This window comes from Peribacillus folii, from assembly GCF_030271255.1.
In the GTDB taxonomy this organism is placed as follows: domain Bacteria; phylum Bacillota; class Bacilli; order Bacillales; family DSM-1321; genus Peribacillus.
The window spans coordinates 115,343-170,717 of record NZ_JASJOM010000010.1; the positions used below are offsets into that span (position 1 = coordinate 115,343).

At 44.0% G+C, this 55,375-nt stretch carries 54 protein-coding genes, 3 pseudogenes and 2 riboswitches; of the genes and pseudogenes, 14 read left to right on the forward strand and 43 right to left on the reverse strand.

The window, feature by feature from the left end:
- Positions 1–260 precede the first annotated feature (260 nt).
- A pseudogene (locus tag QNI08_RS17260) lies at positions 261–584 on the reverse strand (M28 family peptidase); the annotation flags it as partial.
- 247 nt (positions 585–831) lie between these two features.
- Here QNI08_RS17260 and QNI08_RS17265 point away from each other — a divergent pair.
- Complete coding sequence (locus QNI08_RS17265) at positions 832–1,128, forward strand: DUF3892 domain-containing protein (protein WP_100533462.1); 297 nt, start codon at positions 832–834, stop codon at positions 1,126–1,128.
- An 87-nt stretch (positions 1,129–1,215) separates the two neighbouring features.
- Here the strand turns inward: QNI08_RS17265 and QNI08_RS17270 are convergent, their stop codons facing one another.
- Positions 1,216–2,028 (reverse strand): hypothetical protein, encoded by an 813-nt coding sequence (locus tag QNI08_RS17270; RefSeq protein WP_285768637.1) that lies wholly within the window; start codon positions 2,026–2,028, stop codon positions 1,216–1,218.
- Positions 2,029–2,093: 65 nt separating this feature from the next.
- Entirely contained in the window at positions 2,094–2,591 is a 498-nt protein-coding gene (locus QNI08_RS17275; RefSeq protein ID WP_285768638.1) for a YbaK/EbsC family protein, read from the reverse strand.
- A 161-nt stretch (positions 2,592–2,752) separates the two neighbouring features.
- Positions 2,753–2,797, forward strand: a riboswitch (PreQ1 riboswitch).
- 5 nt (positions 2,798–2,802) lie between these two features.
- Between QNI08_RS17275 and QNI08_RS17280 the strand changes: the two genes are divergently transcribed.
- From QNI08_RS17280 to QNI08_RS17290, 3 genes are all read left to right on the forward strand, one after another.
- Positions 2,803–3,288, forward strand: a complete 486-nt coding sequence (locus QNI08_RS17280; protein ID WP_285768639.1) for a QueT transporter family protein — start codon at positions 2,803–2,805, stop codon at positions 3,286–3,288.
- A gap of 120 nt (positions 3,289–3,408) precedes the next feature.
- The gene (locus tag QNI08_RS17285) at positions 3,409–4,065 is read left to right on the forward strand and encodes a TVP38/TMEM64 family protein (RefSeq protein WP_285768640.1); all 657 of its coding nucleotides are present in this window, start codon (positions 3,409–3,411) and stop codon (positions 4,063–4,065) included.
- A 115-nt stretch (positions 4,066–4,180) separates the two neighbouring features.
- Positions 4,181–5,812 carry a PAS domain-containing sensor histidine kinase gene (locus QNI08_RS17290; RefSeq protein WP_285768641.1) on the forward strand — a complete coding sequence of 544 codons (1,632 nt, stop codon included), beginning with the start codon at positions 4,181–4,183 and terminating at the stop codon, positions 5,810–5,812.
- A 59-nt stretch (positions 5,813–5,871) separates the two neighbouring features.
- On the opposite strand, the gene QNI08_RS17295 is transcribed toward QNI08_RS17290, so the two are convergent.
- Positions 5,872–7,113 (reverse strand): cadherin-like beta sandwich domain-containing protein, encoded by a 1,242-nt coding sequence (locus QNI08_RS17295; RefSeq protein WP_285768642.1) that lies wholly within the window; start codon positions 7,111–7,113, stop codon positions 5,872–5,874.
- Between the two features lie 279 nt (positions 7,114–7,392).
- Here QNI08_RS17295 and QNI08_RS17300 point away from each other — a divergent pair, with 279 nt between their 5' ends.
- The gene (locus tag QNI08_RS17300) at positions 7,393–9,027 is read left to right on the forward strand and encodes a copper resistance protein CopC (RefSeq protein ID WP_285768643.1); all 1,635 of its coding nucleotides are present in this window, start codon (positions 7,393–7,395) and stop codon (positions 9,025–9,027) included.
- An 18-nt stretch (positions 9,028–9,045) separates the two neighbouring features.
- Positions 9,046–9,705 (forward strand): YcnI family copper-binding membrane protein, encoded by a 660-nt coding sequence (locus QNI08_RS17305; protein ID WP_285768644.1) that lies wholly within the window; start codon positions 9,046–9,048, stop codon positions 9,703–9,705.
- Positions 9,706–9,746: 41 nt separating this feature from the next.
- On the opposite strand, the gene QNI08_RS17310 is transcribed toward QNI08_RS17305, so the two are convergent.
- The 5 genes and pseudogenes from QNI08_RS17310 to QNI08_RS17330 form a co-directional block, all read right to left on the reverse strand.
- Positions 9,747–10,745 (reverse strand): S8 family peptidase, encoded by a 999-nt coding sequence (locus QNI08_RS17310; RefSeq protein WP_285768645.1) that lies wholly within the window; start codon positions 10,743–10,745, stop codon positions 9,747–9,749.
- A 304-nt stretch (positions 10,746–11,049) separates the two neighbouring features.
- Positions 11,050–11,127 (reverse strand): annotated as a pseudogene (locus tag QNI08_RS22605) (SEC-C metal-binding domain-containing protein); the annotation flags it as partial.
- A gap of 585 nt (positions 11,128–11,712) precedes the next feature.
- A complete protein-coding gene (locus QNI08_RS17320; protein WP_285768647.1) occupies positions 11,713–12,282 on the reverse strand; it encodes a nitroreductase family protein in 570 nt (189 codons plus the stop codon).
- Positions 12,283–12,294: 12 nt separating this feature from the next.
- Entirely contained in the window at positions 12,295–13,473 is a 1,179-nt protein-coding gene (locus tag QNI08_RS17325) for a toxic anion resistance protein (RefSeq protein WP_285768648.1), read from the reverse strand.
- The gene (locus tag QNI08_RS17330) at positions 13,470–14,126 is read right to left on the reverse strand and encodes a 5-bromo-4-chloroindolyl phosphate hydrolysis family protein (RefSeq protein ID WP_285768649.1); all 657 of its coding nucleotides are present in this window, start codon (positions 14,124–14,126) and stop codon (positions 13,470–13,472) included. Before QNI08_RS17330 ends, QNI08_RS17325 begins: the two co-directional genes overlap by 4 nt.
- A gap of 252 nt (positions 14,127–14,378) precedes the next feature.
- On the opposite strand from QNI08_RS17330, the gene QNI08_RS17335 reads away from it, so the two are divergent.
- Positions 14,379–14,831 (forward strand): hypothetical protein, encoded by a 453-nt coding sequence (locus tag QNI08_RS17335; protein ID WP_285768650.1) that lies wholly within the window; start codon positions 14,379–14,381, stop codon positions 14,829–14,831.
- A 247-nt stretch (positions 14,832–15,078) separates the two neighbouring features.
- On the opposite strand, the gene QNI08_RS17340 is transcribed toward QNI08_RS17335, so the two are convergent.
- Genes QNI08_RS17340 through QNI08_RS17350 form a run of 3 tightly spaced genes read right to left on the reverse strand, consistent with a single transcriptional unit; the run spans position 15,079 to position 17,049 of the window.
- Complete coding sequence (locus QNI08_RS17340; protein ID WP_285768651.1) at positions 15,079–15,315, reverse strand: hypothetical protein; 237 nt, start codon at positions 15,313–15,315, stop codon at positions 15,079–15,081.
- Between the two features lie 31 nt (positions 15,316–15,346).
- Complete coding sequence (locus QNI08_RS17345) at positions 15,347–16,639, reverse strand: ammonium transporter (protein WP_285768652.1); 1,293 nt, start codon at positions 16,637–16,639, stop codon at positions 15,347–15,349.
- On the reverse strand, positions 16,636–17,049 hold the full coding sequence (locus tag QNI08_RS17350) for a hypothetical protein (RefSeq protein ID WP_285768653.1): 414 nt from the start codon (positions 17,047–17,049) through the stop codon (positions 16,636–16,638). The genes QNI08_RS17345 and QNI08_RS17350 overlap by 4 nt, the downstream gene beginning before the upstream one ends.
- A 196-nt stretch (positions 17,050–17,245) precedes the next feature.
- Here QNI08_RS17350 and QNI08_RS17355 point away from each other — a divergent pair, with 196 nt between their 5' ends.
- The 4 genes from QNI08_RS17355 to QNI08_RS17370 all read left to right on the forward strand — a co-directional run bounded on the left by QNI08_RS17355 (position 17,246) and on the right by QNI08_RS17370 (position 19,702).
- Positions 17,246–17,449 (forward strand): DUF1657 domain-containing protein, encoded by a 204-nt coding sequence (locus QNI08_RS17355; RefSeq protein WP_285768654.1) that lies wholly within the window; start codon positions 17,246–17,248, stop codon positions 17,447–17,449.
- Positions 17,450–17,556: 107 nt separating this feature from the next.
- On the forward strand, positions 17,557–18,576 hold the full coding sequence (gene spoVAD / locus QNI08_RS17360; RefSeq protein ID WP_285768655.1) for a stage V sporulation protein AD: 1,020 nt from the start codon (positions 17,557–17,559) through the stop codon (positions 18,574–18,576).
- Between the two features lie 27 nt (positions 18,577–18,603).
- The gene (locus QNI08_RS17365; RefSeq protein WP_285768656.1) at positions 18,604–18,810 is read left to right on the forward strand and encodes a DUF1657 domain-containing protein; all 207 of its coding nucleotides are present in this window, start codon (positions 18,604–18,606) and stop codon (positions 18,808–18,810) included.
- A gap of 31 nt (positions 18,811–18,841) precedes the next feature.
- On the forward strand, positions 18,842–19,702 hold the full coding sequence (locus QNI08_RS17370) for a DUF421 domain-containing protein (protein ID WP_285768657.1): 861 nt from the start codon (positions 18,842–18,844) through the stop codon (positions 19,700–19,702).
- Positions 19,703–19,714: 12 nt separating this feature from the next.
- Here QNI08_RS17370 and QNI08_RS17375 read toward each other — a convergent pair whose 3' ends face one another.
- Positions 19,715–20,266: a YitT family protein gene (locus QNI08_RS17375; protein ID WP_352231229.1), complete on the reverse strand. Its 552-nt coding sequence runs from the start codon at positions 20,264–20,266 to the stop codon at positions 19,715–19,717.
- Positions 20,267–20,430: 164 nt separating this feature from the next.
- Entirely contained in the window at positions 20,431–21,804 is a 1,374-nt protein-coding gene (rlmD, locus tag QNI08_RS17380) for a 23S rRNA (uracil(1939)-C(5))-methyltransferase RlmD (protein ID WP_285768658.1), read from the reverse strand.
- Between the two features lie 181 nt (positions 21,805–21,985).
- Here rlmD and QNI08_RS17385 point away from each other — a divergent pair, with 181 nt between their 5' ends.
- Positions 21,986–22,195 carry a hypothetical protein gene (locus tag QNI08_RS17385; protein ID WP_285768659.1) on the forward strand — a complete coding sequence of 70 codons (210 nt, stop codon included), beginning with the start codon at positions 21,986–21,988 and terminating at the stop codon, positions 22,193–22,195.
- 373 nt (positions 22,196–22,568) lie between these two features.
- Positions 22,569–22,670, forward strand: a pseudogene (locus tag QNI08_RS22610) (hypothetical protein); the annotation flags it as partial.
- A gap of 545 nt (positions 22,671–23,215) precedes the next feature.
- Here the strand turns inward: QNI08_RS22610 and QNI08_RS17395 are convergent.
- From QNI08_RS17395 to QNI08_RS17470, 16 genes are all read right to left on the reverse strand, one after another.
- The gene (locus QNI08_RS17395) at positions 23,216–23,791 is read right to left on the reverse strand and encodes a GNAT family N-acetyltransferase (RefSeq protein ID WP_285768660.1); all 576 of its coding nucleotides are present in this window, start codon (positions 23,789–23,791) and stop codon (positions 23,216–23,218) included.
- Positions 23,792–23,856: 65 nt separating this feature from the next.
- On the reverse strand, positions 23,857–24,771 hold the full coding sequence (locus QNI08_RS17400; protein ID WP_061140536.1) for a diacylglycerol kinase: 915 nt from the start codon (positions 24,769–24,771) through the stop codon (positions 23,857–23,859).
- Between the two features lie 184 nt (positions 24,772–24,955).
- Complete coding sequence (locus QNI08_RS17405) at positions 24,956–25,885, reverse strand: LiaI-LiaF-like domain-containing protein (protein WP_285768661.1); 930 nt, start codon at positions 25,883–25,885, stop codon at positions 24,956–24,958.
- Positions 25,882–26,952 (reverse strand): TM2 domain-containing protein, encoded by a 1,071-nt coding sequence (locus QNI08_RS17410; RefSeq protein WP_285768662.1) that lies wholly within the window; start codon positions 26,950–26,952, stop codon positions 25,882–25,884. The genes QNI08_RS17405 and QNI08_RS17410 overlap by 4 nt, the downstream gene beginning before the upstream one ends.
- Positions 26,945–27,412, reverse strand: a complete 468-nt coding sequence (locus QNI08_RS17415) for an anti-sigma factor (protein ID WP_285768663.1) — start codon at positions 27,410–27,412, stop codon at positions 26,945–26,947. Before QNI08_RS17415 ends, QNI08_RS17410 begins: the two co-directional genes overlap by 8 nt.
- Positions 27,409–27,951 carry an RNA polymerase sigma factor gene (locus tag QNI08_RS17420; protein WP_285768664.1) on the reverse strand — a complete coding sequence of 181 codons (543 nt, stop codon included), beginning with the start codon at positions 27,949–27,951 and terminating at the stop codon, positions 27,409–27,411. Before QNI08_RS17420 ends, QNI08_RS17415 begins: the two co-directional genes overlap by 4 nt.
- 141 nt (positions 27,952–28,092) lie before the next feature.
- On the reverse strand, positions 28,093–29,520 hold the full coding sequence (gatB, locus tag QNI08_RS17425; RefSeq protein WP_285768665.1) for an Asp-tRNA(Asn)/Glu-tRNA(Gln) amidotransferase subunit GatB: 1,428 nt from the start codon (positions 29,518–29,520) through the stop codon (positions 28,093–28,095).
- 12 nt (positions 29,521–29,532) lie between these two features.
- Positions 29,533–30,993: an Asp-tRNA(Asn)/Glu-tRNA(Gln) amidotransferase subunit GatA gene (gatA, locus tag QNI08_RS17430; RefSeq protein WP_285768694.1), complete on the reverse strand. Its 1,461-nt coding sequence runs from the start codon at positions 30,991–30,993 to the stop codon at positions 29,533–29,535.
- Between the two features lie 12 nt (positions 30,994–31,005).
- Positions 31,006–31,296 (reverse strand): Asp-tRNA(Asn)/Glu-tRNA(Gln) amidotransferase subunit GatC, encoded by a 291-nt coding sequence (gene gatC / locus QNI08_RS17435; protein WP_034306082.1) that lies wholly within the window; start codon positions 31,294–31,296, stop codon positions 31,006–31,008.
- Positions 31,297–31,740: 444 nt separating this feature from the next.
- Positions 31,741–32,910: a CamS family sex pheromone protein gene (locus QNI08_RS17440; RefSeq protein WP_285768666.1), complete on the reverse strand. Its 1,170-nt coding sequence runs from the start codon at positions 32,908–32,910 to the stop codon at positions 31,741–31,743.
- An 11-nt stretch (positions 32,911–32,921) separates the two neighbouring features.
- Entirely contained in the window at positions 32,922–34,928 is a 2,007-nt protein-coding gene (gene ligA / locus QNI08_RS17445; protein WP_285768667.1) for an NAD-dependent DNA ligase LigA, read from the reverse strand.
- Between the two features lie 103 nt (positions 34,929–35,031).
- Positions 35,032–37,281, reverse strand: a complete 2,250-nt coding sequence (pcrA, locus tag QNI08_RS17450; protein WP_285768668.1) for a DNA helicase PcrA — start codon at positions 37,279–37,281, stop codon at positions 35,032–35,034.
- Between the two features lie 61 nt (positions 37,282–37,342).
- Positions 37,343–38,026, reverse strand: a complete 684-nt coding sequence (pcrB, locus tag QNI08_RS17455) for a heptaprenylglyceryl phosphate synthase (RefSeq protein WP_285768669.1) — start codon at positions 38,024–38,026, stop codon at positions 37,343–37,345.
- Between the two features lie 202 nt (positions 38,027–38,228).
- Positions 38,229–38,543, reverse strand: a complete 315-nt coding sequence (locus QNI08_RS17460) for a YerC/YecD family TrpR-related protein (RefSeq protein WP_285768670.1) — start codon at positions 38,541–38,543, stop codon at positions 38,229–38,231.
- Positions 38,544–38,569: 26 nt separating this feature from the next.
- Positions 38,570–39,607: a DUF3048 domain-containing protein gene (locus QNI08_RS17465; protein ID WP_285768671.1), complete on the reverse strand. Its 1,038-nt coding sequence runs from the start codon at positions 39,605–39,607 to the stop codon at positions 38,570–38,572.
- Positions 39,608–39,650: 43 nt separating this feature from the next.
- Positions 39,651–41,396: an adenine deaminase C-terminal domain-containing protein gene (locus tag QNI08_RS17470; RefSeq protein WP_285768672.1), complete on the reverse strand. Its 1,746-nt coding sequence runs from the start codon at positions 41,394–41,396 to the stop codon at positions 39,651–39,653.
- 147 nt (positions 41,397–41,543) lie between these two features.
- Between QNI08_RS17470 and QNI08_RS17475 the strand changes: the two genes are divergently transcribed.
- Positions 41,544–41,810, forward strand: a complete 267-nt coding sequence (locus QNI08_RS17475; RefSeq protein WP_285768673.1) for a YgaP-like transmembrane domain — start codon at positions 41,544–41,546, stop codon at positions 41,808–41,810.
- Between the two features lie 55 nt (positions 41,811–41,865).
- On the opposite strand, the gene purD is transcribed toward QNI08_RS17475, so the two are convergent.
- The 13 genes from purD to QNI08_RS17540 all read right to left on the reverse strand — a co-directional run bounded on the left by purD (position 41,866) and on the right by QNI08_RS17540 (position 55,186).
- Positions 41,866–43,137 (reverse strand): phosphoribosylamine--glycine ligase, encoded by a 1,272-nt coding sequence (purD, locus tag QNI08_RS17480; RefSeq protein WP_285768674.1) that lies wholly within the window; start codon positions 43,135–43,137, stop codon positions 41,866–41,868.
- A gap of 21 nt (positions 43,138–43,158) precedes the next feature.
- Positions 43,159–44,694, reverse strand: coding sequence for a bifunctional phosphoribosylaminoimidazolecarboxamide formyltransferase/IMP cyclohydrolase (gene purH, locus QNI08_RS17485; RefSeq protein ID WP_285768675.1), 1,536 nt, complete (start codon positions 44,692–44,694; stop codon positions 43,159–43,161).
- Positions 44,695–44,712: 18 nt separating this feature from the next.
- Complete coding sequence (purN, locus tag QNI08_RS17490; protein ID WP_285768676.1) at positions 44,713–45,288, reverse strand: phosphoribosylglycinamide formyltransferase; 576 nt, start codon at positions 45,286–45,288, stop codon at positions 44,713–44,715.
- Positions 45,288–46,313 (reverse strand): phosphoribosylformylglycinamidine cyclo-ligase, encoded by a 1,026-nt coding sequence (purM, locus tag QNI08_RS17495; protein WP_285768677.1) that lies wholly within the window; start codon positions 46,311–46,313, stop codon positions 45,288–45,290. The genes purN and purM overlap by 1 nt, the downstream gene beginning before the upstream one ends.
- A 42-nt stretch (positions 46,314–46,355) precedes the next feature.
- A complete protein-coding gene (purF, locus tag QNI08_RS17500; protein ID WP_285768678.1) occupies positions 46,356–47,771 on the reverse strand; it encodes an amidophosphoribosyltransferase in 1,416 nt (471 codons plus the stop codon).
- Entirely contained in the window at positions 47,756–49,978 is a 2,223-nt protein-coding gene (gene purL, locus QNI08_RS17505; protein ID WP_285768679.1) for a phosphoribosylformylglycinamidine synthase subunit PurL, read from the reverse strand. Before purL ends, purF begins: the two co-directional genes overlap by 16 nt.
- Positions 49,962–50,648 (reverse strand): phosphoribosylformylglycinamidine synthase subunit PurQ, encoded by a 687-nt coding sequence (gene purQ, locus QNI08_RS17510; protein ID WP_285768680.1) that lies wholly within the window; start codon positions 50,646–50,648, stop codon positions 49,962–49,964. Before purQ ends, purL begins: the two co-directional genes overlap by 17 nt.
- The gene (gene purS, locus QNI08_RS17515; protein WP_285768681.1) at positions 50,645–50,899 is read right to left on the reverse strand and encodes a phosphoribosylformylglycinamidine synthase subunit PurS; all 255 of its coding nucleotides are present in this window, start codon (positions 50,897–50,899) and stop codon (positions 50,645–50,647) included. Before purS ends, purQ begins: the two co-directional genes overlap by 4 nt.
- Positions 50,892–51,611 (reverse strand): phosphoribosylaminoimidazolesuccinocarboxamide synthase, encoded by a 720-nt coding sequence (purC, locus tag QNI08_RS17520; protein ID WP_285768682.1) that lies wholly within the window; start codon positions 51,609–51,611, stop codon positions 50,892–50,894. Before purC ends, purS begins: the two co-directional genes overlap by 8 nt.
- 102 nt (positions 51,612–51,713) lie before the next feature.
- Complete coding sequence (purB, locus tag QNI08_RS17525) at positions 51,714–53,006, reverse strand: adenylosuccinate lyase (RefSeq protein WP_285768683.1); 1,293 nt, start codon at positions 53,004–53,006, stop codon at positions 51,714–51,716.
- The gene (gene purK / locus QNI08_RS17530) at positions 53,003–54,163 is read right to left on the reverse strand and encodes a 5-(carboxyamino)imidazole ribonucleotide synthase (RefSeq protein WP_285768684.1); all 1,161 of its coding nucleotides are present in this window, start codon (positions 54,161–54,163) and stop codon (positions 53,003–53,005) included. Before purK ends, purB begins: the two co-directional genes overlap by 4 nt.
- On the reverse strand, positions 54,147–54,635 hold the full coding sequence (gene purE, locus QNI08_RS17535; RefSeq protein WP_285768685.1) for a 5-(carboxyamino)imidazole ribonucleotide mutase: 489 nt from the start codon (positions 54,633–54,635) through the stop codon (positions 54,147–54,149). Before purE ends, purK begins: the two co-directional genes overlap by 17 nt.
- A 174-nt stretch (positions 54,636–54,809) precedes the next feature.
- Positions 54,810–54,911: riboswitch (purine riboswitch) on the reverse strand.
- Between the two features lie 74 nt (positions 54,912–54,985).
- A complete protein-coding gene (locus tag QNI08_RS17540) occupies positions 54,986–55,186 on the reverse strand; it encodes an NETI motif-containing protein (RefSeq protein ID WP_285768686.1) in 201 nt (66 codons plus the stop codon).
- Positions 55,187–55,375: the final 189 nt, after the last annotated feature.

Sequence of the window (55,375 nt, forward strand, 5' to 3'; positions counted from 1 at the left end):
ATCACCTCAAAAAAGCATTCTCTATCATTGTCATATTTTTCATATTTTTTATTATAAGGATTATAGTCTTACAGTTAAATAGGGATAAATAAGCTATTTAAGCTAAGATGTCAGGATAATCATCCTATGTAAACGAAATAGAAATTTAGACTTTTTACCCCTATTTTTCCATTTTTAAACATAAAAAAAGAATGCAGTCAGCATCCTTCAAAACCCTCCTCCTTACTAAAATTCTTTCTCTTCAGCTAAATGAGTAGCTTTCACCTTTTTCCATGAGGCGGAAATGGTTTTTTCTTTTCGATTTTTGCTTGGTCATAGACAGCGGTGCCGACGATTTCAGCAACATCTTGAAGCTTTTCCTTAGAGATCTTATCAATCGTATCATCAGGAGTATGATACCAAGGTTCTGAAGGACTGTGGATAAATAAGGCCGCGGGAATCCCAGCCTCGGCGAAGGATACATGGTCACTTCGGCCGCCTTGTCCATATGGAGCAGGCGGCCCATTCAGCCTGGTACTTGATGCCTGAGCCAGATTGGTCACAAGATTCATTTTGCCATCATTACTCAAAATCACCAATCTCCCGCGTCCCTGCTTGTTTCATAGTTTCATCCATCATTTCATACTAGCAAAAGTTATCTAAATAGGTAGGTTCATCCTTATTCAGTCAGGACGAAAGTAACCTTTTTTCCATATTGAAGAAAATCACAGGGATATCGAATTACACAGAAAGTACCACCAGCAGTATTTACATACGTTTACGGAGCAGTTGGATGAGGTTTGTATATTGCAGAACAATTAGTTCACCCTATACATAGGAGGTGTCAAAAACATGGACCAATTTGAAAAAGCCTATGAATCCTATAAACAGCAGGGTACACCGCAAGCAAATCAACCTGATTCAACGGGAAAAGAAGAAATCATCGCTGTCAGGAAAAATGATGATGACAATATCATCGCCATCAAGACGAACTCCGGCCGCGAACTTGACTACCCTACTGCCCTTTCCGAGGCGAAGGCAGGTCAGCTTGCCAATGTCGATGTCTTTCATAAATATGGACGTGACATATTGCGGAGTGAGCCTGATGGCATCAAAGAAAATAATCTCGACCAACTGCCGGAGTTTTAATGATTCGGGAAAGCTGCCTAAATGGGCAGCTTTTTAATGGCTGATGATTCCAAAACACGAAAAAGAACCAGCACGGATGCCTGGTTCTTACTTCTCGTACTGATAGGATTCGGATATTTCGAGCAGCTGGCCGCAGCATTCAACCACTTCGATGATCTCCATCCAGGACATGTCCAGCCCCAATTCATTGGCATGCGATATCTTATCCCGTAATTTCCGGATCGCATTCGCATCCTTCCTCCCCTTACTTTTTGAAGGGATTTGAAAAAAGCGCCTCATTTCCTGATCTTTATGGATAATATCGAACTTATCACTGATTTGCAAACACTCTATTATATTGATATCTTCATTTTTATCGATTCGGCGCCGATATAAGTCGGTCGCCTTTTCCAGACGTTCCTCGCTTATCATCGAGTGCCACCCGCCATCGCCGAATCGATGCAGAATGATATCGCTCAGCCTCATTTCCAAGAGGGTGATATAGCCGAATATCAGCATCCTGATAGGCGGCTTTTGAAGGTCTGCATGGGTAATCAACTTTTTGATTGAATTATTCTCCAGCACGAACACCCTTGTTTTTTTCTTGAATATATGAAGAAGCTGAATCAAGGGGGTTGAGTCCGAAACAAGCTCCCTTGGTGAAAAGTGTCTCAAATACCTCGAAATCCTTCCTTCACCAAGCTCCTGCCTTTCAATATATCCGATGATGTCCCCTTGGTCTTGTACCGCCATGATATCGAAATTCTTTCTTTCCAGCGCATTACGTATATCCAGAGCTTCATCATTTTTGTGACAGGCTTCAAGCTCTTGAGCTATACTCTTGACCGTGATGTTTTCCTCATAAAGCGTTTTAAGACTAAGGTAGCTGCTATTGTTTTTTCGATGACTTCCGCTTAACATCCTTCACGCTCCAATTAGGAAATTTATTCTTCCGCTAGAGTCATTTCTTCTGATGTGAATCCTTCCTATTCCAGCTCCCCGCTCATCTCTTCTTCCCAATCCTTGCACACATCAACCCAATCTTTAGATCCGGAATATTCAGATAACTGCGATAGTGTAAGCTTTATGGCAGAATTGGTACTGCCGCAAGCGGGATATACCGACTCAAAGCGCTTCATCGATACATCGAGAAAAACATCCAGATCATTCGCCAGCCCAAATGGACAAACGCCGCCGATAGCATGACCAGTCTGTTCGAGCACTTCATCAGGGGACAGCATCCTTGGTTTGAAACCGAATGACTGGCGAAATTTTTTATTATCTACTTTTGCATCACCGGCCGCTACGACCAAAATCGCCTTGTCACCTTCTCCCCTGAAGGATAGCGTCTTAGCGATCCGCGCAGGGATAACCCCTATGGTATCCGCTGCCTCATACACCGTAGCGCTTGATGTTGCGAACTCCATCACTTCGCCTTCACGATTCCATTTCCCAAAATGTTGTTTGACACTTTCGATTGACATGGTATCCTCATCCCTTCTACTTCTCTATGGAAATAATATCATCCCTCATTGCATGAATCAAAATCCATTCGGCCTTAACGGACCCTTACCATGCAATAACCATTCTTTACAAATTGACGAAATGGGCAAATATGTACTACTATAAAGTTTCGGGCAAAAACCTATACGTGGTTCGTAACCATCCCACGATAAAAAACTAGGAGAGAATAAAATGAATAATCGTACCCTCGTGATAAGCGGGATCTTGGCTGCCTTATATGTGGCGGTCTCATTCGTGTTTCAGCCAATATCTTTTGGCGCGTACCAATTTCGGGTTCCTGAAATATTGAACCATCTGGTTGTATTCAATAAAAAATATATCTATGGCATCGTAGGCGGTGTATTCATATCGAATCTGCTTTTTTCACCTATGGTTCCATTTGATTTGATTTTTGGCGTGGGGCAATCGATAATCGCCTTGCTGCTGGTCATTTTTGTTTCACGTTACATCAAAGGTATTCATGGACGGATGATTGCAACGATTATCTTTTTCACGTTCACGATGTTCTTGATTGCAATAGAACTGAACCTTGCCTTTGGATTACCATTCTGGTTAGGCTGGGGTACCACAGCCGTTGGTGAATTGGTTGTCCTTGTGGTTGGTGCGCCAATCATTTATGCAATGAACAAAAGAATTCAGTTTGAAAAGTGGCTTTAAAGGAATCTTCGCATCCTGAACCTACTATACTGTAAAAGAGCTGTCTGCATCTTGCGACAGCTCTTTTTTCACCAATGAACCTAAAGCTGGTAAACTATTAGTAAGAATGGTGGTGACCCATTGAAAAAAGTCTTGACCTTGCTAGTCCTGCTGGTAATTGCCATTTTCATTTTCACACATGCAGAATTATTCAATTTAGTATGGAAAAGTGACTTGGATTCAGTCATTGGCATATTGAAGGAAAATCTTTCGCTCACCTTTTTGGTCACATTCGTATTGATGTTCGTCCAAAATTCATTTACAATCATCCCGTTAATCCTGCTCCTGACCATCAACGTCACAATATTCGGCTTCTTATATGGTTACCTCTGGAGTTGGTTCACAAGCGTAGCTGCATCAGCATTGATCTTTTATGCAGCAAGAAACTGGTTTCAAGAGCTTCTTTTAAAAAAGCTGGACAAAAAATGGCAAGAAAGTGTTGTGGAGCATGGTTTCATGTACGTCTTTACCGGAAGGGTTTTTCCGCTTATCCCAACGAGCCTGATTAACTTGGCGGCAGGAGCCAGTTCGGTTACATTCAAGGATTTCTTATTGGCTACGACACTCGGCAATCTGATTTACTTTTTCTTTTTATCGCTAATTCCGTATGGTCTGCTAACTGTTGAGATGAACCAATATACATTGGCTGCCCTCGCACTGCTCTTTTCTTTATTTTTTATCATTTATAAACGGGTAAAAAAGAAAAAGAACCAGCGTCTTTTCAGAAAAAACAGGTGACCGCCTCGGCTCCTGTTTTTTTATTTATGAATGTGCATATATTTTTCTTCGATAGTTTGTTAAAATGTGTATGTAATTTTACCATTGCAATGTCTTAAAATCAGGGAGAATCTCCATGTCCAAGCGCTCCATCTTAAGTATATATATCCTTTTCGGGATACTTATGCTAGTCGTGTTCGACTATTTTTTAACGACAAATATCCAAAACAAAGAGGTCTTCATTCAGCTCCAAAGGGCAGAAGGCGTTTTTTTCCTTTTATCGATAGGCATGATCTTGTACCTTTACTTGGCTAAAAGAGAAGAATTCAAGCAATTAAAGGAAGCGGAGCAACGCCGCCGTACGCTTATTAATTCGATGGTCGATTTCGTTAACTTCAAGGATGGCGATGGTCGTTGGCTGGAATCGAATGCCTTCGGACTTAAACTATTCCAATTGGAGCATGTGGACTATAAAGGCAAAAAAGACAGCGAGCTGGCCGAATACACTGAATTTTACAAAGAGTCGTTGATCTATTGCGAAGTTTCAGATGAGGAAACGTGGATGAAAGGGGAAATCACAAGGTGCGAGGAAATCATTCCCCTTCCAGATGGCCATCACAAAACTTTTGATACGATCAAGGTTCCCTTGTTCTTTGAAGATGGTACCCGAAAGGGCCTCGTTGTCATCGGCAGGGACATATCCGAAAGAGTTGCGGCAGAAAAACAATTATTCGACAGTGAACAGCGTTATAAATCATTGTTCGAACACAACCCATATCCTATGCTGATGCTTGATTTAAACGGATTGATCACCACCGTCAATCCAAGGTTTGAAACGGTTACCGGCTTTCATCAAGAAGAAATTCACGGCTCCTCCTTCATTAATCTGGACTTTTCCCCGGAAGATGCAGAGCTGATTCGTACATCCTGCGACTATGTCGTGGAAAACCGTAAAGGAATCAAAAAAGGGAGAGATATACAATTCCTCACTAAATTCGGGAAGCCGATCCTGCTTTCTTGTACATTCGTCCCAATGATGATTGGCGATGAATTGGTCGGTATCATTACTTATGCCAAAGAAGTCACGCAAATACGGGAAACCGAAGCACGCTTAAGAAGAAGCGAAAAATTGTCAATAGTTGGCGAGCTGGCTGCAAGCGTTGCCCATGAAGTACGCAATCCACTTACTTCATTAAAGGGTTTCGTACAATTACTCAAAAAAAATGACCATCCCCATGAACAATATTATTTGATCATGCTAAGTGAATTGGATCGAATCAATCTTATTGTAAGCGAGTTACTCGTTTTGGCAAAACCGCAGGAACTTCCTTTCAGCAAGCACCAAATCGTCGAACTGATGAATGAAGTGAAGATTTTGTTGGAGCCAGAAGCAGACTCCTTCTCCGCCCTCATCTCTATTTCAGTTAAAAATGACATACCGCTGCTTTCTTGTGAGGGAAATCAGCTAAAGCAGGTATTCATAAACATGCTCAAGAATTCCATGGAGGCCGCTGCCGACCAAATATGGATTGACTTCGAGCATAAGAACAAAAACCTTTCGATTGTCATTAAGGATAATGGAAGCGGGATAGAAAAAAATCGCTTGAAGCATCTTGGAGAGCCTTTCTATTCTTCTAAAGAAAGAGGAACGGGCTTAGGTTTGACGGTCAGCTGCAGGATCATCGAGGCTCATAAAGGAAAGGTCCGTTTTAACAGCGAGCTAAATCACGGAACAGAGATCGAAATCATTTTACCTTACAAAGAGTAGGACAAGCGTATGTACTTGTCCTTTTTTTGTTTAAAATCCCCATTCGAACCCCCATCCCATTAATCATCATCCATTTCCACTTTCAGATCCTTCTCGAAAACAAGCACGTAAGTACGCCGCTTACCTTCTTTTGAAACCGTAACGGAAATGGCTGTCTTGGCTTTATTCTTTAGCTTCACCGTTGCCCCGCTTTCGCCTTCATATTCGATGGTCACCCCATCTTCACCAGCAGCAGCGTGCAAATCCACTTCGGTGACATCATTATCAACCTCAATATGGTATGTATGCTCATTCGAAGCAAAGGATTTATTCCACACTCCTGTTGATACTTTTAAACTGTTCAGTACTGGCGCTTCCTCCTTTTCTTCTGATTGCCCTGCTGCCGATACCTGATCTATGCCTGGATTCACTTTTTCGCTTGAGATATTATCAAGCTTTGCTTCCTTCACTGCTTGGCTTGCCTTGGTTGGTTTTATATCATTGATTGAATCAGCAGTGGAAGGGGTATTGGGTTTATTTTCTTCAGCCGAGGATGGCTTTTTGATGGCCGGTTGCTTTTGGCCTTTATCCTGATGCGACACATCCGTTTCCTGTTTCTTGGCATCAGCCCTTGTAATCGTTAGGGTGTATGTTCTTTCATCCCCATTTTCAGCGGTCACGTTAATCTTCACAGCTGTCTCTCCTACCTGAAGCGGAACCATCACACCGCCTTTCGTTGCATCATTTTCATCAACGATAACATGAGCTTTACGGTCACTCAATGAAGGAGTTACCGTAACACTCTTAACTTGGTTTTCCACCGAAACATGATAAGATGACACATTGGGATCGAAAGCCAGCGAGCCCTGAGATAGACCGATAGAAGTTAAACGATTTTCACCACTTCCAGGCTTTTCGATTACTACGGTATAGGTAGCCGCCTCATTTGTTCCATCGCTGACAGTAATTTCAAACGTATTCATGCCTGTTTGAAGAAGCAAGTCCTTAACCACGCCATTTGTCAGCTTCGTACCATTCACCGAAATGACTGCATCCTTACTCGGACTCTCAACATGAAAGGTGATCTTTTCTATATCATTCTCAATAGTTGCTCGATAGTCATGTACATCTTCTGCAAAATCTTGATTGAGTGAAACCCCTTCTATTTCTAGCTTTGAAAGAATATTTTGCGCATTAGCCTCTTCTTTAATGTTAGTTTCCTCGGCGTTTGCATCAGGCAAGTAAGTGAAAGCCCCTAATCCAATGAGAGAACCAGCTAAAATCACCTTCATGCTTTTTCCCTTTATTCCTTGCTTAAGCATCCATATCCCCCTTATGGTTCCTGTCGTCATAATGAGGTCATAATACTAAAGATATCTTAATTATTTCTTAATAGGCTGAATCATTCGGCCCTATCCATTGTCAATTTATCAATAGCATGTCTATAATATCTGGAGCTAGGCCACTCTAACATTATCGCTTTTTTATCCGCCAAACCTTGCAAACTGCCTTTGGATGCTTCATTTATTTTCACCGTTTTTTCACATTTTCCTTATATAATAAGCTTACATAACCTATTGAAAGGGTGATGGCGTTCCAAGATGAAGAATTATATATGGCTGGTAATCTGCTTATTCAGCTTGCTTTTATACCCGGCAATGGCTTCCGCCCATGCTACAATAATAAGCTCCAATCCTAGCCCGAATGAAGCCATGGAGACTCTTCCTGAAAAAATCAGCATCCAATTCAGCGAAAAGATACAACCGGCATTCCATTCGCTTGAAGTCTTCAGTCAAGATGGACGGAAGGTTCCAGTTCAAAAAAGCGCAATTTCAAAAAAAAGCGAAAAGATACTGGAAGCAGAGTGGAAAGGTACTGTCGATGAGGGAGTCTACTATATAAAATGGAGAGTGGTTTCGAGTGACGGACACCCAATCGAAGGGACCATTCCGTTCCAATATGGAGACTCGGCTTCACTATCTGACCAAGATAATTCAGAAGTGAATGCAGGTTTTCCGAATTCCATTAACGTTTTCTTCCAAAGCCTTCAGTACATAAGCTTCGCAGCTCTTACTGGAATTCTCTTTTTCCGATTATCTTTAACGAAGGACTCCCTTCTTTTCCAAGTAAGCGGCAGGGCCCGTTCATACCTTTGGATCGCATATGCAGGTTTAGCTTTTTCCATCTTCTGCAGCCTGCCTTTGAAGGTGACGATTGATGCTGGAGTAGGATGGACGGATGCATTTGACGGGACATATATCAAGGAAGTACTGAATGGCACAAACTTCGGTACCATCTGGGTCATTCAAATGCTATTGTTGATCCTCCTATTTTTAATCATTTATTTCATGCTCGAAAACCCATTGATTACTTCACTGCCCAATCTTTCATTTATGATAGTGGCCATTCTGATGGTCGGTAAGGCAATGATTGGACATACGGCAGCGGTTCCCAATCATGTTCTCGCCATTTTGATGGATTTCCTCCACTTATTGTCGATGGCCTTATGGCTTGGCGGGCTTTTGGCAATATTGGTGATGTTGCCTGGACTTGCCGCCCGTCAGGAGATACTAGAGGATAAAAAAGTATTTTACTGGACGATCATCAGTAGGTTTTCAAGATGGGCGTTTGCGTTTGTAATCATCCTGGTCATTAGCGGCATATATAGCAGCCTGCAGCATGTGCCGACCATACATTCCTTGTTCAATACGATATATGGACAATTATTGCTTGCTAAAATCGGCCTTATGTCAGTGATGATCGTTTTAGGTGCCCTTCATTTCTTCAAGGGCAAGAAACAAACAAAAAAACTGGGCTATAGCGCAGGAATGGAGCTAGGTATAGGAATCGTCATACTCCTTGTGGCAGCTCTATTAACAAATGTCCAAACTGCGATGTCCTCTCCAGGACCATTTGAAAAAACGGTCAAGACGGAAGAAAACAATGAGGTGACATTAATGGTCACCCCGAATGAAGTCGGGGATAACCAAATCCAAGTTGAATTGGCAAGTGGCGGTGAGCCAATTGATAATATTGAGCAGCTATCCATCACGATGCAGCCAGAAAATCGTCAGGGCGGTGAAATAAAGCTGCAATTGCAGGGGAAATCAAAAGGTAGATACACGTCAAAGTCTATTCTTACCTTGCCAGGAAAGTGGAATATTCATGTTCACGGATTAACGGAAAGCCTCGATTCAATCAATGCTGATTTTACAATTTTTATAGGGAATTCATAACAGAAGGGAATTATACTGATGAAAAACATTACCAAATTACTCACCTCTACATTTGCAGCATTATTAGTGTTCGCTGGTACAGCGAATGCACACGTTACTGTCAAACCTAGTACATCTGCACCTGAGGCTTGGGAAACCTACACGATAAAAATCCCGGTCGAAAAAGAAACAGCGACAACAAAGGTGACTTTAAAGGTACCTGATGGGGTCACCTTTGAAAGCTATCAACCTGTACCAGGATGGAAAGTGACAACTGATGGTGATAAGGAACACGTTAAAACGGTAACCTGGGAAGCAACGGACGAAGGCATATCAGCTGGACAATTCCAGCAATTCTCATTCATTGCCCAAAACCCTAAAGAAGAAAAGAAGGTTGCTTGGGATGCCTTTCAATATTACGCAGATGGTGAAATCGTAGAATGGAGCGGTGATGAAGGCTCTGCCCTGCCCCATTCAGTAACGCAAATCTCGTTAGCCCCAAAGGCTGATGCAGAATCCGTTGACCACGGTCACGAAGATGAAGCAACTGCCGGTGATTCGAAAGCTGCCGACAATTCAAAGGACGAAACAGCGGCAGATGATAGTGATAACGGAACACTGATCATCACCCTATCTGTCATAGCCCTGATCCTATCGCTCGTAGCGCTTTTTGCAGCCGTAAGGAAAAATAAAAAATAAGCAAAAAAGGTGTCCCGAAACATCCCGGGACACCTTTTTTGCTAATATTCCATGACCACAGATTTACTCGGTAATTTGAGGTTCTCAGACTCTATAGTAATCTTAATTGATTTTTCAGACCTTTGGTCCGCAATGGTTAAGTTGAGCATCCCATTTCCTTGTGCTTTTTTGCTTATTCCCAAGTCTTCCGTACTCTTCACTAATTGTGCATACAACTCTGCTTCAGTAAGCTTGCGCTCAAAATCCTTTTCGGCGATCACCTTCAAAAGAGCTGCCGCACCGCTTACATGGGGAGTTGCCATTGATGTTCCGCTGAGCCTGGCATATTTATTACCTGGATATGTGGAGAGTATATCGACTCCTGGCGCAACCAAGTCAATTTCATCATTCGTATTCGAAAAATCCGCTAAGTTCCTGCTTAAATCCACAGCCCCGACTTCCACTACCTCTGGATACGCCCCTGGATAGTCCAATTCATCGGTTTCATGACGCCCATCCCCGCTATTGCCTGCCGCGCAAACAACTAAGATATCTTTCTGGATGGCCCTTTGAATCAGCTTATGTTCCGCTTCATCCGGCGGCCCCCCAAGTGAAAGTGAAATGACTGAAACCGTTTCTTCGTTAGGTCCCTGCCAGTTGATCGCATACTCCAATGCCCCATTGATCCAATCTATTTCGCCTTGACCCTGGCCATTCAAGGCCTTCAAGGCCAAGATGCTTGCTTTCGGAGCCACTCCAACAACACCAACCTTATTAATGGAAGCCAGTATCGTACCGGATACATGTGTTCCATGCCCGTTATCATCTTGAAAATCGCCAGTATTGGTAAAATCCTTCCCGCCGATGATTCTTTCTTTGAGGTCTGGATGCTCCTTATCTATTCCTGTATCGATGACGGCGACTACAACACCTTCACCATAATTGCTTTTTTCCCAAACAGCAGGGGCTTTCACAAGCTCGATGCCCTCGGGAATCTTTTCTTTCACCGTTTCCATTACTTCTAGAACTTTGTAAGGTATTAATCTTTTTTCTCTTGTCATTTGATTACCCCTTCCTTCGTTCAATAAGTTAAACTGCCATCAGTGCAGGGATTCGCATCCCGTCTGGCTGCCGTCTACCGTTGAAAGAGATGAGATCAAAAAACTCTTCTCTCTTATATATACCAGATTTTTGAAAATAAAAAATAAGTTTTTAGAAAATTCGGTCTAAAATACTACTTTTTATTTCTTTATCTGTTAGTATCTGGCGCTTTCAATTATAGAACAAACGTTCCTGTTTAGCCAGTCTTTTTTCATTTTTTTGTAAAAAAAAAGGGACTCATATGGAGTCACCTTTCATGATGGTTCAAGCTGCACCGCAGCATTTTTTGTATTTCTTTCCGCTTCCGCACGGGCAAGGTTCATTTCTACCGATAACCGGCTCTGTATGAACGTGAGGCAATTTAGCGGCCTTTGCACTTTCGGTGATGATTTGCGTTCCTCTTTCCTTCATTTGCTGATACCGCTGCTTAAATAATGCCATGATATCCTTGCTGTACTTTAGTGTGTCTTCCGCAATATCCATTGCCTTTTGCTTGGAGATATTATAGTCCTCCAGGGTGAATTGATTGTCGCTGAACGATACACGAATGCCAAAATGCTGTCCTGCCTGGTTATTGTTTTTGCTTGCCTCCACGAACTCAAGATATACTTCCTGACACTCACATGTCTGATGCATGCAATAGTAATCATATATCCAATACGTTTTATCTTCATATTTACTCTTTAAAGCAATGCCATCCTCAACACCAAAAACATCGAGGAACTTAATCGCTTTTCCATCGAGAATCTCAAATGGATCAATCGTTCTCATCTATAGACACATCCTAATTCATCAAAATTTATTCTTCCTATATATTATTGTACAACCTAATTCCGCAATCGTCACTTGAAATAAAACCCGCCCTTTCCGAATCACTCAAATGGAAAAAAGCTGCAGCAGTACGTTTCACTGCTGCAGCCGCTCGCTTCACCCAATCCAGGTGGTCAATTGATCAATCGGTGTTTTCTTGGCTGGCTTCGGCTCCATGTCAGGAAAACCTAGGTAAATGAATGCCAGCACTTCTCCTTTTGAGGATAATCGGAAGAAGTCCCGAACCTTCTCATGATAGGTTATTTTCCCCGTTCTCCATACTGCCCCCAGCCCTAGGGAATGTGCAGCAAGCAGCATATTTTGGATGGCACTGTTCACAGCGGCATATTCTTCGGCGACAAGCACATTATCCTTTTCACTTGGCTCTATGCCCACTGCGATGATGACGGGTGCCCTTAGAGGATTCTTCTTTTGTCTTTCTAGTTTGCTGATCAAGCTTTCTGGCGTATCATCAGCATTTTCAATCCTTGTTATTTCTTCGAAGACCTGGCCAAGTTTATTTCTGCCTTCCCCTGACAGTACGAAAAAACGCCATGGCTCTGTCCGATGGTGGTTCGGTGCATATGTACCCGCCTCGATGATTTGCTCGATCATTTCTTTAGGTACAGGATCTTGCTTAACGATTCCAATGCTTCTTCTCGTTTTTATCGCTTCAATCGTTTCCATACGCTTCTCCCCTTATCCCTTTATCTCTAATAGTTTTTGCTTCAACTCATTTTCCATCGATGCCAGTTCCTGCTCCGCTTGCCGGCGCTTGTGCCTGCCTTCTTCTTGAATCCTCATCGTTTCCTCGAGAGTCGAGATCAAGTTAGCTTGAGTGGTCTTCAATGTTTCGAGATCGACAATTCCCCGTTCATTTTCTTTTGCCGTTTCAATCGTATTTATTTTAAGCATTTCAGAGTTCTTCAAGAGCAAGTCATTGGTAGTCTTGGAAACTTGCTTTTGTGCTTCTACAGCATGTCGCTGCCTGATCAGGGTCAGGGCAATCGCGACCTGATTTTTCCAAAGCGGAATCGCCGTCATGATCGAAGATTGTATTTTCTCGACCAGCGCCTGATTCGTATTCTGAATCAGCCTGATCTGCGGTGCGCTTTGTATCGTGATTTCCCGGCTCAATTTCAAATCATGCAGTCTTTTATCCAGGCGCTCGGCGAATTGGCGCATATCATTGACCTCTTGAAATTTCATTTGGTCATTGCTTGATTCAGCAGACTTCTTCAGCTCAGGGATCGTTTTCCCATGAATTTCTTCCAATTTGATTTCCCCTGCAGCAATATAGACATTCAACGCCTGAAAATACTCCTTGTTCGTTTCATAAAGTTTTTCAAGTATGACAATATCCGAAAGCAGGATATTCTTGCTCCGGTCAAGCTTCACACTGATTCTGTCAATTTGGGCGCCAGTTTTTTGATATTTGGACAGCACTTCCTGGACGGAACCGGAAAGCTTCCCGAACATCCGCGCAAAGAATGAGGGTTTATCCGTTTTAAGCTCATCTGGACTCAATTCATTTAACTTATTCATTAAGTCATTGATTATGCTCCCCACTTCACCGACATCCTTTTTCTGTACATGCTCTAGCATCGAATTCGAAAAGGTCAACAGCTTCGATTGGGCGGGCGTGCCGTAGGATATCATTGCTTGATGATTTGTCGGATCAATTTGCCCGGCAAGCTGATAAGCCTTTGCCCGATTTTCCTCAGGAATGACATCAATCAATTTAACCGGTTTTGCCTCCTGCGTAGAAGGAGAAGCATTCTCCAACTCCTGCACCTCATTGAATGGATTGGCTAGGAGATCATCGAGTAGGTTGGCATTATCTGTTTTGTTCAACAGGTTCGGATCATTATTATTCATTTTAACCTCCTGCTTTCATCAATGACTTGTGATTCTTTTCTCGTTTTTATCGATTGCCTTGCTACATCCAGTTCGAAGTTAAGGTTATCGATATCATCGGCAATGACATTATATAAATCCTTTTCTATCGTTTTAGTAAGGTCCTTCAAGGTTTTTCTGGTTTCCGCTAAGGATTGCTCAAGTTCCCTGTTCTTTCTTGGCTGCTGTGATAAAAAAACATATTTCTCTGCAAGTTCTGTGGCAGAATCCAGATGGGAATAGTAAAATTGTTCAGCCTGATAAAACCGTTTTGGTTCTTTTTTGGTAAGACTGTATATCTTCCTGATCATTTTGATCATATCCTTCCTTTGTTTAAAAGAAGAAATATGCCTGACCGAGATTAACGCCTTTTGCACCCGCCATATTTTCGGTTTTGCTTCACTTATATTTTTCTTTATATATTGATATTCTTTTCTCGTCAATCCATGCTTTTTAAGGAATCGAGAAGAAAAGTAAGCCGAACTCAGCCAGTATGAAACTGTACCTCCGGCTATGGAAATGGCAACCGAGGCAGCAAGAGGGAGATTAAAGGCAAAATAGCTGATCAGCAAGGCTGGCAAAACAACTGGAAATGCAATCAATATGGACAGAAAATCAGTTAGAACTCGATTCATGATCATTACACTCCTGACTTACACGCTTTTCTATATATACGGATTATTGCTGTGATAGGTTTCAATATGCAAAGATTTCTCCTACCTTAAACGATATAGGAATAAAGTCATTTCTGCAAATTTATTGAAATTTTTTCTTTAAAAAACAACAGCAAAACATCCAGCATTTTATAGGCTATCGCCTTGTCACTTCACCGTAAATTACATAAGTTATTACGTATATCCATCCTTCATTTAAAAGGAGAGTTGACGATGAATTCATCCGGATTTTATCCTTTTCCACAACAAAATGGAAATCAGCAGTACCTTCAGCCCTATTTCAACCAATATTTCCAACAGCCAGAACGATATCCTCATGATAATGTTCCTCAGCAGGATTGGAGCCCCCTGCAGGATCAAGTAAACTCAATCAACCCATTAACAGAACCATTCGATCCCGACAGGCAGCCGCCGCAATCTCAGCAACTCGAAAGAAGGGTACGGGAACTGGAGCGGCAAAATGAGCGACAAACCCGGGAACTCACCCGCCTCAACCAAGAAATCACACGTGTAAACCGAGAGGTGAACCGCGTAAACCAAGAAATTTCCCGGCTAAGTCAAACCGACCAACGCCATACGAACAGGCTGAACAGGCTTAATCAACGCCTGCGCACCGTTGAAAGGAACCTTAACATCCCCTTCAACGCAACAGATGATGGCTTTTAAATATACAATAAGTGGAGCTCATAACGGGCTTCATTTTTTTATCTTCAATTTGGGTGAGTTAGCTCGCGAGTTTGTGAAATTTACTCGCCAATTTCGGCAGTTTACTCGCGAGTTTTGCACTTTTACTCGCCAATTGGCGTGTTCTTCTTTCACTCGTCCCACTTTCTATAAAAACTAATCAATCGTTCGATTAATAGGCATGCCGTTTCCCCATCCTTATAAAGCCCGGCAAAAAAAAGAACGGGGTTCATTCCCGTTCCAGCATGAGTCGGTTCAATTTTTGGTTTCTTGATTCTTGTTCGTCTTTGGAAGACAAGTCATATTTCTTTAATAGATGAAAAAGTTCATTCAAAGTTTCCTGCGGCTGGTCATTTTTCATAAAAAGATTTAGTGTTTGGCTCAATGTTGGGGGTAAAAATGACTGTTGAGCATTTAATTTCAGTCTGACATCTTGCTGGGAATGATTAATATGGCATGTGCCCATTTTTGAGAATCACCTCTTAGATATTCTAACATTAGTATTGGCGCGGAACACCTTCCGCTTGTTCGTCCTGCTTCAAGTAATCTTCGACCTTGATGAATTCCGGAGAAGTATGTGTGGCCATGATTCCGTGATAGCTGATATCCAGTCCAAGCTCTTCCTCCTCATCAGTGGATCTTGTCGGGATCCAAATATTGATAACTTTAAAAGCGATCCATGTCAGCGAGAAGCCCCATACGCATAGTATCACTAATCCTAACGATTGCACTCCAAGTAAATGCCATCCTCCTCCGGTAAACAATCCTCCTTCAGCGGAGAAAAGGCCTAACGCTATCGTTCCCCACATGCCTGAGGCTGCATGAACGGGAAAGGCACCCACAGGATCGTCGATTTTCAGGGTCTCCAGCCAATTTGTTGCAGCGAGCATCAGCAGCCCGGAAACGGCCCCGATCAGTATCGCTGCAAGATCACTAACGAATGCACAGCCTGCGGTAATCCCGACGAGGCCTGCAAGCGAACCATTGATGACGGATGGTGCATCGGATCTGCCATACCTGAAAAGTGTGTAAAGGAGTGTCGTGGCCCCTCCAGATGCGGCTGAGAGCATCGTGACGATGGCAATATGGCCAATGCGTCCATCCGTAGCCTGCAATGTGCTTCCTGCATTAAACCCAAACCAGCCGAACCATAAGAGAAAGGCTCCGACAGATGCCAACGGTAGATTGCTTGGAAGCGATATCGAACTCGTTCCAACTGTGGTGAACTTACCCGCTCTCGGCCCTATAAAGATCGCCGCCGCCAATGCAGAGAAACCACCGAGTGCATGGATGACAGCCGATCCGGCAAAATCCTGCATGCCTAAATTGCTTAACCAGCCGCCGCCCCAGATCCAATGTCCTGCTACCGGATAAATGAAAGCCGTCATCATGACGACAAAAATGAGGTATGCGCGAAAATTAATCCGCTCGGCAACCGCACCTGAAACGATGGAGATTACGGCAATGACGAATGCCGCTTGAAATAGCCAATAGGCATCAATGGAAATCGTCAGGTCAATATGCGATAAATCGCCCTTGAGCAGGAATCCGCTTGCCCCAAAGAGACCAAATATATCGTTTCCATACATTAAGCCAAAGCCCATCACAAAATAACACAGCGTCCCGATTGTAATATCAGCAAAAACCTTCATGATTATATTGACATTATTCTTGGTTCGAACGAATCCTGCTTCCAATAAGGCAAAGCCGCCCTCCATCAGCAATATCATCGCCGCCGTCAAAACCACCCAAATCGTATCCAAGCCCGCGTTTAAGGTTACCAATGTCATCTTGATCGCCCCTCTTCTTTGCGACTGGCGATCATCTCTTTAATGATACCAGCGGGCAAATGCAATTCCCTTTTTTCCGGTTCTGCTTCCAATATGCCAATCGCCTCTTTCAATAAAGAGATCTTTCGCTTTATCGTTTCAATTTTTTTATATCTATCCTTGACATTCACCATATGCTCCACCGCCTTGTGATGGCTTGGAGCATGCCCGGTAAAAAAACGTTTTAATGGAGAAAGGGATTGGTACCAAGCTTCCTCGGCTCTCCGCTTTTGCTCGTATTTATGGATTTTGCTTTTGATTGATTCAATTTCAGATTCCTGTTTACTTCTTATGAATTGTAAATCGTTTAGGGCTTCTTCAGAGGGAATCTCAAAAACCGTCTTATTATATACATCATCGATTATATACATGTCATATCACCTCACATATTCACGTTACATTTTCTCCTAATTATATGCATAATTCTGAATTGAGTCAATATTTATGAAAAATTACAGCGCTTCAGCTATTAATCAAACGTTTGATTAAAGGAAAATTTGGAAAGTATATAAAACCGAAAATTTCCTTACGCTAAAAAAGCAATATAAAACAAGGGGGAATCCATGAATGACTGTAATCAATGATGTCAAAACCACTTTAGCCGGGCTTAAAAGTGCACAAGCGAGCTTTGAAACCTTCGCTCTTTCCACTGACAACGAGCAAGCCAAACAGCTTTACCAGCAAGCCGCACAACAAACCCAAACGATTGTCGACAGCATCACTCCTCGCATTAACGAAATCGAGAACCAGGAACCGCAATACAAACAATAATGACAGGTAAAAAGGTTGGTTTTTTGCGATCAACCTTTTTTATATAATGATGGCTGTTTGTACATACAGGCATTACGATAAAAAAATCTTAAAAGGGGTGGTTTTTAATGCATACAGGTTATCGCACTTGGGTGTTTGACCAGAAGCCCGTCATCGTGTCAACCGGTACCGTCGGCGGACCATTTGAAGCGAACGGATTGCTTGCCGATGATTTCGATCTGCTTCATTCAGATTTGTGGATTAATCAAGATACCTATGAAAAAGCCCATAAGGTGTTATTGGAAGATGCATGTACGAAGGCAATCGAAAAGGCTGGTCTCCAGAAGGAACAGATCCAATTTTTCCTTGGAGGCGACCTTATCAACCAAATGACACCAACAAGCTTCGCCTGCCGCACTCTAGGCACACCTTATATCGGCTTGTTCGGAGCCTGCTCCACATCCATGGAGGGACTTGCTCTTGGCGCGTACCTCGTCAATACGAACGGGGCAGATTACTTATTGACGGGAGCCTCAAGCCATAACGCCGCCGTGGAAAAGCAATTCCGCTACCCTACTGAATACGGTGGGCAAAAACCTCCTACTGCACAATGGACCGTTACAGGTGCAGGCGTAGCATTGCTAGCCAAGGCTGGTACAGGACCAAGGGTCACATCAGCTACGATTGGACGCGTCATCGACATGGGGTTGACCGATCCATTCAATATGGGCGGTGCCATGGCCCCTGCTGCCGTGGATACCATTGAAGCTCACTTAAGGGAACGAAATCTGGCCCCCTCCTATTATGATTTAATTGTGACAGGTGATTTAGGGAAGATCGGGCATGATGTTTCATTGGAGTTGTTGAATGAACATGGAATCAAGGTCAGGGAAAATCAGTATATGGATTGCGGTATGATGATATACCGGGATGGGCAGCCCGTCCTTTCGGGAGCAAGCGGGGCTGGTTGTTCGGCGGCTGTTGTGTATGGACATTTATTGAACCGCATGAAAAAAGGCGAAATCAAAAAAATGCTCGTGGTGGCGACCGGCGCTTTGTTATCTCCCCTATCCTTTCAACAAAATGAAACGATTCCAACAATTGCCCATGCTGTATCGATTGAGTATGACAGTGAGCCGCAGCCATGATTTTTTTAGGTAAAAGGAGGATGCAGTATGACGATAGCATCAGAAGTGAAGCAATGCGTCTCAAGCCTAAAGGGGATTGAAGCAGGTCTATCGAGTTTGGCACTTCGGGCCCAAGATGAAGAATCCAAGCGGATTTTGCATGAAACGATGCTTGCGGTGAATGAGATAATGAAGGAGGTACAGGAACGAGTGGGAAAATTGGAGCTGGAAGAACCGCAGTATAAAGGCTTTTAAACCGATCGATTATCGCAGGAGGTGTAAGGTAATGCCAAATTGGCTCGAAATTGTCATGCGGTCACTATTTTTTTTAATCGTTCTTTTCGTGATCACGAAAGTGTTAGGGAAAAAGCAGCTCTCACAGCTTTCCTTTTTTGAATATGTTACGGGCATAACCATTGGTAATGTCGGGGCTGAATTGGCTACCAAAGTGGAGGGAAATATTATTCACGGGGTATTGTCCATCCTCGTGTTTGCCTTAGCTCCCTTCCTTGCAGGTTCGATATCCCTGAAAAGCAAAACGTTCCGGGATCTTGTCGAAGGGAAAGCATCCGTTTTCATCAAGGATGGCAAGGTCATGGAGGATAATCTGAAAAAGGAAAAATATACAATCGATGAGTTGTTAGCCTTGCTCAGGAAAAAGGATGTATTCGATGTTTCCGAAGTTGAATTCGCCTTACTGGAAGCGAACGGGGATTTTTCGGTCATGCTTAAGCGGCAGAACCAGCCTTTGACACCGAAAGACCTTAAAATTCCAGTAGCTGCAGTCAAAGAGCCACAAACGATCGTGATGGACGGTCTCATACTGGATGAACCACTATCAACGATTGGGTTGAATAGGAATTGGCTTCACACTGAACTGGATAAGCTGGGTGTGACCTTTGAGAATGTGTTTCTTGCCCAAGCGAATTCCAACGGGGAATTAACGGTCGACCTTTTTGATGATAAACTCAAGGTTCCTTCTCCACAAGAAAGACCTTTATTACTGGCAACCATGAAAAAATGCCAAGCTGACTTGGAACTGTTCGCTCTCGGAACGGATTCAAAGGAAGCTAAAGAAATGTATAGCAACAATAGCGAAAAGCTGCAAAAAGCGATCGATCACGTAGCATTCATCTTAAAAAATTGATCTTCGTTAGTTTCAAGCCCTTACTTTCATTAACGAGGCGGTCAGTCCGATAAGAACGATCGATACACATGAATATAAGAATATTTCCACCCCTAAGGTGAAGACTGCCGCTGAGATGATCAGTGTATCTATAAGGATGATTGCTAAAGCAATATCCAATGAGGATGATTTGGAGATGATTTTGGCCAGCATATCCGTTCCGCCGCTGCTTGTCTCATAACGAAGCATGATTCCTATTCCCAATCCTATGATAACTCCCCCTGCCAAGGAGCTTGAGAGTATCGATAAGGAAAAGACATTTTTCAATGGGTTCAGCCAATCCATGAAAAGGGAGGTCAGAAGCAGACCGTGAACACTGCTATAGAAAAATGGCCGTTCATAGCACCATGCATATAAAAATATAGGCACGCTAAGGACTAGCATCGAAAGTCCCGTTTGAAAACCAAAGAAATAATGTAGGATGAGGGCAATTCCAATCACGCCTCCGTCTATTAGGTGATGAGGGACTAAAAAACCATTGATTCCGAAACCCAACAAAAAGCTACCAACAATTACTGCCACCACTTTTTGATAATTAATAAAATCACCTTGCCTCCCAATTCATATTTCTTAATATATGTCCAACTTAGGGAGTCAAGAATATACTGGTGAAAAAAATCTCTTCCTTGCAGAGTCTGAGGAAGGATAAGGAAAAAGAGCCCTGTCACGAGGACTGGACCCTTTTTGGATTATGCTTTAAGCTCTAATAACACAACGTTTTCCACATGTGTCGTCATCGGGAACATATCCACTGGCTGGATATCGACCGCTTTATAGCCGCCAGCTTCGAGGATATGAAGATCACGAGCTAGAGTGCCTGGGTTGCAAGATACATAGACCACTTTGTTCGGTTTCATCTCGACGATCGTATTAAGAAGAGATTCCTCACAGCCTTTGCGAGGAGGATCGACGACGATGACATCCGCCGTGTTTCCTTTTTGGTACCATTCAGCGATAATATTGCCTGCATCGCCAACGATGAAATCGGCATTCGAGATTTCATTCAATTCGGCATTGCGGCGAGCATCCTCGATCGCTTCTTCCACCACTTCTACACCGATGACTTTTTTTGCTTTTTTAGCTAGGAATAACGAAATCGTGCCAATGCCGCAATATGCATCTATGACTGTTTCTTCTCCCGTTAACCCCGCGTAATCGAGCGCTTTATCATAAAGGACCTTTGTTTGGTCGGGGTTGACTTGGTAAAAGGATTTGGCAGAAATGGCAAATTTCACGTCGCCAATCATATCATGAATCACTTCTTCGCCCCATAATAAGGTCATGTTATCGCCAAGGATGACGTTCGTTTTCTTGGAATTGACGTTTTGTACAATTGATTTCACCTTTGGCAGTCGATTGACGATTTCCTTCAAGATGGTTTCAATGAATGGAATGCTTTTCGTTCTTGTGACGAGCACGATCATCAATTCGCCGGTTTGCTTGCCGTAACGAGCCATGATGTGCCGCAATACACCTTTGTGCGTCTCCTCATCATAAGCAGGGATCCCAAGCTTACCGAAGATCTCCTTCACAACTTGAACGGCTTCACTGATCACTTCATGCTGGATGATGCTTTCTTTCGTTTCAACAATCTCATGTGTGCGTGGTTTGAAGAATCCCGCTATTAACTCTCCATCCTTTTCGCCGACAGGCACTTGCGCTTTATTGCGGTAATGAGTAGGATTATCCATGCCAATGATCGGATGGACAACCGCCCCTTCCAATTTCCCGATGCGCGCCATCACCTCACGGACTTGCTTTTCCTTGAATTCCAGCTGCCCTTCATAGCTCATATGCTGAAGCTGGCATCCACCATATTTATGGAAGTCTTCCGCTTTTATTTCCACACGATATGGACTGTTTTCTATAATTTCCATCAAGCGACCGAAGCCATAGCCTTTATTGGCCTTCATCACTTTAATATTCGCTTTTTCACCAGGCAATGCATTCTGGACAAAGATCGGGTAGCCGTCTACTTTAGCCACACCAGCTCCTTCATGTGTTAAGTCCTCGAATGAAACCTCTATAACATCGTTTTTAGCAACAGGTGCTTTTTTCTTCATATCATCTTCTCTTTTCTTTTTTAAGCTAGCCTGTATTTTACCACAATCCGAGCCTTGCCACAAAACGACTCACCAAATTACTTTGGTTTTCATAAAAATATAGTGGAAGGAATTACGGTTTTTTCATAGTTCCATGCATAAAAGGACGCTAAAAAAAGAAAAATAAGGAAAAATAATCGAGGTGAGGAAATGGGTTTATTTAACTCTATATCAGCCTGGAATGCAACACGGTTGGAAAAACATCGAGCAAGTATGGAGGAAAAAGGCCTCTGTCCGGACTGTTACGGGCGTGGATACAGCTCCTTCGTACCAACAGAATATCATTTTTCCGATATCCATGATTGCCCTGGTTGCAACGGCAGCGGAACCTACGCTGATTGGGCTGCCATGAATGGACAGCAAATGTAAGCAAGATGGTCGAGAACCCCCTGTTAAACAAAGGGGTTCCAGACTGTAGACAAACTCGATAAGAATCGAGTTTGTCTATTTTTATGGGGGATACAATATGGCCGTTGGTTTCCTCTCCAGGCACTCGCTTTCCGCGGGCGGTCCGGGAGCCTCCCCAGCTTTCAGCCTCCGCTGTCTCCCGTGACTCGCACTTCCCGCAGGAGTCTCGTACCTTACGTTCCAGCCAACTTTGTTTTACCTTTTAGTTAGAACACTTTTGCCTAGAGTCATTTTTTTAAAAAAATAGAAGGATTAATACTTGAGGTAATGAGGATGCTTTCTAAACATGATTCCATTCAGCGAGATCAACTTGAAATATGATTACGTTAGATCAACTGGTGCCACCGAACCATTTGGTTCGTAAAATAGAAGCTGCCATTGACTTCACTTTCATTTATGACTTGGTGAAAGATAGGTATTCAGAGGTAGGACGCCTTCAAGAAGAAATCAATCAAGATCGTGAAAACCATGAAAAAAAGCCTTTTCCGCCAGATAAATTTGATAAAGAAGAGACCAAAGAGATTAAAGAAAGGACAACGGATTCTGAGAGTGGCTACTATGTAAAAGATGAGCGAACAAACAAGTTGCTTAATCATTCCACGCGGCCGCAGAACGCAGCGGTTTTGTTTTGGGAACGATTGTAACACCTCGAAATACTCATCACAGTCAGATCTTAGAGCCACTAGTTGAACAAGTGATTTGAGCAGATGCAAAAGAAAAGCATGGTATGCGTTGGGCTGCTTTTAAGGGGACTTTAAAAATTGTCGATGCAGGCGATGCTTACTTTCGCTGCCATGAATGTAAAGATGATGGCCAATTGGACATGGCACGGTCCAAAAATGGCCAAACATGAGCTCGTAGAGCCCCAATCTTTTACCTATAGGAGAAAATTCAAAGGGAATTTCAAAAGGGGTTCGGAATTTTTTATTCCGAACCCCTTTTGTCTACAAACTGGAACCCCCTGTTAAACAAGGAGTTCTTCTGTACGTTTAACCAAGTAGCCAAATTCGAAGCCGCTGATTGTAACTGTCTTGATTTCTTCAAAGCCTAATTTTTTATAGAGACGGCTCGCCCCTTCATTTACATTCTCAACGACCAATGAAATCCTCGGATACCCCTGTTGTTTAGCAAACTCCTCGACATGCCGAATCAACTGGCTCCCGATCCCTTTTCCTTGAAAATTCGGATCGACGCATATTGTATCCAAATAGAAGTCACTCATCTCCGCTTCTTTATCAAATGTAATGCTCGGGTCTTTCCGCTTCCGCCTTAATTGTCCAAGGATCGGTTCATCCAATTCCTGTGCGTCTTTGCCATGGTATGCTACGATCAATCCCGAGATTTCACCATCATGGACACTTACGAAAGTATTTTCATAACTGATCCGATTTCCGCGTTTCCTGAAGAAATCTGCAAGGACGGAAAGGATCTTTTCTTCTTCGGATTCCCCCGTCAATGCTTCTGCAATTTCCTTTATCGCTAACCGGATCAATCTGGCTGCCTTGTCCGCTTCTTCCGGTTTCGCTTGCCTAATATACATATTCACGCATTCTCCTTGCAAAGTTTTACTTAAAAAGGCCACCGGATTACTGTGACCTTTTTCTTCTATTTATTTGTCGGATCGTCCGGCAATATTCCTTGTGGAATGAATACATCGAAATGGCGGTATTGATTGACGAATTCAGCCGGGGCCATCCCGCCAAACTCCCCGTCCAGATTAAGCATCATGTCCTTTTTGGCTTGTACTTTTATCCGATTCGCTTTTTCATAAATGACGTTTTTATCATGGATATGTTCGCCGCGCATGGCCAATGTAGCAACACGGACAATATCCGCAAGATTGGCTTTTTTCAAAATGAGCAGTGTGAACATGCCATCATTCAGGGATGCATCGGGAGCCAATTTTTCGAAGCCGCCTACCGAATTCGTGTTAGCGACCAAGAAAAGCATGATTTCCCCTTCAAACAGCTTTCCATCATATTCGATGGAAACCTCCGTCGGCTTAATTGAGGGAAGCATTTCGATACCTTTTATATAATATGCCAACTGCCCAAGCATGGTTTTCAGCTTGATCGGCACGTCGTATGTCAGTTCAGTCAATCGGCCTCCGCCGGCAATATTGATGAAGTATTTATCATTCATTTTTCCGATATCGATCGGCATCGTATGCCCGCGGGCAATGATTTCTGCTGCACCTTCGATTGACTTCGGTAAATGCAGTGCCCTGGCGAAATCATTCGTCGTTCCCGTCGGAATGATCCCTAGTTTCGGACGCTTCTCTGCAGTCGCCAGTCCATTAACAACCTCATAGATCGTACCGTCGCCCCCTGCTGCAATGACAATGTCATAGCCTCGTTCAATTGCAATCTTTGCTGCATTCGTCGCATCACCGGCACCAGTCGTGGCATGGGCAGATGCTTCATAACCAGCTTCCTCAAGTTTCGCTAGCACGCCTGGCAAACTTTTCTTAATGGCTTCCCGGCCTGAAGTCGGGTTGTAAATCAGCCTTGCTCTTTTCATTTCCCATCATCCTTATACATATTGATTCCATAATTTACATCTTAATCCTTCGTTACATGAAAAGCAATATTCGAAAAAAAAGAGGACCGTACTCTCGGTCCATATCTTTATATGCATTTTTCCAGAATTGTTATCAGGGAAATTATAATGCTTTTTATCATTTTATTCTAGTAAATGATTTCATTTACTGGTGATGAACCGTAACATTAATCGTATCTGTGACCGTTAAAATATGATTCCCTTTTCCTGACGTGAATATCCCGTTCTTTTTTTCTTGGTCATTTTCACTTACTTGTTCTTGTTTCCCATCATCTATCTTCCAGCCGTCTTTTGGGCCTTCAAGTTCGTCTGCCCCTCTTGCATCTATCTTGATATCGCTATTGTCTTGAAGAAACACACTAAGGCTTCCGCTGTCCTTCACATTCCAATCATTCAGAAGCTGACGAGGTTTCAAGACAAGGTCGGCATTTTGACCTTCTATCTCCAAGGCCAGATCGGCAGGGATGACCAGAGTCGCCTCAAGATTCATGCTGCCACTGTCCAAAATCCGGTTTGGGATCGGCAAATCCTTGAAGCTGATATAAAGTGTATCACCATTTCTTTTAACCATTAAATAATCATCCGTCCGTTTCAACAAGGGCTCTGAATTCTTCATTCCCCGCTCATCATATGTCCCGAAAACGGAGACCGATTCTGCTGTACCGCTTTCCACCGTCAAGGGGTAATGGCCCGAGTCCAAGACGATTCTTTCTATTCCTTTTCCGGCCTTTTCATTAAAGCCAGGTAAATTGACGGTTTTTTCTTCGCTTTTCACCGCTGCCCTGACCTGTTCCATCAAGCCGCTCGACGTTAACAGGATGCAGACGATTCCCATCATCCCAAGCAAGCCTACGAACAGGATGCTAAGAATATCATACTTAACGAAGGAAGTTTCTTTTCTCGAGAAAAAAACAAAGAAAAGAATCTCCGCACCCAGGATGATGAACACCAGCGGCCACCATGAAAGGAGTATTGTCGTCAAATCCACATGCAGGAATTGGGAAGCTAGTAAAACCACACCCAAACCGACAAGGGCCGCGCCCATTGAAATCGTTCCCACTCTCCACGTTCTCATTCTGTATCCTCCTCCATCCCAGCTTTTTTACTGCCTGACATCAGCTTGATTCCACCGCCTATGAGAAGGATGCAGACCAATCCTTTTTGGAAATAATCTCTAAACCAATATTCGAGGTTGCTTCCAAGCCATTCATTTAAATGGGGGGCAATCGCCGGTACGATGATATTACTTGCCAGGAAATAGATTCCAAGTCCCACTAAACCGAAGCCCATCCATTTTTGTTGATAGACGATCCCTGAGATGATGGGCGTATCGTCAACAGGACCTTCTTCCATTTTTGATGCTTTTTGCAATCCATCAAAAAAGCTATAAAACCAGATGATTGGAATTAGGAAAAAGAAGAAGCCCAGCCGCAGTAAGTCCAATATATAAATGGCGAATAAAAAAACTGCCATCAATTGAATCCCTCGTTTTTGCAGGCCTAAATATAAGTGTCCGGCCCCAGGAAAAATGGAAAATAATGTAGCGATTGATTTACTCTTCTTCCCGGACTCCCTCCTTTGCTCGAACTCTTCAAGCACTGTTCGGTCGATAAGTTCCTCCCCGCGTTGCTTTTTATTCAGCTGTTGGACGGAATCAAAAAAGCTGTAAATCCAGATGACTGGCAATAGTGCCATGAATATTAACAGGCCTTCCATTCTTGTCATTATGCTCAGGAATACCACCATAATGCCGAGTCCTAAAAAACCGATGAGAAAAGTGAGTCCACGGTTCATGAGTCCAAGCTGAAAATGCCCTACGCCAGGAACGAATGAAAGAATGATCACATAAAACCTTTCCGCTTCAGGCTGTGCCGCCAATTTCTCCATCTCCGCTTCACCTTGTGGCTTTCTTGAAGAAGTGACCACCAAGTCAAATATACTAATGAGGTAAAACAGCAGGCCAAGGACGGAAAAGGCAGCGAACGCCTCGGCATGACTGACCACGGCAAGCATTAAACCACCAAGCCCGAATCCGAACGTAGCAAGAAAATAAAATAACCCTTTATATGTCCTTCCAAGATAAAAATGCCCGAATCCCGGAAGAAACGATAATAAAAAAGCGATGACCGGGCTTTTATTCATTTATAAACCCCTCCTTATTTTTCTTTTCGATCGAGTCCATCCAATTAAAAGTTTTATTGATCAGCCCATCTGTCAGGGATTTGGTTTCCTTCACACTGGTGGTTTCCACCGAATCCACGTATTCAGTCAAAGATTGAAATACTCCGCCAGCCATTAATAAAATCGTGAATCCGGCCGCTATCAAATAATGTCTCGCGATCGTCCGTAGTGAGTTCTCTTTCCGTATATGTGTAGCCTCTTCTTCAGCATCGCCTTTTTCGCGCTTGATCTCTTTCATGACAGAATCTGCAAGGTCATCGCTAATGGACACGACGCTCGCCTCTTCCGTTTCCAGTACTTCCATATAAATGGATAAACACTCGTCACAGGAGTATAGATGATTTTCATATTCTATTTTTAGATACTCGGGTATTTCATCAGCCAAATAGGCAACCCATCCGTCCCTGGAAACATGATTCATGAAAAATCCTCCTCTTTCCAATGTTTTCTCATCCAATTTCTTGCACGGTATAACTTAACCTCGACAGACTTAACCTGGATCTGCTGTTCCTCTGCAATTTGCTTGAATGTCTTCTCCTTTATGTAGTAATCATATACCACGTCACGATACCCCTCCGGGAGATCATTCAGCTTCCGCAATACTTGCTTTCTTCTTTCATTTTGAAAAAAAACTGCCTCTGCATCGTCAGAAGCGCCCATATCGTCTTCCGCTGATTGTTCATCATGCGGCTCTTCCTTTTGGCGCTGCCTTTTTCTCTTAAGGTCGATTGCATGATTCACAGCGATACGGGTAATCCAAGTTTTAAAGCCCTGATTCTTATATTGAGGAAGAGAAGTATAGATTTTGATAAAGACTTCCTGGGTAACATCTTCAGCATCCTTTTGATTGCGTAAAACAGAGTAGACCGTTCGATATATCGATTGTTTGTACGTTTCAATTAATATTCGGAATGCATGATCATTCCCAGCCCTGACCTTCTCCACTAACTCATCCGTCACTTCTCTTCCTCCTTCCTTGTTAAACATTCACGTAATAGACGACACGAAAAGGAGTTACCCCTACAGATAACTCCAAATTTTTTTAATCCTTTCTCCAATCAAGTGAAAACCGTACCACTTTAATAGTGATACGGCCAAAAATTATCGTTTATTGATTTGCTCAACCAAAATTTTATTAACAAGCTGTGGATTGGCTTGACCTTTCGTTGCCTTCATAATCTGCCCGACAAGGAATCCGATTGCCTTTTGCTTACCGGCTTTAAAGTCTTCGATTGATTGCGGATTATTATTCAGCGCTTCTTCAACCGCAGTAAGCAATGCTCCTTCATCGGAGATTTGGACAAGTCCCTTCTCCTTGACGATCGTTTCTGCATCCCCGCCATTTTCAATCAATTCCTTGAAAACTTTTTTTGCGATTTTTGAAGAAATCGTCCCGTCTTCAATCAGCTTGATCATGCCTGCCAATGATCCGGCCGTCAGTTGGACATCATGCAGTTCTTTTCCTTCGGCATTTAAGAATGCGGAAACCTCGCCCATAATCCAGTTGGATGCCAGTTTTGCATCCGCTCCAGCCGCTACAGTCGCTTCAAAGAAATCAGCCGTTTCTTTCGTTACCGTTAAGACGGCTGCATCATATTCGGGTAAGCCGAATTCCTCGACATACCGTTTTTTGCGGGCATCCGGAAGCTCTGGAATTTCTGCAGCGATGCGTGCTTTCCATTCTTCATCGATATGAATCGTCAATAAGTCCGGCTCCGGGAAGTAACGATAATCATCGGATCCTTCTTTCACCCTCATAAGGACTGTTCTGCCTGTGGCTTCGTCGAACCTGCGTGTCTCCTGTTCAATAATGCCGCCCTCGTTCAAGATTTCCGCTTGGCGGATTTCTTCATGCTCCAATCCTTTGCGAACGAAGTTGAAGGAATTCAGGTTTTTCAGTTCGGTCTTCGTGCCGAATTCCTTTTGCCCGACAGGCTTCAAGGAAATGTTGGCATCACAGCGCAGTGAGCCTTCCTCCATTTTACAATCGGAAACGCCTGTATACTGAATGATCGATTTCAATTTTTCCAGATAGGCATATGCCTCTTCAGGGGAAGTGATATCCGGTTCGGAAACGATTTCAACAAGAGGAGTTCCCTGACGGTTATAGTCACATAGGGAGTAGTTTCCTTTATGTGTCAGTTTCCCTGCATCTTCTTCCATATGGATGCGGGTTATGCCGATTTTCTTTTTCTTGCCTCCGACTTCAATTTCTATCCAGCCATGCTCACCGATTGGTTGATCGAACTGGGAAATTTGGTAGGCTTTAGGATTGTCCGGGTAAAAATAGTTCTTCCGGTCGAATTTCGTAATTTCCGCCACTTCACAATTCAGTGCGATGGCTGCCTTCATTGCGAAATCAACAGCCTTTTTGTTGACGACAGGCAATACGCCTGGATAGCCTAGATCAATTACGGTCGTGTTGCTATTCGGAGCGGCACCGAAATGGTTCGGGCTCGCTGAGAATATTTTTGAATCCGTTTTTAATTCTACGTGTACTTCTAAACCAATTACCGTTTCAAAGTCCATTTTTTTCACCCCTTACAGCTTAGGAAATTGTTTATGAAAATCTGTTGCTTGCTCGAATGCGTGAGCTGCGCGATAAATCGTGCTTTCATCAAAATGCTTACCGATCATCTGAAGCCCGAGCGGAAGCCCATTCGCACCGAATCCGCACGGCACGGATATCCCTGGTACACCTGCAAGGTTGACTGGGATCGTTAAAATGTCATTCGCGTACATTGTTAATGGGTCGTCCATTTTTTCACCGATTTTAAATGCTGGCGTAGGTGTAGTCGGGCCAACGATGAGATCATATTTTTCAAAAACATCCTCAAAGTCCCGCTTGATTAAAGTACGTACTTTTTGAGCCTTTTTATAATAAGCGTCATAATAGCCTGAGCTTAGGGAGAACGTTCCTAGCATGATGCGGCGTTTCACTTCGTCACCGAACCCCTCGGCACGGGTTTGTTTATACATTTCTATAAGCGTTTCCGCATTATCTGTACGGTGTCCGAACCGAACTCCATCGAAGCGGGAAAGGTTAGCCGAAGCTTCGGATGAAGATAGCAGATAATAAGCAGCCAAGGCATATTTGGAATGGGGCAAGGATACTTCTTCCCATTCAGCTCCAAGGCCTTCCAATACTTTTAACGCTTCAAGAACGGAATTACGCGCTTCTTCGCCAACACCTTCGCCTAAATATTCTTTAGGAACGGCAATTTTCAAACCTCGAACATCGCCTGTTAATGAATTCACAAAATTCGGCACGTCCAAGTTCGCTGAGGTGGAATCCATTGGATCTACACCAGAAATCGCCTCAAGTAAATAGGCATTATCTTCTACCGTTCTTGTTACCGGTCCAATTTGGTCCAATGAAGAGGCGAACGCCACTAATCCGTAACGGGAAACCCTTCCATAAGTAGGCTTGAGGCCGACTACGCCGCAATAAGCCGCTGGTTGGCGGATCGATCCACCTGTATCCGAGCCTAGAGAGAATAAGACTTCACCTGAAGCGACGGAAGCAGCAGAACCGCCTGATGAACCGCCCGGTACGTAATCCGTGTTCCAAGGGTTGCGTGTGGCCTGATAGGCAGAATTCTCATTGGAAGACCCCATTGCAAATTCATCCATGTTTAATTTACCGATGGTCACCGTTTCGGCCTTTTGTAATTTTTGAACGACAGTTGCGTCATAAATTGGATCAAAGTTCTCCAAAATTTTGCTCGCACAAGTCGTCCGTAAGTTTTTTGTGACAATATTATCTTTAACTCCGATTGGCATGCCAAATAAAGCGCCTTCGTTCCCGCCATTAACCAATTGGTCATCCAATATTTTTGCTTGAGTGCGGGCGTTTTCCTCATCAAGAGTCAAAAATGCCTTCACCTTGCCTTCTACCTCGCCGATCCGCTTATATGATTCGTTAACCAGATCAGTAACGCTGATCTCTTTCTTATGTAAGCGTTCGTGCAGCTCAGAAACCTTTTGTTCGAACAACGACATCATTGTCCCTCCTTATTCGATTATGGATGGTACACGGATATATCCTTCTTTACTATCCGGTGCATTTTTCACTACTTCTTCCACTGGCAATCCGGGCTTTGCAACATCTTCCCGCATTACATTTTTCATATCCAAAACGTGAGAAGTCGGGTTCACTTGATCTGTATCAAGCTCATTCAACTGCTCCGCAAATGAAATCATTTGGTCAAGCTGATGCTGAAACTGCTTTGCTTCTTCTTCCGTAATGGCCAAACGTGCCAAATGGGCAACGTGTTTAACCTGTTCCATTGAAATACGTGACATTCTCTTCACCTCCGAAAAAATATCCAAATCGACTGAAATTCGCCGCTTTTCTCCATAAAATCATCGTTTAAATCATATCAAACTATTACACAGTAAAGCAACAGGAGATACCATGTCGAAATTCAAATATTTGATAAGCAAAATAGGATATTTTCCGGGAAATATGGGAAAGTTGACGGAATTTCCGGGGAAATGGCACAAAGTCCGTTAAGTTCGACAAACCTCCCCTTTTTTGATAGGAAGTCACTTCCTGGTATGGAAGCTCTTATTTTCATTTTTTTTTTAGAAAGGCCCTTTTCGTAAAAATATTATTTTTAAACTAAGTTGAATTGCGATACTTCTGCCCCTGTTAAGCGAGCACTTAAGGGGGAATCAACCATACCGAATTACTTGGTAGCGATACTTCCTTCAAAAAAAGACGAAGCTGTTAAGCTTCATCCTTTGTCACTCATATATATGCACAGTTGGTTCGTCCTGGTTAGCTTCCCGGACAATGAGGGCTTCAGGTCCATTTACCGAGGTAATCGATACCTGTACGGAGATATATTTAGGGAACCGTTCCATTACAAGTCCAGCCACATATTGGGTAAAGCCGATCGCTTCCGAATTCCCGTAAAATTGAATGGGAATATCAATGTTCAAGCTCTGTAATTGGTCGTCCATATAAAACGCCCTGCCAATGACTCCGTTAAAGTTAGGGAAATACTCTTCGACATCTTCTTTGAAGTTCGTGAAAGTATTGACGTCATCCCGATATTTCTTTTCAGCACTCGCAGAAGGGAAAAGGAAATACTCTTCATCCAGGTCATTCCATTTTCCAATGCTATTGGAGTTCTGGTTGATATTAGTGTAAGAAATGAAATTCCCCGGCACTACGGAGGATTTTTCATTTTGCTCGAATAAGGCAATCGTAATCGGGACGTTTTTCAGCTTGTCCATCGATCGCAGCCTTTTCAAGACCTCGGCTGCAATTTTTTCACCTTCTTGCTTAAGCTTCTTACTATCGATTTTCTGTTCATAGGTGGCTCCATAGGCTTCCTTTTGGTAATAATGCACGGAATTTAACGCAAGACCTATTACTACTCCGCCAAGCTTCACTGAATTGTCCTTTGACTTAACCAAGTAATTATGTTCCAGTATGTGAGCAAGATAAATAGGATTTTCTTCATTCCGCTTATCGATGTCCCCTTTACCGGGATCAAGCGGATTCAAGCCCAGGTTTTCCGAGGGTTTCAAATCCTTTTCTTTCAGCTGGCTATTGGTGAATTTCCTGTTCAGCCAAGAGGAAATCGTAGAGCTGCTAAGCATTTGCCCTTCTTGAAATAGATATTTCTCCGGATCGAATTGAGTTTGGGCCAGCCTCATCAGTCCATTTTCGAATTCCTCAATATCATAGCGGGTATTTAAATTCGATACGACCAAACCGCGGGCTTTTGAAGGCTCAAACGGAAGGATTGTTTGATAATATTCTTCCGAAATTTTATACTTCGGAATGATTGCCGTTTCTTTTTTGTCTTTGGAATCTTGCACTACCTCTTGCTTATCTTCAAAACTAGGCGCACAGCCAGCAAGAAGCAGTATAAGAACCATCCCCAAAATAGAGTGTTTCCTCATAACTACACCTCTTATTTTTTTAGTTCCTCAACCAGTCTCTCTTCATCCCAAACCTCGACGCCTAAGCTTTCTGCTTTAACCAGTTTTGATCCGGCATCTTCTCCAGCCACGACCAAATTGGTTTTCTTGCTGACGCTTCCGGCAACGTTGGCTCCAAGCGCTTCTAATTTCTCTTTAGCTTCATTACGTGTCAGCTGATGCAATTTACCAGTTAAAACGACCGTTTTCCCGGCAAAAAATGAATCGATTTCCTCGACGGGAACAGCTCTCGCCCCTTTAAAAGCAAGGTTCACGCCCGCCGCTTCCAGCTCATTCAATAGCGCATGGACTTCCTCCAGCTCAAAATATGCGACGATCGAGTCCGCCATCTTATCGCCAATTTCATTGATGGACGTTAATTCCTCACGGCTTGCCTTACTTAAGGCTTCCATCGTGCCAAATTCCCGAGCCAGTGTTTTTGCCGCTTTCGAGCCAACATGCCGAATCCCTAACCCGAATAATAATTTTTCCAATGAATTGGATTTTGAAGCCTCGATCGCTTGAAGGAGTTTATTGACCGACTTATCGCCCATCCGTTCCAATGCGATCAATTGATCATATGTAAGCTTATAAATATCAGCCACATCTTGTATCAGTTCTTCTTTAAACAGCAGGCTTATCACTTTCTCACCTAGACTGTCAATATTCATGGCCGTTCGGGATACAAAGTGAATCAGGCCTTCCCGTATTTGTGCAGGACACTTTGGATTGATGCAGCGTAAGGCAACCTCCCCATCCAGACGGACAAGTTCACTGCTGCATTCCGGGCATTCGGTCGGCATCTGGAACTCCATTTCATCCCCAGTCCGGCGCTCTGCCAGAACATTGACCACCTCTGGGATGATGTCACCGGCTTTTTTAACGACCACTTGGTCTCCGATCCTGATGTCCTTTTCTCGGATCAAATCTTCGTTATGCAGCGATGCCCGCTGCACAGTCGTGCCCGCCACCCGAACAGGATCCAGAATGGCAGTCGGCGTCAAGACACCCGTACGGCCCACATTCAGTTCGATATCCCTTAGTGTCGTGATGACCTCTTCAGCCGGGAATTTATAGGCGATCGCCCATCTCGGGCTTTTGGCAGTGTAACCTAATTCATCCTGTTGTTCAAGGGAATCTACTTTTACGACAATCCCATCAATATCATAGGCTAAGTTTGGCCGTTGCTCCGTCCATTTTACTATATAGGCTAGCACTTCCTCTATATTGGAGCATGTTTTTCTTTCCCGATTCGTCTTGAACCCGAGGCGATCCAATAAATCCATGCCCTCACTTTGGCTGGTAACGCCCGTTTCGCCCAAATCCGCAATCGCGTAAAGGAAAATATCGAGGTTCCGTTTTGCAGCAAGTTTTGGGTCAAGCTGCCTTAATGACCCAGCAGCCGCATTCCGAGGATTCGCAAACGGTTCTTCACCACGTTCTTCCTTGACCATATTCAGAGATTCGAATGATTTTTTTGGCATGAATGCCTCACCGCGCACCTCAATGGAGATGGGCTCCCGCAGTTTCAATGGAATTGACTTGATCGTTTTCAGATTTGCGGTGATATCCTCACCGATCGTTCCATCTCCCCGGGTTGCCCCTCTTACGAAAAATCCATTCTCATACTGCAAAGTGACGGCAAGTCCATCTATTTTCAATTCACACACATATGAAAAATTGTCTCCTACAGCTTGGCGGACCTTCCTATCGAAATCGCGTAAATCACTTTCATCGAAAGCATTTCCCAAGCTAAGCATCGGTGTCTTGTGCTCCACTTTTTCAAACATATCCAAAATCGCTCCGCCGACCCGCTGTGTTGGTGAGTCTGGGGTTTGCAGTTCTGGAAATTGCTCCTCATACTCGATAAGATCACGGAGCAATCGGTCATATTCGGCGTCAGGCACTGATGGCTGATCCATCACGTAATATTCGTAGCTGTATTGGTTCAATAACGTTTGCAGTTCTATCACTTTCTTCTCTGCAGCTTTTAAGTCCATACATTCAATCCTTTCTAAAGAAGACTCACCGCACTTCCATTTGGAAGAGCGGTGTCTATAGTCAGATATTCTTATTCTTTACCAGTATACGGATAATATTAGTTTACGCTTTTTCAACTGGTGCAAATTTGGCCAATAGGCGCTTGATGCCAATTGGACTTGGAAATGCAATATCCAGTTCCTTTCCTTCGCCTTCCCCTTTAACGCTCACGACGGTTCCTACGCCCCACTTCTTATGCGATGCGCGGTCACCGACAGCCCAGCCGATCTCTTCACCGCCTGTTGCAGATGGTGCAGAAACAGCCCTTCCGAATGCAGGTGCTTTTCTTGTCGATGCTGCTGGCGAAGTGCTGGTTCTTGCTGAAGAACTGAAAGGTGTTTGCCTTGCCCTTGAAGCCGGCTTCGGTTTCAAATCTTCAATAAGCTCAGCAGGAATTTCACCGATGAAACGTGAAACGGGATTCATGCTCGTACGCCCATATAATGTACGCATTTGGGCATTGCTTATGAATAGCTCATTCTCAGCCCGCGTAATTCCTACATAAGCAAGACGGCGTTCTTCCTCCATCTCTTCTTCATCCATGAGCGAGCGGCTATGAGGGAAAACTCCCTCCTCTAGTCCCAGTAAGAAGACTACCGGATATTCCAATCCCTTTGCTGAATGCAGCGTCATCAACGTTACCGTATTCGTAGCCTCTTCCGCATTCTCATCGAGCTGGTCAATATCGGCCACTAATGCCAGATCCGTTAAAAAGCCTACCAATGACTTGTCGTCACTATTGCTTTCAAATGCTTGCGTAACGGATAAAAACTCGTCGATATTTTCAAGCCGGCTTTGTGATTCGATCGTCTTTTCCGCCTGAAGCATCTCTCGGTAACCGGTTTTCTTTATCACTTCTTCCACCAATTCCGTCACCGATAAGTACTCTTGCTGATTGGTATAATTCGTAATTAACGTATGGAATTCCCTTGCCGCCTTGGTGGCCTTTCCGCTTATCCCGACCATTTCAACGGATTCAAGAGCTTTATAAATCGAAACATCATATTGATTGGCATAATCCGCGACTTTGTCCATTGAAGTTGCACCAATACCGCGTTTTGGCACATTAATCACACGGCGGAGGCTGATGTCATCATCAGGATTGGCTATAAGACGCAGATAGGCAAGCAGGTCCTTAATCTCTTTACGGTCATAGAACTTGGTGCCTCCGACGATCGAATAGTTTATGTTGGATTTAAGCAGTACTTCCTCCATTACACGTGATTGTGCGTTTGTCCTATATAGGATCGCTATATCGGCATATTTTCTGCTGCCATCCTGAACCAGCTCATTAATCTTCCCGGCTACGAACTGCGCTTCTGCTTGTTCATTATCCGCGCGGTAATAAAATAGCTTATTGCCGTCGGCATTCTCTGTCCAAAGATTTTTTGGCTTCCGATTTTGATTATTATCAATGACCTTATTCGCCGCTTCCAAAATCTTTTTCGTCGAGCGGTAATTCTGTTCGAGGAAAATCATGTTGGCATTGGGATAATCCTTTTCAAAGGAAAGGATATTCGCGATATCCGCACCGCGCCAACGATAGATTGATTGATCTGAGTCCCCGACAACACAGAGGTTACGGAAGCGTGAAGCCAGTAGTTTAACAAGCATATATTGTGCCCTGTTCGTATCTTGATACTCATCGACATGAATATATTGGAACTTGCGCTGATAATACTCAAGCACTTCCGGAACAAGCTGGAAAAGTTGAATCGTCATCATGATCAGGTCATCGAAATCGAGTGCTGAATTTTTCCGCAGCCGTTTTTGATACTCCGTATATACCTCGGCCGTTACTTTAGTGAAGAAATCCGATGCGGTTTTCATATATTCTTCCGGACCAACCAATTCATTTTTCGCTGAACTGATGCTGCCCAAGATGGCACGGTAATCATATTTCTTCGTATCCATATTTCGTTCCTTCATGATCTGCTTGATCACTGATTGCTGGTCGGTCGTATCCAATATCGAAAAATTCCTATTGAATCCGATTCGATCGATATCCCTACGCAAAATGCGGACACACATCGAGTGGAAGGTGGAAATCCAGATATCCTCGGAGGCTCCCCCAAGAATGGCGCGAATCCTCTCCTTCATCTCACGTGCCGCTTTATTGGTGAACGTGATGGCCAGGATATTCCAAGGTGCTATCTCCTTTTCGACCATCAAGTAAGCTATTCGGTGAGTCAGCACACGCGTCTTTCCACTGCCAGCTCCAGCCATGATCAATAGTGGGCCATCTGTCGCTTTTACTGCTTTTTGTTGCTGTTCATTCAAGCCTGTTAGTAATTTTTCCGCTAAATATTGCATTATCACACCACCTATACGAACATTCGTTTTCGTTTTAGTATACTACATTTATTTCGTTTTTTCATTTCACTGCTGCAACTGTGGCTAGTGCCACCTTCAGATCATCATAAATCACGTTGCCGACAACGATGACATCGGCAAACTGCGCCATCTCTTGTGCCTGTTCAACCGACTTTATACCGCCGCCATAAAATAAGACAGTATTCTCCAGGTTCTCTTTGGCCGCTTCCACCATCTGGACATTTCCATAAGCACCGCTGTATTCCAAATAAAAAATCGGCAAGTTGAACATCTTCTCGGCCATCATTGCGTAAGCTCCCACATCATCCATATCCAGGTCTGTATTGGCTTTCGTCAATTGCGCCGCTTTACACTCAGGATTCAGGATGCAATAGCCTTCAACGAAAATCTCATCCCAATTCAACAAATATCCGTATTCTTTAACTGCCTGCTGATGCAGCTTCATCATCCAGTCGGGGTTGGAGCTATTGAGGACGCTCGGAATGAAATATAAATCGAAGCCCGGCGTCACTGTTTCAACAGAAGAAATCTCCATCACGCATGGGACGGTATACCGTCTGATCCGTGCCATTAGATGAAGAACATTCTCAAGCGTGATTCCATCCGTTCCTCCGACCATGATTGCGTCAGTACCGGATTCACAGACTTTTTCCAACGCCTCATCACTTATTTCTTTATTTGGATCGAGCTTGAAAACATGTTTCCACTCGCGAAAATCGTACATTATTATCCTCCATTCACACTTCCCATTACACCATTATAGCATTAAGATTTTTCATTAAAAATGAGAAGTATCGATAAAATCTTTACCAAAAAAAATTGGCAATTTTAAGGAAGGGAAACGCTGTGATGCACTAAACCGAAAAGAAAAAGCCGGGAATGGGTTCCTCGGCTTTTTCTAATTCACCATATTAAAATAGATAGCATTAAGTTTCAGTCGTTTCCTCAACGTTTTCCTTAATACGGTTAAGAGCCATTGTATATGCGTCATTCCCGTAATTCAAACAGCGTTTGACCCTTGAAATCGTTGCTGTGCTTGCGCCCGTTTCCGTTTCAATCTTGTGGTAGGTTTTACCTTCTTCAAGCATCCTCGCCACTTCTAGACGCTGCGCTAAAGATGAAATTTCATTCACTGTACATAAATCATCAAAAAATCGATAGCATTCGTCCAAATCACGCAAGGAAAGGATCGACTTGAACAGCTGATCCGTTTCTTTACCTCTTAATTTATCAATTTGCATGGTACTCCCCCTCAATTTCACGGGTATCAGAATGAGACATCTTTTCCTAAACCAGGTTGATCCGGAATGATATTGATCCAAGTTTTCCCCGGGATCAACCCTGCTTCCTCATCGTTTTTGACTGGTATGATCCGCCCATCCTCATTGACCCATTTTACCTCATTCACTTTTCCTTGTTGAAGTAAATAACCTTTTCCGCCGCTTTTCAAATCGATTTTGCGACGTCCCTTTTCGTCAATCACTTGATGATCGGCTTCAATGATCAATATATTATCGAGTAAAATTGGATTTTGCGATTTATATTCGACTGTTTGTTCACCATTCGAATAACGTTTATATTTCTTATCCGTGGCATCGTATTCATATTCAACATCGTACTCTTTTAAACCATAGGATATTTCGGCTTTGAGTGCCGGTTCTCCTTGAAGTCCAGCTGCTTCTTCCTTTGAAAGGAAAGTGAATGGCTCTGGTGCGCCCTCCATTTCATATCCCTTTTCCTTCGCACCTTTTAGGATGTTAGCAAAAGAGATGTAGGAATTATGCGGTGCTTTTCGATCGTCCGAGCGTTGAAACAAAGTTCCATCATAATATAATCCGTTCAAGTTATCAATATACCCTTTGCCGAGCATGGTTTTCGCCTCGGGGCTATTCCCATGGCATACGTAGAGGCAATCGAGGCCTTTAGCCATTTCGATATAGTAGTCCCTTGCACTACGAATCGGACCGATCTGGCTGGGCTCTTCACTTTGGAAGATAGCTAAAAATCTGGTTATATCACCCTCTGCGAGCATTTCGTATACTATATCGGCTTCAGAGAGGCCGGATTGCGGCCTTGCCTGTGGATGGTTATTAATCATCACGGCTACAGCCCTTTGCTCGATGCTTTCATCGGTGAATTCACCAGTAAGTGGAAACTTATTGCGAGGTTCATCTTTCACATCTGTGTTTTTTTTATCAGCCTGGTCTTTCGTCTTACTGTCATCCAATGCAGGTTCTTCTTTAGCCGAACAGCCTGCCAGCAGTAAAATAGCCAAAACGATGAAAAGAACTCTCTTAAGATTCATCTCTCCACTCCTCTGATTTATTAGCACTTTCTTCTCTTATATTTTAACGCATTATAGTAGGAAAGAGTATAGTTTTATTCATAACATCATACACTCCCCGTTGAGTCAGCCTTATATAAGGGAGATGGGTCGTCGAAAAGAATGAAAGTGTGTACACTGGGTCGTCGAAGCGATATCCCCTCTCGCACAGCAATCTTTTCAGCTCATTCTCTTCCTTGATCAGTTCAGGTACCTCCTTGGCCGACATGATTCCTTGCAATTTTAGAGGAAGTTCATGGATCACCTTGCCATGCTCGGTTAAAATGATGCCGCCGCCAATTTCCTTCAAGCGCCTGAATGCCAAATGCATATCCTGCTTGCGCTTGCCAATCAGGATGATGTCTCCTGTATTCGTATAAGATCCTGCAAAGCCGCAAAGTTTATTGGCAAAGCCTTTCAGGATCGTATTTATCCGCCATTTCCCTTCCCGATCAATAAGCATGAAAAAACATTCGTCATCATCAAAGTTCAGCTCTTCATGCCCAACATCATTGGAAAGGGAGTATGGCTTCGTAATTACATTATTGACCAGTTCGATCCCGAACGGCATCGAAAACTCAAAATCTTCCTTTAAACTAAGATCCCAATCAAGATCAAGAGGCTTAAAATCGAAATCACTCCATTCGATTTCCTGTTCATCAGGGATGATCTCACCATCCCTTTTCACCCACTTCCCCTTCGCCATTACGGAAACCGGAGCAGGTTCATTAATATCGGTGAGGAAGTTGATGTTCGCTACCCTTCCCGTAGCAATATTCCCATGAAGGTATTCAATATTATAATATCGGGCGATATTGATGGTTGCCATATTATAGGCATCAATGACAGGTACGCCATGCTCTATCGCTATTTTGATCAAGCAGTCTATGAAACCACCCTCATAAAAAGACGGCGGCGATCCATCCGTCGTATAGAAGAATTTGTCGTATTGATCAATTCCCAGTTCATGGATTTCTGAAATCAGCTTAGGCAGATCCGGACGGATCGATGAATGCCTTAGCGATACATAATAGCCTTGCAGCAGACGGGACATGACTTCTTCTCCCGTCATCGCTTCATGGTCACAGTCTGCACCGAAAAGGGTCATTTTTGCCAGCGTCTTCTCGGATGCCCCTGGAAAGTGGCCTTCGATTTTCTTTCTCATTCGCTTCGCTTCCTGAATCCAATGCAGCATCATGTCATCACCGTCAAGAAGCTTCGGCCATCCTGTCAATTCCCCTCCCTGTAAAACGGCATCATGCTCCAGCCAGGATTTGACCGCTCCATGGGAGAATACCGTGTCTTCATCGATCAGTTCGGTCTGACCGTCAAAACGGCTCCACCAATACATTGTAACAGGAATGTTACGCAATTCTTTCAAAAGAGAAAACGCTTTCTTTTTATCTAACTGCAAGAGAAACGGCAAGTTATCATTGATTAATGTCGTTGTCCCAAAATGGGATGCATAACGTGAAAAGGAAAGGGGATTATACAATTGAGAAGGATGTGAGTGCGGCTCAATATATCCCGGGACCAAATACTGGTTTGTGCAATCGACCAATTCACAATGGTTCATATTATCTGGAAGCTTTTCGCCAACATAGATGATGCGATCCTCATATATCCATATGTTCGCCTTCACCCATTTTCGTAAAGCTTGATTTAAATAAGTCGCATTTTTAAGCAGGATGTGTGGGGCCCTATTGCCATCCAGCACATCTATATGTTCTCTAAGATGTTTATTTTTCCATCTATAGCGCTGTTCAAGCATAAACATTCCCCCATAATTTTTTAGAAACAAATGTATAAAAAAAACCATTTTCAATCCAATTTTATTTCATAGTAACATACTTGCATCATTAGGACAGTAATGTAATCCGGAATATTGTTAAATTTTTGTGAAGGGATGGACATAATCATGAAGTTTAAACAAAATATCAGTATAATAAATGCATTAATGCGAATTACCTGCGGCTTAACCCTCCTTACATGGGCAGCGGCAAAGATGGTGAAAAAACCGTGGAAAAAGCAATCCTATCTCGTCGTAGTCATGCTTTCTGCCATGAAAATAGGCGAAGGGATCCTCCGCTATTGTCCCATCGTCGATGCTATGGAGAATGGGCAAGCTACGATGAAGAAGGAACGCATTCAGGAAAAGGTCACGCATCCATCAGAGAGCAACTAATTTTTTTCTCCTATAGAAGAAGCTGACTCCGATGAGAGTCAGCTTCTTCCATTTTTCATGAAAAATTGTATTGGATTGCACGATAACCGATATCGGTACGCCAAAACACCCCGGATTTTTCCACATGACCTAACTCTTTATATACCTTAGACTGGGCTGAAGCCAAATCTTTCCCTTTTGCAGCAATCAACAGAACACGGCCACCATTTGAGACGAATTCACCCTCGCTGTTGAGAGCTGTCCCGGCGTGATATATATGGGCATGGCAATCAATCTTCTCCAACCCTTTGATGACTGAATCTTTTTTATAATCGCCAGGATACCCATCTGCTGCCACGACGACTCCAAGAACGGCTTCTTCATGCCACTCAAGCTGCAAATCCGCACCTGAAAGAACTGCTTCAAGCGTATCAAGGAAGTCCGTCTTCAGTCGCGGTAAAACCACTTGCGTCTCCGGATCGCCAAAACGGGCATTGAACTCTATGACTTTCGTTCCCTTTTCAGTCGCGATCAGCCCTGCATATAATATGCCTGTAAAACTGCGATTTTCGGAAATCAATGCTTGTACTGTTGGCTGAAGAATCGTTTCCACGGCTGAACGAACCATTTCATCCGTAATTTGTGGCACGGGTGAGTAAGCGCCCATTCCGCCCGTATTAGGTCCCTGATCTCCATCGAAAGCCCGCTTGTGATCTTGCGCGATGACCATAGGATACACTTTTTCCCCATTAACGAATGCCATCAGCGAGAATTCCTCGCCATCAAGGAATTCTTCAATGACGACCTTGGCAGAAGCTTCTCCAAACTTAGCCCCGACCAGCATATCATGGATGGCGGCCAACGCCTCTTCCATCGACATTGCGACAACTACGCCCTTGCCAGCAGCGAGTCCATCCGCCTTGATTACGATCGGCACCCCGATTTTTTCGATATATGCCTTTGCACAATCATAGTCGGTGAATGTTTCATATTCCGCTGTTGGAATGCTGTAATTCTTCATCAAATCCTTAGCAAAGGATTTGCTTCCTTCAATGACAGCAGCGCGGCCATTAGGGCCGAATGCCTTCAAGCCCGCTTCCGTAAAATCATCAACGATTCCGTTCAGCAATGGCGTTTCTGGCCCGACCACAGTCAATGAAATGTCATTTGCCTTGGCAAAAGCGATTAACTCCCCATGATCGCTTTCACAAATCGGAACAAGTGTCGCCACATCCATCATGCCTGGATTCCCAGGTGCAGCAAAAACCGTCCCGACCCGATCGCTTTCGAATAGTTTACGGGCTATAGCGTGTTCCCTGCCGCCCCGGCCAATCACTAGTACATTCATTATCGCACCTCATCCTTATGATTAATGTTTAAAGTGACGAATTCCAGTTAACACCATCGCAATTCCATATTCATCAGCTTTTTTGATTGAGTCTTGATCTTTTACGGAGCCACCCGGCTGAATGATTGCCGTAACGCCCGCCTTCGCTGCAGCTTCGACCGTATCGTCCATCGGGAAGAAAGCATCCGATGCCAATGCACTTCCTGCGGCCCTTTCACCAGCTTGCTCCAGTGCAATTTTCGCGGCTCCGACACGGTTCATTTGCCCTGCGCCGACCCCTAAAGTCATTTGGTCATTACAGACGACGATTGCATTCGACTTTACATGCTTCACGATCTTCCAGCCAAGCTCCAAAGCCTTCCACTCTGCTGGTGTAGGCTCACGCTTCGTTGCAACCGTCACTTCTGCATCCTTCAAGCTATGTGCATCGCGGTCTTGAATGAGTAAGCCTCCTTCTATGGAAGTTAATTTACGTTCCGTTTTGTTGGCCTTATCGAATTCAATCGTTAGTAAACGAAGATTTTTCTTGCTCGTCAGGATGGCCGCTGCCTCGTCCGTAAACCCAGGAGCAATGATGATTTCTAGAAATATTTCATGAAGCCTCTCCGCAGTCGCCTGATCGACTTCACGGTTCAGGGCAATGATGCCGCCGAAAATGGAAGTGGCATCCGCTTCATAAGCCTTTTCATAAGCCTCCAAAATCGTATTCCCTACACCTACGCCGCAAGGATTCATATGCTTGACGGCAACGGCAGCCGGCTCATTGAATTCCCTGACGATTTGCAGCGCCGCATCGGCATCATTAATGTTGTTATATGAAAGTTCTTTTCCGTGTAATTGCTTCGCATTTGCAATCGAAAAAACGGAACCAAGCGGTTTTTTATAGAATGCAGCTTTTTGATGAGGATTTTCCCCGTAACGAAGCGACTGTTTCAATTCATAGGTAACAGTCAATGATTCAGGATTTTCTTCGTCGGCAAGCTCTGTCATATATTCCGAAATGACAGCGTCATATGCGGCTGTATGACGGAAGACCTTGGCTGCCAGACGGCGATTCGTGGTTTTTGATACGCTGCCGTCTTGCTTCAGCTCGGCCAATACAGCAGGGTAGTCATTGGAATCGACGATAACGGTCACATATTCGTGGTTTTTGGCAGAAGAACGCAGCATCGTCGGTCCGCCGATATCAATGTTTTCAATCGCATCTTCCACAGTGACTTCTGGCTTGGAGATTGTCGCCTGGAATGGATAAAGGTTTACACAGACTAATTGAATTGGCTCAATATCATGCTCTGCAAGCTGCGCCGCATGAGCCTTGTCATCATGTTTTGCCAACACCGCCCCATGCACATTCGGATGAAGTGTTTTCACACGCCCATCCAGGATTTCCGGAAAGCCAGTGACCTCACTGATTCCAATCACGTCAACACCATTATCCTGAAGCGTATTTTTCGTACCTCCTGTTGAAATGATTTCAAATCCTGCCTCAATTAAACCTTGCGCAAATTCGATGATGCCCGTTTTATCCGATACACTGATTAAAGCACGTTTTTTCATGTTAAGTTGGTCCCTCCATTAAGTAAGTTGCTGTTTACAAAGCTGCTGCAAAACGGACGGATATAGATCATGCTCCGTTTCCTGAATCCGTTTTTGAAGATTGTCAATCGTATCTCCAGCAAGGATCGGCACCGTTTTTTGGATAATGATCGGTCCAGTGTCCATTCCTTCATCGACATAATGTATTGTGACACCAGTTTCCTTCACTCCAGCCTCATATGCTTGGCCAACAGCATCCTTGCCTGGAAAATCAGGCAGGAGCGAAGGATGGATATTCACGATGCTTTGTGGATACTCTTGTAATAATGTCGGACCTATCAAGCGCATATATCCGGCCAGAATGATCATATCCACATCACGTTGCTGAAGTTCAGTCAGGATTTCCGCTTCAAACTCAGCCTTGTTAGAGTAATCCTTCGCTGAAAAGGAGAAGGATTGTACATTTTCAAGCCTTGCCCTCTCCAGTACATAAGCGTCTTTTCGATCACAAACGACCAGACAGATTTCCGCCTTCACCTTTCCGTCCTTTATCGCATTTGCAATTGATTGAAAGTTACTACCGTTACCTGATGCAAAGACAGCCAGACGCTTCATTATTTGAACGACACTCCATTTCCTGACACAATCGTCCCGATAATCGATGCTTCTTCACCACAAGCTTGCAGGTAGGCCAGCACATCATCTGCTTCTTCTTTTCTCACGATCGCCGTCATTCCGATCCCCATATTGAATATATTGAACATTTCCTCTTCCACAAGGCTTCCTTTTTTTTCAAGCAAGGAAAATATAGTTGGTATTTCCCAGCTTCCAAGCTCAATCTCCGCACCGCATCCATCTGGTAGAATCCTTGGGATATTTTCGATGAACCCGCCGCCTGTAATATGGGCAAGACCCTTGATTTCAAACTTTTCCAATGTCGATAAAATGGACTTCACATAAATCTTGGTCGGTTTCAGCAGCTCCTCGCCCAACTTGCAATCTAGCTGTGGCACGAAATCATGCAGATCCATTCCCGCATCTTCAAGAAGGATTTTACGAACAAGCGAATAACCATTGCTGTGGATGCCGCTTGAAGCCAGTCCAATAACGACATCGCCCGCTTGAATCGATTCGCCCGTTATCAAACGTGATTTTTCGACTGCACCGACGGTGAAACCTGCGACATCATATTCTTCGGTCTCATACATCCCCGGCATTTCTGCCGTTTCACCGCCTATTAATGCGCATCCCGCTTGTTCACAGCCATCCGCAATCCCTTTGACAATCATTTCGATTCGTACCGGATCGGCTTTGCCGCAGGCTATATAATCTAAAAAGTACAAAGGTGCAGCGCCTTGAACGACAACATCGTTGACGCACATCGCTACACAATCCACTCCGATTGTATCGTGTTTATCCATCATGAACGCCAACAAAAGTTTCGTACCCACTCCATCCGTTCCTGAAATGAGCACCGGTTCTTTAAGGTTCAAGGAAGACAAATCAAACATGCCCCCGAAGCCGCCCAGTCCATTCATCACTTCTGGACGGAATGTGCGTTTTACATGTTTTTTCATTCGATTTACCGCTTCATAACCAGCCTCAATATCCACACCGGCCTGTTTATAGGCATTAGCCATTTGGAATCCCCCTCCGAAAATCAATCTGCATGTCCGACATGATCAGCATTTCGTTTTTTCCCGTTCGTATTCAAAAATTTCAGTCGGATAATTCCCGGTGAAACAAGCTAGGCATGAACCACGCGTTTCTCCTGCAAAAGGACGGCCAATCGCTTCGACCATGCCTTCGACACTTAAGAAGGTTAAGGAATCCGCACCAATGATTTCTCTAATTTCCTCCACCGATTTAGAGTTCGCTATCAATTCTTCTTTTTTGGATGTATCTATTCCGTAAAAACAAGGATTCTTGATCGGCGGCGAACTGATGACTACATGGACTTCCTTCGCACCTGCATCTTTTAGCATGCCGACGATCCTTCTGCTTGTAGTCCCCCGGACAATGGAATCATCGACCATGATCACCCGCTTGCCTTCCACGACCCCTCTTACGGGAGAAAGCTTCATCTTCACGCCTTGTTCACGCAGACTCTGCGAAGGTTGAATGAAGGTCCTGCCCACATAGCGGTTTTTGATTAAGCCCATTTCATAAGGAATGCCCGCGGCTTCGGCATAGCCAATCGCTGCCGATATGCTGGAATCGGGTACACCCGTTACGACATCCGCTTCAATTCTGGCTTCCAGTGCCATTTGCTTGCCGAGGTTTTTACGTGCCGTATGAACATTGATTCCATCAATATTGCTATCCGGACGTGAAAAATAGACATACTCCATCGTACACATCGCCTGTTGACTGGAAAGTGAAAAGTACTCGGATGTGATACCCTCATCAGTGATGACAACAAGTTCGCCGGGCTCAATATCTCGGATGAATTCTGCACCTACGATATCAAGGGCGCAGGTTTCGGATGCAGCAAAATAGGCATCGCCCACTTTCCCTAAGGAAAGCGGCCGGAAACCATGCGGATCTCTCGCCATGATCATTTGGTTTTCCGTCATGATGACGAAAGCATACGCACCCTTCAGCATGCTTAAACTGTTTTTAACGGAATCCCTGACATCCGAGTAGCCGGACCTTTTGATCAGATGTGCCAGCACTTCCGTATCCGATGTCGTTTGAAAGATGCTTCCCTGTGCCTCAAGCTGTGCTTTTAACTGGTTTGCATTGACGATATTCCCATTATGGGCAAGGGCCAGGCCGCCTGTATGCGAGTTGAACAAGAAAGGCTGAACGTTTTGATACCCGCCGCCGCCTGCCGTTGTATAACGAACATGGCCGATTGCCGCTTTTCCGCTGCCGGAAAGTGAGTGCATTTTTTCAGCCGTGAAGATCTCCGTGACGAGACCTTCACCTTTAGAGATGGACATCTGCTCGCCATCCGTGACGACGATGCCCGCTCCCTCCTGACCGCGATGCTGCAGGCTATGCAATCCATAATAAGCAAGCTGCGCTGCATCAGGGTGCCCCCAGACTCCGACTACCCCGCATTCTTCGTTAAGGCTCCTTATTTCAGCAAGCATGGTATAGCTCCCTTCCAAGCTGTTTGCAATTCATTAACGTCCGCTTCCAATACAGGACCATCATTGCCTGATGTTACGACCAGCTTCCGATCCTCCGTTACGGAGCCTATGCATACCGCATCTTCCACAAGCGCTTCGAAAGCCTCTTTGTTTTCAGGTTTGATGGAAAGCAAGAAGCGTGATTGCGTTTCACTGAATAGTTCGGATACCGCTTCACTGGAAATATTCACTTTCGCCCCAAGCTTGCCTGAACCGAATAAAGATTCAGCTAATGCGACTGCCAGACCGCCTTCCGAAAGATCATGTGCTGATGCAACAAGGCCGGTTTGGATCGCTGCGAGGATTTGCTGCTGACGTTTTTGTTCAACGGTCAAATCAAGTTCCGGTGCCCGTCCAAAGATCTTCCCTTCAAGCATTTTTTGCAATTCACTGCCGCCAAACTCCACTTTTGCTTCACCGATAACGTAAATCAGGTCGGATTCAGTCTTAAACGTTTGTGTAGTGATATGCTCAAGTTCATTAACAAGGCCGACCATTCCTACCACAGGTGTCGGATAAACCGCTTCGCCATTCGTTTCATTGTAAAGCGAAACATTTCCGCCAATGACTGGCGTGCTTAAACTCCTGCAAGCCTCACTCATGCCATCAGCCGCTTTTTCCAGCTGCCAAAAGATTTCAGGTTTTTCCGGGTTGCCAAAATTCAGGCAATCCGTTATTGCCAATGGCTCCGCACCTGAGCAAATGATATTGCGGGCTGCTTCAGCGACCGCGATTTTCCCGCCTGTTTCAGGATCAAGATAAATATAGCGGGAGTTGCAATCCGTCGTCATCGCAAGGGCCTTATTCGTTCCCCTGACACGTACTACAGCTGCATCGGAACCAGGTGAAACCACCGTATTCGTACGGACCATGTAATCATATTGATCGTAAACCCATTCCTTGCTTGAAATGGTCGGTTGCTTCAATAGTGCTAATAGTGTTTCTTTATAATCTTCAATGATCGGCACTTCAGCCTTCATGCTTTGGAAGTCACGGAAATATTGCGGTTCCGCGGATGGCTTATGGTAGATCGGAGCTTCTTCCGCCAAGGCGTCAACCGGAACCTCCGCAACGATTTCACCTTGATGCGTTAAGATCAGTTTTTTATCGTCCGTCACTTCACCAACTGCAACTGCTTCTAAATCATACTTCGTGAACAAATCGACGATTTCCTGTTCACGGCCTTTCGTGACTACGATGAGCATCCGCTCTTGTGATTCGGAAAGCATCATTTCATAGGCTGTCATCCCTGTTTCACGCTGCGGCACCAAGTCCAGGTTCATTTTAATGCCGGAACCCGCTTTACTTGCCATCTCGGCAGATGAGCTGGTAAGCCCTGCAGCGCCCATATCCTGAATGCCGACAAGGGCATCGTTTTGAATCAATTCAAGGCATGCCTCCAGAAGCAGCTTCTCCATGAAAGGGTCTCCCACTTGAACGGCTGGGCGTTTCTCTTCGGATGACTCTGACAGTTCTTCTGATGCAAATGTGGCACCATGGATGCCGTCTCGGCCAGTTTTTGCCCCCACATACATGACGGTGTTTCCCACTCCGTGCGCCTGGCCTTTTTTTATATCCTTATGATCGATCAAGCCGACGCACATGGCATTGACTAACGGATTTCCTTCATAAGATGGGTCGAATTGGATCTCACCGCCAACAGTCGGTATCCCGATGCAATTCCCGTAACCGGCAATCCCGGCAACGACTTCTTTGAATAAGTATTTCACGCGATCATTATCAAGTTCGCCAAAGCGAAGTGAATTCAGCATCGCAATCGGACGTGCCCCCATGGAGAATACGTCACGGATGATTCCGCCGACACCAGTGGCGGCGCCTTGGTAAGGTTCGATGGCTGATGGGTGGTTATGACTTTCAATTTTGAAAACGACGGCCTGGTCATCACCGATATCAACGATACCCGCACCTTCACCAGGACCTTGCAGCACTTTCTCTCCCGTAATCGGGAATTTCCTTAAGATGGGTTTTGAGTTTTTGTAGGAACAATGCTCCGACCACATAACGGAAAACAATCCTGTTTCCGTATAATTCGGCAGTCTGCCTAAGATTTTCTCCACCATGGCAAATTCTTCATCGGAAAGCCCCATACTTGCGTACAATCGCTCCGATTTAATTTTATCCGGACTTGGTTCAAGCTGTAATAACATGTGATTCCCTCCAGTTTTTTACGATGGATTGAAAAATCTTTAAGCCGTCTTTACTGCCAAGCAGTGAGTCAACAGCACGTTCGGGATGAGGCATCATTCCGAGGACATTTCCTTGTTCATTTGTAATTCCCGCTATTTGTTCCAAGCTTCCGTTTGGATTTTCACCATCATAGGTGAACAAGATGCGGTTATCTCGTTTCAATTCAGCCAATGTTTCAGCATCACAGTAGTAATTCCCTTCACCATGTGCAACCGGAATCGTAACCGTTTCATGCAATTCATAGCCTGATGTAAACATCGATTGATTGTTTTCAACCTTCAGTCCTACATTGCGGCAAATGAATTTCAAGCCTTCATTTCGACGCATCGCTCCTGGTAAAAGGCCTGCTTCAAGTAAAATCTGAAAACCATTGCAAACACCTAGAACAGGCTTCCCTGCTTGAGCCGCTTTTACGACTTCGGCCATGACATTGGAAAAACGGGCAATCGCTCCAGAGCGTAAATAGTCTCCATAGGAGAATCCTCCGGGAAGAAGAATCCCGTCATACTGATCTAGGTTCTCTGTGGAATGCCATACATACTCCACTTCCTCCCCAAGGGCATCCTTTATCGCATGGTACATATCAACATCACAATTGGAGCCAGGGAAAACGATGACAGCAAATTTCATCGGGTGATAACCTCCTCAACATCATAACGGTAAGACTCGATTACCGTATTGGCCAAAAGTTTTTCACACATTTCTTTTACAAGCTGATCTAAATCACGATCGGTATCCTCAATGGTAAGTTCAATGTATTTCCCCACCCGAACATCACTCACTTCGTTATAAGTCAGGCTATGAAGTGATTGTTGGACTGCTGCTCCCTGTGGATCCAGTACACTTTCCCTAAGTGTGATATATACTTTAACCTTATGCATGTTGAATGCCCTCCAATTTTGCTAGAATTTTTTCGTAAGCATCTGTTAAACTGCCTAAATCACGACGGAATACATCTTTGTCTAATTTTTCATTCGTTGTAGCGTCCCATAAGCGGCAAGTATCCGGCGAGATTTCGTCAGCCAGCAGAATGTCACCATTCGGTGTTTTTCCGAATTCCAATTTAAAATCTATCAATCTGATATTCAGCTCTTTGAAAAATGAGGTTAGGATGGTATTGATTTCCTGTGCCTTTTCTTTTAAAACCAATATATCTTCCTTGCTGGCCAGTTCCAATTCTTCAATATGGTCTTCCGTTAACAGAGGATCTCCGAGCTCGTCATCTTTATAGTAAAACTCAGTCAGTGCTTTCTTGAGGGGCTGGCCTTCCTTCATGCCCGTTCTTTTGGAAAAACTGCCCGCAGCCGTATTCCTGACGACGACTTCAAGGGGAATGATGGAGACTTTTTTGACTAGCTGCTCGCTGTCAGAAAGCATTTCAATAAAATGGGACGGAATATTTTCCTGGGCAAGCTTTGAAAATAGTAAACTGGTAATTTGATTGTTCAGCCTGCCTTTGCCGGCAATTTCCGATTTCTTCTCACCATTGAACGCCGTTGCCGAATCCTTATATTCCACCCATACTATTTCACTGTTGTCCGTTGCATAAATCTGCTTCGCTTTCCCTTCATACAGCAATTCTCGTTTTTCCATCCGTCAAGCCCCCCGCATTGTGAATATTATGAATTTTCCTGCCATTGAACAGGCTTGGCAAACAGGGGAAAGACTAAGCGTCCCTGTTTGCCGCCTGCCATTTTATAAACCTAAACGATCAAAGATCACATCAACATTTTTCAAGTGATGTGTAGGATCGAAGCAATCATCAAGCTCCTCTTTCGTAAGCAAGCTTGTGATTTTATCATCCTTTTCAATCAGGCTTCTGAACGGAACCTGCTGCTCCCACGCTTCCATCGCTTTCGGTTGGACTGTATCATATGCTTCTTCACGAACAAGCCCTTTATCGATAAGCGAAAGCAACACACGTTGCGAGAAGATCAAGCCTAGAGTACGGTCCATGTTGCGTTTCATGTTTTCCGGATAAACGGTTAGGTTTTTAACGATATTGCTGAACCGGTTCAGCATATAGTTTAAAGCGATCGTTGCATCCGGCAAGATGATGCGCTCAGCTGAAGAATGCGAAATGTCACGTTCATGCCATAACGCCACATTCTCATAAGCTGTCATCATATAACCGCGGATGACACGGGCCATTCCCGTCATATTTTCAGAACCAATCGGATTCCGTTTATGAGGCATTGCCGACGATCCTTTTTGTCCTTTTGCAAAGAACTCTTCCACTTCACGTGTTTCACTTTTTTGCAAGCCGCGGATTTCGACTGCGAACTTTTCAATCGATGTCGCAATCAGCGCCAATGTACTCATATAATGGGCATGGCGATCGCGCTGCAATGTTTGCGTCGAAATGGGCGCTGCTTCAAGTCCAAGCTTTTCGCAAACGTATTGTTCGACAAACGGGTCGATGTTCGCATAAGTTCCCACAGCCCCGGAGATCTTCCCAACCTCGATGTTCTTTCTCGCCTCATCGAAGCGTTCGACATTGCGCTTCATTTCTTGATACCATAGTGCCAGCTTCAAGCCGAAAGTCGTCGGTTCTGCATGAACTCCGTGTGTACGTCCCATTTGAATCGTGTATTTATGTTCTTTAGCTTTATTTTTCAGGATCTCGACGAAATTATTCAAATCCTTTGAAAGGATCTCATTCGCTTGCTTAATCACATAAGAAAGCGCCGTGTCGACTACATCCGTCGAAGTCAGTCCGTAATGAACCCACTTCCGCTCTTCACCCAGCGTTTCGGATACCGCACGTGTAAAGGCAACAACATCATGGCGTGTATCCTTTTCGATTTCATTGATGCGCTCCACATCGAATGTAGCATTTTCACGAAGCAGCTTCACGTCTTCCTTCGGAATGACGCCAAGCTCAGACCACGCTTCACAAGCTAAAATCTCGACTTCCAGCCACGCATTAAAGCGGTTCGTTTCTGTCCAAATACTTCCCATCTCTGGGCGGGTATAACGTTCAATCATTTTACTTCCTCCGTTTCAACCTGTTGTTTCCAAATTTTGCTTCGATCACTTTCCAAAAGAGCTTCCTCAACCGTTGAACGTAAAATATTCACATGCCCCATTTTACGCTTAAGCATGGCTTCCTTCTTTCCATAAAGATGAATTTTCCAATCTGAAAGCTCAGGGATTTCATCCATTAAAGGCCCGAGATGCTCGCCTAGGATGTTGACCATTACCACCGGCTTCAATAATGCCGTATTTCCAAGCTCCCAATTGCAGACAGCCCTTATATGCTGTTCGAACTGTGAAGTTTCGCATGCTTCCATCGTATAATGTCCCGAGTTATGAGGTCTTGGTGCCAATTCATTAATGATGATCTCATCCTGATCGGTTAAAAACATTTCAACAGCCAATGTCCCAATCAACTCAAGGTTTTCGGCAAGCTGCAATGCCTCATTGATAGCTTTCGTTTCAGCTTGCTGACTGATGCGGGCTGGAACTATGCTTTTATGAAGAATGTTATCAATATGAATGTTTTCCGCTATCGGAAAATGAGTTGCCTCACCATTTGCTTTACGCGTCACGATAATGGAGATTTCTTTTATGAAAGGAATCCAGGCTTCCAGCACACATACACCTGTTTTGAGCAGGGAATCAGCCTTTTTTATATCGTCTTCTTCCTTGATGACCAACTGCCCTTTTCCATCATAACCGCCCCGGGTCGTTTTTAACACACTAGGGTACCCTATTTTTTCTATATGAAGGTAAATTTCCGAGATATCCTGTATTTCCTGATAAGGAGCAACCGATGCCCCTGCGTCAGAAATGGCCTTTTTTTCAGTAAGGCGATCCTGTGTCAGCTTCAATAATTCGGAGCCCTGCGGAAGATATGCATGCTGCTTTAACCAATCCAACGCTTCCGAACTGATATTCTCAAACTCATAAGTTATGACGTCACTGACTTCCGCCAACCTTTTCAATGCATCTATATCGTCATAGGCACCTATGATTTCAACATCCGCCACTTGCGCGCATGGACCTTCTGCAGTTGGCTCTAAGACTGCTATCCTAAAACCCGATGCCTTGGCCGAGAGGGCCATCATCCTTCCTAATTGTCCCCCGCCGATTATCCCAATGGTCTGTCCCGGTAAAATGGTTGTATTATTTAAGTTGTTCACTGCTTCTTAACACCTTTTCCCTGGTTTCGTCTCTTAAAGCTTCCAATCTCCCTGCAATTTCAGGATCGAAAGCCGCTAGCATTTGAGCTGCGAACAATCCGGCATTGACTGCGCCGGCTTTTCCGATTGCCACCGTCGCAACCGGTATGCCACCAGGCATTTGCACGATTGATAATAACGAATCCATCCCGTTCAATGCCTTTGATTGTATCGGTACGCCAATCACAGGAACAATCGTTTTGGCGGCTGTCATTCCTGGAAGGTGCGCTGCCCCGCCTGCCCCCGCAATGATCACCTTAATGTCTCTATCTTTTGCACTCTCTGCATACTCAAATAATAAATCTGGTGTCCTGTGGGCGGAAACGACTCTTTTTTCATAGGGAATTTCTAGCTGTTCCAATGATTCACACGCGTACTTCATCGTTTCCCAATCCGAGACACTTCCCATAATAACCCCAACCTGCGGTTTCATACTTTTCCCTCCAACACTCAAATTGTCGCGTCCGAATATGCAGAAGGACGCTTTTTGCTATCTATCACCTATAAATTAAAAAACCGGACGGATTGCTTCCTCATCGAGGAAGCGATCCGTCCGGAAAAGAAAGCCTTTGAAAAAAAACGCAAAAAGACTTGGCTAAATTCCGAATTAGTCAGATGCTTCTCTCATAGTCCGATGATTTACGGTCATCAGGTAGAAACTTTTGGGCCATATCCCCATGATTATATGAGATGTATTAATGTACCTTCATCTTACCGTCCGGCTATTTTAATGTCAAGTTAAAATCGAATATTTTAACATAAAAATAAATGATCGTTCGTGTTTTACTCGATTAATTTTGCTTCGAATACAATTTTTCGGTCAATTGGATCGTAATGAACTTTTCCATTTTCCATTCTCTCGGCAAAAATCGGTTCTTCCGTCCTTCTTACGGGAAAGTACCCTGCTGCCTTTATTCGATCCAGGCAAGCATCAATCGTCTCACCTTCATTAACTTCAAATTTCACCTTACTCTTTTTACCCACACTATTGTTTCCTTTCTTTTTCTATTTACCTTACCGTTTGCCTTTCCGATCATTGAAATGCTTCCTAGTATATAGAAGTGAACACACAAAGGCAAGGAATTAAAACTGGTTATTCGTTTGGCGGCCGTTTACACACTCTTTTTGTCTGAAATGCCGCTCTTTACTTGTATGCAAAAAAAGATCAGCCGA

What these genes read in the sequence shown, in the direction of transcription:
- QNI08_RS17265 (WP_100533462.1), top strand. Translation starts at nt 832, where the DNA reads ATGGACCAATTTGAAAAAGCCTATGAATCCTATAAACAGCAGGGTACA.
- QNI08_RS17270 (WP_285768637.1), bottom strand. Translation starts at nt 2,028, where the DNA reads ATGTTAAGCGGAAGTCATCGAAAAAACAATAGCAGCTACCTTAGTCTT.
- QNI08_RS17275 (WP_285768638.1), bottom strand. Translation starts at nt 2,591, where the DNA reads ATGTCAATCGAAAGTGTCAAACAACATTTTGGGAAATGGAATCGTGAA.
- QNI08_RS17280 (WP_285768639.1), top strand. Translation starts at nt 2,803, where the DNA reads ATGAATAATCGTACCCTCGTGATAAGCGGGATCTTGGCTGCCTTATAT.
- QNI08_RS17290 (WP_285768641.1), top strand. Translation starts at nt 4,181, where the DNA reads ATGTCCAAGCGCTCCATCTTAAGTATATATATCCTTTTCGGGATACTT.
- QNI08_RS17295 (WP_285768642.1), bottom strand. Translation starts at nt 7,113, where the DNA reads ATGCTTAAGCAAGGAATAAAGGGAAAAAGCATGAAGGTGATTTTAGCT.
- QNI08_RS17300 (WP_285768643.1), top strand. Translation starts at nt 7,393, where the DNA reads ATGAAGAATTATATATGGCTGGTAATCTGCTTATTCAGCTTGCTTTTA.
- QNI08_RS17305 (WP_285768644.1), top strand. Translation starts at nt 9,046, where the DNA reads ATGAAAAACATTACCAAATTACTCACCTCTACATTTGCAGCATTATTA.
- QNI08_RS17310 (WP_285768645.1), bottom strand. Translation starts at nt 10,745, where the DNA reads ATGACAAGAGAAAAAAGATTAATACCTTACAAAGTTCTAGAAGTAATG.
- QNI08_RS17320 (WP_285768647.1), bottom strand. Translation starts at nt 12,282, where the DNA reads ATGGAAACGATTGAAGCGATAAAAACGAGAAGAAGCATTGGAATCGTT.
- QNI08_RS17325 (WP_285768648.1), bottom strand. Translation starts at nt 13,473, where the DNA reads ATGAATAATAATGATCCGAACCTGTTGAACAAAACAGATAATGCCAAC.
- QNI08_RS17330 (WP_285768649.1), bottom strand. Translation starts at nt 14,126, where the DNA reads ATGAATCGAGTTCTAACTGATTTTCTGTCCATATTGATTGCATTTCCA.
- QNI08_RS17335 (WP_285768650.1), top strand. Translation starts at nt 14,379, where the DNA reads ATGAATTCATCCGGATTTTATCCTTTTCCACAACAAAATGGAAATCAG.
- QNI08_RS17340 (WP_285768651.1), bottom strand. Translation starts at nt 15,315, where the DNA reads ATGGGCACATGCCATATTAATCATTCCCAGCAAGATGTCAGACTGAAA.
- QNI08_RS17345 (WP_285768652.1), bottom strand. Translation starts at nt 16,639, where the DNA reads ATGACATTGGTAACCTTAAACGCGGGCTTGGATACGATTTGGGTGGTT.
- QNI08_RS17350 (WP_285768653.1), bottom strand. Translation starts at nt 17,049, where the DNA reads ATGTATATAATCGATGATGTATATAATAAGACGGTTTTTGAGATTCCC.
- QNI08_RS17355 (WP_285768654.1), top strand. Translation starts at nt 17,246, where the DNA reads ATGACTGTAATCAATGATGTCAAAACCACTTTAGCCGGGCTTAAAAGT.
- spoVAD (WP_285768655.1), top strand. Translation starts at nt 17,557, where the DNA reads ATGCATACAGGTTATCGCACTTGGGTGTTTGACCAGAAGCCCGTCATC.
- QNI08_RS17365 (WP_285768656.1), top strand. Translation starts at nt 18,604, where the DNA reads ATGACGATAGCATCAGAAGTGAAGCAATGCGTCTCAAGCCTAAAGGGG.
- QNI08_RS17370 (WP_285768657.1), top strand. Translation starts at nt 18,842, where the DNA reads ATGCCAAATTGGCTCGAAATTGTCATGCGGTCACTATTTTTTTTAATC.
- rlmD (WP_285768658.1), bottom strand. Translation starts at nt 21,804, where the DNA reads ATGAAGAAAAAAGCACCTGTTGCTAAAAACGATGTTATAGAGGTTTCA.
- QNI08_RS17395 (WP_285768660.1), bottom strand. Translation starts at nt 23,791, where the DNA reads ATGTATATTAGGCAAGCGAAACCGGAAGAAGCGGACAAGGCAGCCAGA.
- QNI08_RS17400 (WP_061140536.1), bottom strand. Translation starts at nt 24,771, where the DNA reads ATGAAAAGAGCAAGGCTGATTTACAACCCGACTTCAGGCCGGGAAGCC.
- QNI08_RS17405 (WP_285768661.1), bottom strand. Translation starts at nt 25,885, where the DNA reads ATGAGAACGTGGAGAGTGGGAACGATTTCAATGGGCGCGGCCCTTGTC.
- QNI08_RS17410 (WP_285768662.1), bottom strand. Translation starts at nt 26,952, where the DNA reads ATGAATAAAAGCCCGGTCATCGCTTTTTTATTATCGTTTCTTCCGGGA.
- QNI08_RS17415 (WP_285768663.1), bottom strand. Translation starts at nt 27,412, where the DNA reads ATGAATCATGTTTCCAGGGACGGATGGGTTGCCTATTTGGCTGATGAA.
- gatB (WP_285768665.1), bottom strand. Translation starts at nt 29,520, where the DNA reads ATGGACTTTGAAACGGTAATTGGTTTAGAAGTACACGTAGAATTAAAA.
- gatA (WP_285768694.1), bottom strand. Translation starts at nt 30,993, where the DNA reads ATGTCGTTGTTCGAACAAAAGGTTTCTGAGCTGCACGAACGCTTACAT.
- gatC (WP_034306082.1), bottom strand. Translation starts at nt 31,296, where the DNA reads ATGTCACGTATTTCAATGGAACAGGTTAAACACGTTGCCCATTTGGCA.
- QNI08_RS17440 (WP_285768666.1), bottom strand. Translation starts at nt 32,910, where the DNA reads ATGAGGAAACACTCTATTTTGGGGATGGTTCTTATACTGCTTCTTGCT.
- ligA (WP_285768667.1), bottom strand. Translation starts at nt 34,928, where the DNA reads ATGGACTTAAAAGCTGCAGAGAAGAAAGTGATAGAACTGCAAACGTTA.
- pcrA (WP_285768668.1), bottom strand. Translation starts at nt 37,281, where the DNA reads ATGCAATATTTAGCGGAAAAATTACTAACAGGCTTGAATGAACAGCAA.
- pcrB (WP_285768669.1), bottom strand. Translation starts at nt 38,026, where the DNA reads ATGTACGATTTTCGCGAGTGGAAACATGTTTTCAAGCTCGATCCAAAT.
- QNI08_RS17460 (WP_285768670.1), bottom strand. Translation starts at nt 38,543, where the DNA reads ATGCAAATTGATAAATTAAGAGGTAAAGAAACGGATCAGCTGTTCAAG.
- QNI08_RS17465 (WP_285768671.1), bottom strand. Translation starts at nt 39,607, where the DNA reads ATGAATCTTAAGAGAGTTCTTTTCATCGTTTTGGCTATTTTACTGCTG.
- QNI08_RS17470 (WP_285768672.1), bottom strand. Translation starts at nt 41,396, where the DNA reads ATGCTTGAACAGCGCTATAGATGGAAAAATAAACATCTTAGAGAACAT.
- QNI08_RS17475 (WP_285768673.1), top strand. Translation starts at nt 41,544, where the DNA reads ATGAAGTTTAAACAAAATATCAGTATAATAAATGCATTAATGCGAATT.
- purD (WP_285768674.1), bottom strand. Translation starts at nt 43,137, where the DNA reads ATGAATGTACTAGTGATTGGCCGGGGCGGCAGGGAACACGCTATAGCC.
- purH (WP_285768675.1), bottom strand. Translation starts at nt 44,694, where the DNA reads ATGAAAAAACGTGCTTTAATCAGTGTATCGGATAAAACGGGCATCATC.
- purN (WP_285768676.1), bottom strand. Translation starts at nt 45,288, where the DNA reads ATGAAGCGTCTGGCTGTCTTTGCATCAGGTAACGGTAGTAACTTTCAA.
- purM (WP_285768677.1), bottom strand. Translation starts at nt 46,313, where the DNA reads ATGGCTAATGCCTATAAACAGGCCGGTGTGGATATTGAGGCTGGTTAT.
- purF (WP_285768678.1), bottom strand. Translation starts at nt 47,771, where the DNA reads ATGCTTGCTGAAATAAGGAGCCTTAACGAAGAATGCGGGGTAGTCGGA.
- purL (WP_285768679.1), bottom strand. Translation starts at nt 49,978, where the DNA reads ATGTTATTACAGCTTGAACCAAGTCCGGATAAAATTAAATCGGAGCGA.
- purQ (WP_285768680.1), bottom strand. Translation starts at nt 50,648, where the DNA reads ATGAAATTTGCTGTCATCGTTTTCCCTGGCTCCAATTGTGATGTTGAT.
- purS (WP_285768681.1), bottom strand. Translation starts at nt 50,899, where the DNA reads ATGCATAAGGTTAAAGTATATATCACACTTAGGGAAAGTGTACTGGAT.
- purC (WP_285768682.1), bottom strand. Translation starts at nt 51,611, where the DNA reads ATGGAAAAACGAGAATTGCTGTATGAAGGGAAAGCGAAGCAGATTTAT.
- purB (WP_285768683.1), bottom strand. Translation starts at nt 53,006, where the DNA reads ATGATTGAACGTTATACCCGCCCAGAGATGGGAAGTATTTGGACAGAA.
- purE (WP_285768685.1), bottom strand. Translation starts at nt 54,635, where the DNA reads ATGAAACCGCAGGTTGGGGTTATTATGGGAAGTGTCTCGGATTGGGAA.